The sequence below is a fragment of the Cohnella sp. GCM10027633 genome (assembly GCF_042675445.1).
Lineage (GTDB): Bacteria > Bacillota > Bacilli > Paenibacillales > Paenibacillaceae > Cohnella.
This window is the reverse complement of record NZ_JBHTGV010000019.1, coordinates 1-57367: the sequence shown is the minus strand read 5'-3', so window position 1 is coordinate 57367 and position 57367 is coordinate 1. Positions and strand designations below refer to the sequence as shown.

Sequence of the window (57367 nt, the reverse complement as noted above, 5' to 3'; positions counted from 1 at the left end):
CGCGGCCGCGTAACGGGCTTCCGTCGTCACGCCGTCTTCGAATTCTCGCCATAGGGTCATCCATTCGTCCCGCTGATCGTCCGGCAACAAGCCGAACAGCCGGTTCGCGGCCGCTTGTTCCCGCTCTTCCTTGTCTTCGTACCCTTGCGAATCGTAGGCGAACGTGTCGCCGGCGTCGATCTCGACGATGTCGTGCACGAGCAGCATTCTCACGATCCGATACAAGTCGAGGCCCGGCTCGTTCGCGTGCTCGAACAGCACCATGGCGATGACGGAAGCTTGCCAGCTATGCTCCGCGGTGTTCTCGAGCCTGCTCTTGTCCAGAATAAGCGTCTTGCGAAGGACGCCCTTCAGCTTGTCGATCTCGGCGATGAAGGCGATCTGGCCGTGCAGTCTGTCGTTGTTCCATAGATTCGTCATGCGATAGCTCCTTTACCGCGTTGCATAGATATACAAGATATACGTCATTGTAACACGCTTCGCTGCGCCGTTCATATTGCGTTCATATAGAGGCGTCATGATGAGAAGAAGCCGTCCGGTCTTGCTCGGTAGCTATCGCCTATTAACATTGTCATAATATACCTATCCGGAAAGAGAGTGAAATCGATGCAACAACCTACCGAACGTCAAGACCTTGCCGCGCAGCCCCCGGTCAAGCTTCGACAATTCCTGGGGCTGATCCGGCAGGCGAAGCCGTCGTTCCTCCTCCTGTCGATCGCCTTAAGCTTCAGCCTTCTGACGACGATCGCGGGCTTGTTCGTGCCGCTGTTCACCAAAGAGCTCGTCGACGGCTTCACGCTCGACTCGCTGACGACGCTTCAGATCGTCATGCTCGCCTGCGCGTTCATCGTCCAGACGATCACGGGCGGTCTATCCATCTACCTGCTGAACAAGTTCGGGCAGCAGATCCTTGCCGGCCTGCGCGATCTGCTGTGGCGCAAGCTCATCTTCCTGCCCGTGTCCAATTACGACCGGGAAGAGACGGGCAGCCTGATCAGCCGCGTCACGAACGACACGAACGTCGCGAAGGAGGTCATCGCCCAGCATCTGTCGGGCTTCGTCTCCGGCATCATCTCGATCGTCGGATCGGTCGTCATCTTGTTCACGCTCGATTGGCGAATGACGCTGATGCTGCTCGTCGCCGTCCCCCTCACGATGCTGATCCTGTTCCCGCTCGGCAAGCAGATGCACAACGTCTCCAAGCGCATGCAGGACGAGACGGCGAAGTTCACCGCCGTTCTGACGCAGGTGCTGTCGGAAGTCCGGCTCGTCAAGTCTTCGAACGCGGAGCCGATCGAATACGCCCGCGGACGCCGAGGCATCGGCTCGTTGCTCAAGCTGGGCATTCGCGAAGGCAAGATCCAAGCGTTCATCGGCCCGCTCATGGGCGCCGTCATCATGATCCTGATGGTCGTCATCATCGGTTACGGCGGACTTCGCGTCGAGAGCGGCGCCATCACGGCGGGCGAGCTCGTCGCGTTCATCCTGTACCTCATTCAGATCGTCATGCCTCTCGGCCAGATTACGGCGTTCGTGACGCAATTGCAGAAGGCGACCGGCGCGGCGGGCCGAATGATCGACATTCTCGGCCAAGCCGAAGAGAACCATGAAGGCGGGAAACCCGTGCCGCGCGAGGACGCCTCGATTACGCTTGACGGCGTCACGTTCGGCTACGGCCGCGACGAATCGGACGAGGCTGCCGACGCGATCTTGAAGGACGTCAGCTTCACCGTGCCGTCCGGTAAAGTGACCGCGCTCGTCGGCCCGAGCGGCAGCGGGAAGACGACGCTGTTCGCCCTTCTTGAACGGTATTACGAACCGCGATCCGGCCGGATCGCGTTCGGAGACGCCTCCATCGACGCGTTCAGCCTGCCGGACTGGCGCAAGCAGATCGGCTACGTCTCGCAGGAAAGCCCGCTCATCTCCGGCACGATCCGCGACAACATGACGTACGGCTTGCCGCGGGAAGTATCCGACGAAGAGCTGCGGACCGTCGCGAGAATGGCGTACGCCGACGACTTCATCGACGAGCTTCCTCAGCGCTACGATACCGAAGTCGGCGAACGCGGCATGAAGTTGTCCGGCGGTCAACGGCAACGCATCGCGATCGCGCGGGCACTTCTCAGGGACCCGCGCGTCCTCATGCTCGACGAAGCGACGTCCAGCTTGGACAGCAAGTCCGAGATCGTCGTGCAGGAGGCGCTGGCTAATCTGATGAAGGGCCGTACGACGATCGTCATCGCGCACCGCTTGTCCACCGTCGTCGACGCGGACCGGATTATTTTCCTGGATAAAGGCGTTATTACGGGAATCGGCACTCACGAGGAGCTGGTGCAATCCCATGCGCTATACCGCGAATTCGCTTCGCGGCAGCTCCGGTACCAGGAACAACAGCCGCTCGAATTGCGGCATTCTTGAACCTCTACCATTTAAGGAGACGATACAGATGTCAACGATACTCGTCGTGGACGACGATCCGCATATCCGGGAGCTGGTCGGCGTGTTCTTGAAGCAGGAAGGTTTCTCGGTTATCGAAGCCGCGAACGGCGTCCATGCGCTCAAGCTGCTGGAGAAGACGCCGGCCGACTTGGTCGTGCTCGATATTATGATGCCGGAGATGGACGGCTTCGAGCTGTGCCGCGAGCTGCGCGACCTGTACGACATGCCGCTGCTCATGCTGACGGCGATGGGCGATACGGCGCAGAAGGTCAAAGGCTTCGCGCTCGGCACGGACGATTACATGGTGAAGCCGTTCGAACCGGTCGAGCTCGTCGCCCGCGTGAGGGCGCTCTTGAAGCGATACAGAATCTCGACGTCGCAGCAGGTAACCGTCGGCCGGGTACAGCTCGACCGCTCGACGTTCCAAGTATCGTCCGTAGACGGCAAGCTGACGTTGCCATTGAAGGAGTTCGAGTTGCTGTTCAAGCTGGCGAGCTATCCGGGCAAGACGTTCTCGCGCGAGCAGCTGATCGAGCAAATCTGGGGGTACGACTACGAGGGAGACGAACGGACGGTAGACGTGCATATTAAGCGGCTGCGGGAACGGTTCGGCGAAGACGAGTGCGGGTTCCGGATCACGACGATCCGGGGACTCGGCTACCGGTTGGAGGGGAACTAAGTGAGGCTTCACGGAAAATTGTCGCGGTTCAAGCCGTTCCGCCGCCTTCAGGAGGCGCATATCCGCCGGCACGAGCAGATGAACGAGGAACACGACGCGTATTTCGAGGAGATGCTGCGCAAGCACGGCGGCGTCATCAATATGGACGCGAAGTTCAAGCTTCCCCCTGCGCCGAAGCGCTGGATCGCCTTCGGCCTATTCGTGTTCTACGCGATCATGCTGGCGAATTATTTGCTATCCGACATGCTGACGGCCTTCGTCTACGATGCCTGGTTCCCCACGTACGCCGACTCGGTCGGCCGGCATCTGCTGACGGTGATGCTCATGCTCGTCTTCTTCGGTTGCTTCATCATGCTGGTCCGGCTCATCTTCGATCCGGGCCGCCGACAGATCAGCATCTTCGTCGCGTGGATGGGAGCGATGCGCCGCATGGGCAAGGGCGACTTCGACGTGACGCTCGACTTCGATCCCCGGCATACCGGCCAGATGGGCATCATCGTCAAACATTTCAATCGGATGATCGTCGCGCTCCGGGAGATGGAGAAGACGCGGCAGGAGTTCATCTCCAACGTATCGCACGAATTCCAATCGCCGCTTACGTCGATCAGCGGCTTCGCCCGCGCGCTGAAAGACGAACGGCTGACGCCGGAGGCGCGCCTGCACTACTTGGACATCATCGAGCTCGAGAGCTTGCGGTTATCCCGGTTAAGCGACAATCTGCTCAAGCTGACGTCGCTCGAATCGAAGCACCATCCGTTCGAGCCGAAGCCGTACCGCCTGGACCGGCAGCTGCGACGCATCGTGCTTTCATGCGAACCGCTCTGGCAACAGAAGGGCATCGAGATCGATATCGATCTGCCCGGGCTAACGATAACGGCGGACGAAGAGCTGATCGACCAAGTGTGGATCAATCTGCTCGGCAACGCCATTAAGTTCACGCCGGAGGGCGGCACGATCTCCGTCAAGGTCGAACCCGCGGAAGGAGATTACCGGATCGCGTTCGCGGACAGCGGAGACGGCATTCAAGGCGAGCATCTCCCCCATCTGTTCGAACGGTTCTACAAAGCGGACAAGGCGCGCACGCGTTCGGGCAACGGCTCGAGCGGCTCGGGCAGCGGCCTGGGCTTATCGATCGTCCGCACGATCGTCGAGATGCACCAAGGCTCCGTAATCGCGCGCAACCGGGCGGGCGGCGGCGCCGAGTTCACCGTGCGCCTGCCGATCAGCGCGCAGGCCGCTCCTCGCGATCATTGACCGCGAACCCGGCCTGCTGATTGAGCACATAGCGCAAGAACAGCGCTTGAAGCTCGCGGGACGAGTGCGTTCTCGTCTTGCCCATCATGCAGGCCATATGGTTCTTGACCGTCTTGAGCGCGATATGGAACATCGCGCCGATCTCCTCGTTCCGCATCCCGAACAGGACGAGCGCGCGCAGCAGCTCCCGCTCGCGCGCCGTCAATCCGTAACGCTCCCCGAACTTATGCACGGCCAGCCCCGACTGCGCGTCCGCTAAACTCGCGACTTCCCAATGGATCATATTCGTCAACATGACGACGTGCCTCCTCTATTGTCGAACGCTATCGCTTCGATCGCGAATAGCGTCTGTTGTTGTCTCTTGTTAGGATAAGGATAAAGTGTTAGCATCTTTCCGTAATAGATGTGTGATAGATATGAATATTTCCGCATCGTAGACCGATGGAGGTGCTTCGCGCACATGTTCCGCTCGCTCCGCTTCAAGATCGCGTTCTTCCTTATCATCGCGAACGGCTTGTCCTTCTTCGCGATGAGCATCATCAATTATGAAATCTCGAATAAACAAATGAACCGTCAGCTCGAACAGCAGAGCCTGAACGACTTGCGCAACACGGTATCCAACTTGTCGACGCTGCTCTCCTTGCGCTTGCACGAGGCGGAGGTGTTGACCGATACCCCAGCGATCCGGGAAGGCACGATGCCGGAGAAGCTTCGCGCATTGGCCTCGAACATGAATATCTCCGAGAACACGTACGCCTATTACGGCATCGCCTCGAGGTCCGGAAACTTGACGCTGACCGACGGCAGTACGATGGCAGTCGGGACTTACCCCGCTTTTCGGCAAGCGCTTAACGGCGTGAGCGGCATGTCCGACCCCATGCTGGACGCGAGCGGCATGCCGATCGTCTGGCTGTTCATTCCGCTTGCCGACCAAGGCGACCCGGGGTGGCGCATCGACGAAGTCGCGGCGGTCGCCGTCCCTTCGTATCCGCTGTTCAACGGCTTGCTGTCGCTGAAGACGGACAAGTACAAGGACAGCGCCATTACGCTCATCGACAAGGAGACGAATCTGCTCCACTACTCCGTCGACCGCTCGTTGATTCTGAAGCGCAACTACGTCCGGGACGACCCGTCGACTTACGAATTCGCGCAGCAGATCCGCAGCACCGAACAAGGCTACGGCGACGTCGAGCTGTTCGGCCGCGTGCTCAAAATGTTCTATCTGAAGGTGCCGGGCTACGATTGGTACGCCGTGTTCTCGGTGTCGAAGACCGAGTTCGAAGCGCCGCTTCGCAGCGCGCTATGGATCAACGTGGGTCTGATCGGGCTGACGGAAGTGACGCTCGGCTTGTTCCTGTATCTCTTCACGCGCCGAGTCATCTTGAAGCGTCTTGGCGAAGTGGTGCAGGTCACCCAGCAGGTCGCTTCCGGAGATCTGTATCCCCCGCCCGTCCCGACGAAGAGCATGGACGAGCTCGGACTGCTCGCGCACTCCGTCAACGCGATGACCGACAAGCTGCGCGACCTGTTCGAGCCGTTCACCTCCGTCGTGAGCCATAACAAGTACGCGATGATCGTCATGGACGCCGAATACACGGTCACCTCCTTCAACCCGAACGCGGAGGAACTGCTCGGCTACTCGGAGCGTGAAGTGCTCGGCACCCGTTCCCTGCTGCTCTGGCACGATGACGAGCAAGTCCGCGAACGGGCCCGGCAATACGCGGATATCGTGAAGAAGCAGATCCAAGCCGATGAATCCGTCCTGTTCGCGTTATCCGCGAACGGGTTGCTTCACGATGCGGAGTGGACGTGGGTCGCGAAGAACGGCCGGCGGCTGCTCGTCTCGATCAATCCGAGCGTCATGCGCAACCCGGACGGAACGGTGAAAGGCTACGTGCTGCTCGCCAGAGACATCAGCGAGATGAAGCTGACGGTCGCGACGAATACGAGGTTGCTCGAGATCATGGAGAGCGCGCACGACATGATCAGCTCCTTCGACCTGCAGGGCCGCATGTTCTACGTGAACCAAGCGGGCATGCAATTCCTCGGCATCGAGGAATTGAACGGCGATAACGCCCAGTTGAACATGTACTTGACGATTCCGAACGTCATTCGGTTCGCCGACGGCTTGGCGATCGCGAGGGAGAACGGCTATTGGCAGAGCGAGACCGAGTTCGTGCGCGAGGACGGCGTCGTGCACGCCGCATCGATGATCGTCGTCGCCCACCATCCGAAGGACGGGGGCGAGACGTTCTATTCGACGATCGTCCGCGATATTTCCGACCGGAAGCAGATCGAGCTGCAGCTCGTTCAGGCGAAGGAAGCGGCGGACGAAGCGAACGTCGCGAAGAGCTCCTTCCTCGCGCGAATGAGCCATGAGATACGGACGCCGCTCAATGGCATCATAGGCCTTTCGCACCTGTTACAAAAGTCCGAGATGTCGACCATTCAACAAGAATATTTACGCCAAATATCCGACTCCTCTCACAATTTACTCCACATTTTGAACGATGTTCTTGATTTCTCGAAGCTGGAAGCCGATAAACTGACGTTGGAGCATGTGACTTTCCGCCTTGAAGAGTCGATCATGCGATTGAGCGGCATGTTCTCGGTGCTGCTCGGTCCTAAGCCCGTCGACTTCATCATACACGTCGATCCTCGCATCCCGGACGGACTCGTGGGAGATCCGACCCGATTGGAACAAGTGCTGCTGAACCTCAGCAGCAACGCGATCAAGTTCACGAACGTCGGATTGATCGAGCTGCAGATCGGGTTGACCGATCTTACGGACGATCGCGCCGTATTGACGTTCACGATCAGCGATACCGGTATTGGCATGACCCCCGAACAGCGAAACAAGCTCTTCTCTCCGTTCGTGCAGGCGGATGATAAGACAAGCCGCAAATACGGGGGAACGGGCCTCGGCCTCGTTATCTCGCATACGCTCGTGGACAAGATGGGCGGACGAATCGAAGTGACGAGCACACATCTTGTCGGCAGCACGTTCTCGTTCTCGCTCTCGTTCGACGTGGCGCCCGATCGGACGTCTCGTCCGTCCAGAGCTTCCTTCAACGACCGAGTCATCGTTCTCGAAGATAACCCGATGGTCGCGGGCAATTGGTGCCGCATGCTCGAAGGCATGGGCTGCGAGTGCGCCGTGGCGAACCGTTGGGAGGACGCGTCCCAACTGCTGCGTTCGGACCGTTGGGACATCATCGTGATCGATATGGAATGCGGAGATATGCACGGAGAAGAAACGTGGGAAGAATGGATGTCGACGCTGCGTCCCTTCGGCGTCAAAGCCGTGTGCTCGACGACGCTGCTCGGCCGCGACGCGCTTCAATACGTGCCGGACGAGCTGAAGCCCGCGGCCGTGCTCATTAAGCCGACGACCGCGATACAGGTCAGACAGATGCTTCATTATTTCGCCGCCGATGCCGGACGATCGAATGCATCCGGCGCCTCTGCCGCGAAACCCGATACAGAGCGGCTTCCCGAAGGCGCCGCCGAGCGCACGATTCTGGTCGTCGACGACCAGGAGATCAACCGCATCGTCGCCAAGCAATTGCTGCAGCAGCTCGGCTACCGCGTGAAGCTGGCTTCGAGCGGAACCCATGCGCTGATCAGCGTCGAGGAGGAGCAGCCGGACCTCGTGCTCATGGACCTGCATATGCCGGAGATGGACGGCCACGAGACGACGGTTCGGCTCCGGGAAAGGTACGAATCGGCGAGATTGCCGATCATCGCGTTGACCGCCGACGTGACGGAGGAACAGCATGCGAAGTGCTACGCTTCCGGCATGAACGGCATCGTCACGAAGCCGATCGATCTCGAACTGCTGTCTTCGATACTCGCTCGCGAGCTCGCTTCGGGCAAGCGCGAGCTCTCCGCGACCGAAGCGATAGACGCGACCGAAGCGACGGAATCTATGGAGCCTTCGACCGACTGGGAGGACACGCCGGAATTGCAAGCCGGCGTCGCGCTTCGCCGCTTATCCGGCAAACATAATCTGTATGCCCGGCTGCTGCGCAAGTTCCTATCTCAATACGAGAACGTCGCGGACGAGCTCGGCGAGTGCCTGTCCGAGCCGGATCTCGAACGGGCGATAAGAACCGCCCACTCCCTTAGCGGAGCGTCCGGACACTTGGGCGCGTCGGCGCTGCAGCACGCCGCGACGGCGCTCGAACAGGCGCTGAAGCTAGGTGCGGAAGGTCTAGCCGAGCTGTCCGAATTGCGACGTTCCCTGGACGCTACTTTGCCGCAAATCAAGGATTATATCCGACAAAAAAGTTATTAGACGAACAATAAACGGCACGCTATAATAGACTCATAGAAGAAATTGTTAGCAAAATATGAGCATTCCTAACACAATACTAAAGGGTGTGAATCTCTTGACGAGAGTTCTCGTAATCGAAGATGATCCAATCATCGGAGAAATGCTCACACTCTACCTCGTCGAAGAACAATTCGACGTTCTTCGGGTAGAAACCGCCCGGGACGGGATGGATGCGATTCCGGTCTACTCGCCCGATATCATCTTGCTAGACCTCATGCTACCCGATGCGTCCGGAACCGAGCTTTGCGCGCAATTCCGCAATGTCACCGCGCTGCCGATCATCGTCATCTCCATGAAGTCGGCCGTCGCCGATCGGATTCAAGCGATCAGCTCCGGCGCGGACGATTACTTATGCAAGCCGTTCAGCATGCAAGAGCTGAAAGTCCGGATGAACGCCGTGCTGCGCAGATACGCGCAGCAGCCCGTACATACGATCGCGAGCGCTCAGGCCCCCTCCTCCACGCCTGTCGCCACCGCTCTGCAACAAGGCATCTCGCTCGATCTGGAGAGGCGGACGATCATCATCGACGGCGAGCACGTGGAATCTACGTTCTCCGAGTACGAGATCATGAAGCTGTTCGTTCAGCATCCCGGCCGCGTATTCACCCGCGAAGAGCTCATCAATGCCGTACGCGGCATCGACTCCTTCATTAACGACCGGGCGATCGACGTCCACGTGACCAACCTTCGCCGCAAGCTCGAGAAGAATCCGAAGGAACCCCAATATATTAAGACCGTCTGGGGCGTCGGCTATAAGTTCATGAAGTAATGCGTACCGATCCCCTTCGCGCCTCCCCGGGAACATCCGGGGGGGCGCGAATTGCGTCGCGGCACTCGTGCGATAACCGTTGAGTTAATCGACGCGGGAAGCTTATAATAGGAACGTTGCTGTTCTCCATACCTAACAAGAAGAAAAAGGTGTCGATCGATGAGTATTCTTACGGTTACGAACTTAACGCACGGCTTCGGCGACCGCGCGATCTTCAACGACGTATCGTTCCGCCTGCTGAAAGGCGAACACGTCGGCTTGGTCGGCGCGAACGGCGAAGGCAAGTCGACGTTCATGAATATTATTACGGGCAAGCTGGAGCCGGATGCCGGCAAAGTGGAATGGGCGCGCAAAGTTCGCGTCGGCTATCTCGACCAGCATTCCGTCCTGCAGAAGGGCATGTCGATCCGCGACGTGCTGAAGGGCGCGTTCGGCTACTTGATCGAGATGGAAGAAGAAATGAACCAGATGTACGACCAGATGGGCTCGGCGTCGCCGGAGGAGCTCGAGCGGATGCTCGAAGAAGTCGGCAATATCCAGGATACGCTGACGAGCAACGACTTCTACTTGATCGATGCGAAGGTAGAGGAGATCGCGCGAGGTCTCGGGCTCGGGGACATCGGTCTCGATCGCGACGTGCACGACCTGAGCGGCGGCCAGCGCACGAAGGTGCTGCTTGCCAAGCTGCTGCTGGAGAAGCCCGACATTCTGCTCCTCGACGAACCGACGAACTACTTGGACGAGCAGCATATCGTCTGGCTGAAGCGTTACTTGCAGGAATACGAGAACGCGTTCATCCTCGTCTCTCACGACATCCCGTTCTTGAACAGCGTCATCAACCTCATCTATCATATGGGCAACCAAGAGCTGAACCGTTACGTCGGCGATTACGACAACTTCTTGTTGCTGCACGAAGCGAAGAAGGCGCAGCTCGAGTCGGCCTACAAGCGCCAGCAGCAAGAGATCGACGACCTGAAAGACTTCGTCGCCCGCAACAAAGCGCGCGTATCGACGCGCAACATGGCGATGTCCCGCCAGAAGAAGCTCGACAATATGGACATCATCGAGCTTGCGAAGGAGAAGCCGAAGCCGACGTTCAACTTCAAGGAAGCGCGCACGTCGGGACGCACGATCTTCGAGGCGAAGTCGCTCGTCATCGGTTACGACGAACCGCTATGCCGTCCGATCGACCTGCTCATGGAGCGCGGGCAGAAGATCGCCATCGTCGGTTCGAACGGCATCGGCAAGACGACGCTGCTGCGCAGCCTGCTCGGCGAGATTCCTTCCCTCTCCGGCCAAGTGACGCGCGGCGACAACCTGTTCACCGGGTACTTCGAGCAGGAGATCAAAGGCTCGGCCGACGATACGTGCATCGAAGCCGTATGGAAGAACTTCCCTTCGATGTCCCAATTCGAGGTGCGCGCGGCGCTGGCGAAGTGCGGCCTGACGACGAAGCACATCGAGAGCCGGATCTCCGTCCTCAGCGGCGGCGAGAAAGCCAAGGTTCGCCTCTGTAACCTGATTAACCGGGAGACGAACTTGCTCGTGCTCGACGAACCGACGAACCATCTCGACGTCGATGCCAAGGACGAACTGAAGCGCGCGTTGCAGGCATATAAAGGCAGCATTCTGCTCATCAGCCACGAACCTGAGTTTTACCGCGAAGTCGTGAACGAGGTGTGGAACGCGGAGGAATGGACGACGAAGTTGTTCTAGATTATTAATGGCATAAAACAAACGAAGCCCCGACCAGGATTCATTATCCGGCCGGGGCTTCTTGACGCTTAGGCGTTAGGCGTTACTTCAAGTTAATGCCGATCATGACCAAGTCCCTCTCCACGCCGTCCAATACCGCGACGCGAGGCAGCTTGCCCCACTCCTCGAAGCCGAACTTCTTGAGAAGCGCCAGGCTCGGCGCATTATGGCCGAACACCAAGCCGACGACGTTCCGGATCCCTAATCGCGGACATTCCGCGAGCGCCTTGTTCATGAGCAAACTTCCGATGCCTTGACCGCGATAGCTCTCGTCGATATAGATGCTGATCTCCGCGGTCGCGTTGTACGCGGGCCTGCTGTGAAACGACTGGAAGCTGAGCCAGGCGATGATCTTCTCCTCTTCCTTCAGTACCCACAAAGGACGGTGGTCGTTCGTATGCTCGTCGAACCATCCCAATCGGCTCTCCACCGTAATCGGCTCTAGGTCCGCGGTGACCATTCTGCCGGGAATCGTGGAATTATAAATTTCGACGATCCGGACGAGATCGGATATTTTCGCTTCGGCGAACGTCAGGTCGGTGCGCATGGTTGTCCTCCCGCAAGGTCATAATGATAGTCTGATGAATGCCGATTCGAGGTGATCGTTCTGTATAAGTATGACCACGCCCGCATGCGTCGATCGTTCGCGACTGCCGTATTGTCGGTGCTACTTGTCGTCGGAGTCGCCTTGTTGACTCGTACGGGAAACGCGAATGCCTCCGCTCCCCTTCCTCCGCCGGTCGAAATCTTCGACGTGAAGCGGGAACAAGTCGTACATACGATGCCGTTAACCGATCAGTTGAAGGATACGATATTGAAGGCCCTTAATCAATCCCCTTCGCCATACGGCGGCGTCACGATGAATCCGACGAGCGGCATTATCGTTCACGTGCGGTTCGACGAGCCGGCGAAGCTCGCAGACAAGCTATACCCGGAGCCCGTGAAGGAAGCGTATCTGTTCCTTGACCGGGGCAAGTCTCCTCTCGCCCTGCTCTTCTTCAGCAACGGTCATCGGCCGCGCGTATATACGTTACAAGCCGAGCCGGACGGCCTCATACAGGCTGTGCAGCCCGAAAGCTAATAGGATGATCGCCGAGACGTAATTGATTCGTCGCATGGCGACGTCGCTGATCATGCGCCTTGCGCTGCCGACGATGAAGCTCAGCAGCAGCCACCAAGAGGCTGATCCGGCGAATACGCCGGCGACGAGCAGCACCGAAGCGCTCGTGCCCTGCGCGATCTGCAATCCCGCGAATAGGCCGAGGAACGATACGATCGTCATCGGATTCGTTAGCGTCAGGAGCAAGGTAGAGACATAAGCGCGCCAATATCCGTTGCCGGCGCGCGCGCCGGCCTCCTGCCTCGCTACGCCCGAAGAGAACGTCCGATAGGCAATGTAGATCAGGAAGAGCGCGCCGAGGAAATGCAGCCATTGCGACTGCTTCACGAGCGTTCTCGTCGCGAACGCTAATCCGAAGGCCGCCATGGCGCCGTATACGGCGTCCGCTGTCGCGGCGCCTAATCCCGTAACGAAACCTTGCAACTTGCCGTGCGTTAACGTTCTGCGAATGCACAGCAAGCCGATCGGCCCGACCGGGGCGGCGATGGATATTCCCAGCATGCATCCTTGGATGAAGGTAGTCATTGGTGAAAGCTTCAAACCTTTCCTTGGCCGACAAAGGCCGCCCTCCTCCTGCGAGGCGGCGGCCGTATCGGTATGCGATCGTTATTCCGTCGGCGCTTGCGACGCCGCGTTCGGATCCTTATCCGGCAGTTGCGGAACGTAGCTGTCCGACAAGTGAAGCAGCTCAAGCGTGTTCTTGTATTCGTCTTCCGTCACGTCGGCCGTCGAGCCTTCGATGTTCGGAAGCGGGTAATTCTCGCCGTCTTCGTACCCGACGCCCGGGAGGAACAGCTTCCGGTCCGTGAACACGGAGCCGGTCGGCAGGAAGTGGCGCATCGGAAGCATGTTGTAGTTCTGATTAAACAGGTCCTCGCCGAAGTGGATCTGATCGTTCAGCGAAATGCCCATCAAGTTGGCGACCGTCGGCAGAATGTCGACTTGACCGCCGGTGTTGCTCCGTACTTCCGGTTGCGTGACGCCCGGTACATGCACGACGAGCGGAATGTTGAACATATCGGTGTAGCCGTATTCGTGGCCGAGAATCTCATCCATAAGCGATTTCTCGTGCTTATCCAGCGAGTAGAGCGGCAATCCTTGATGGTCGCCGTACAACATCACGACGCTGTCTTCCCACATCCCGCTGCTCTTCAGCTTGTCGATGAATTGGCCGAGAGCGTTGTCCGCGTAGTTCTGAGCTTCCAGGTAATGTCCGACGAGCGTATCGTCGTAAGCTTCGGGCAGATCGAACATGACTTTGTCCGCCGGAATCTCGTACGGATGGTGAGAGCTCATCGAGATAATCTGCGCGTAGAACGGCTTGTCGCTCGCATCCATCTCCTGCAGCTTATCGAACGTCTTGCTGTACAGCACTTCGTCGGAGGCGCCGAACGCGACATGATCCTCGTCGCCGAAGTACGATTGGTCGTAATAATGACCGAAGCCGATCGCCGAGTAAAGCTCCTTGCGGTTCCAGAAGTCGACTTGGTTCGTATGGAACGTCGCCGAATCGTACCCGATGTTGCCAAGCAACTTCGGCAAGCTCGGCAATGCCTTCTTCACGTAGTTATCGGTCGCCGGTTCGTGCTTCGGCACGTAGAGCGACGTATTCACGGTGAATTCGGCGTCCGAGGTCGTTCCTTGGCCGACCGACGTGTAGAAGTGATTGAAGTGAACGTCGTCCGCCGCGAGCTTGTTCATATTCGGCGTTAATTCCTTGCCGTTGATCTTCAGCCCGATCAGGAAGTTCTGGAACGATTCCATCTGGATAATGATCAGGTTCTTGCCCTGCGCCGCGCCTTCGTATTGACGAACGACCGGCTGCGTAATCCCCTTCAGGCGGTCGATCTCGGTCTGGGTGATGTCTTCCATCTCGACCAAGTCCTCTTCGTCGGTCGAATCCGCGAAGATGGTGTACACCTCGTAATTCAGGATGCCCATTTCTTCGGCTTTTTTGTTCTCGTTCATGCTCGCCTTGTTCGGCCAGATGTTGAAGATGCACAGCGCGACCGATACCGCGAACACCATGGAGATGACCGGCTTGCGAAGCGGTTTGACTCGGAACGGCTTGCGCACCGACTTCTTGTTCTTGTACGAAACCCAGATCAGGAACGCGGCAAGGACGAAGATGTCGAAGAATATAAGCAAATAATAAGGATCCATCAACGAATAAGTGCTGTTGCCGACCTTCGTGACTTTGTCCGCTTGCTTCAGGGCATGATACGTAGCGATGATGCCGTAATACTTATAGTACATGAGCACCGCGAAGAACAGCACGGTGAGCAGTAAGTTCACGATCATGTAGTAGAGCAGCTTGCGCCGGGTCGCGAACCATTCGATGAGACAGAACACGATCCAGAAGAACGGAATCTCCGTCACGAACGTTTCCCACGACGGACCGTCGTCGAATACGACGTACCAGGCGAGCGCGCCCTTCAGCGCCAGGATCATCGTGAACAGGAGGAATCTTACGTTCATCAGTTTGTACCATAAAGTCAATGTTATCATTCCTTTCCGTAGCAACACAAAATAGGCTGGTTCAATATCCGCAGCCCCTGCTGTGCCGTCATGATGCCAATCGCTCTGATCAACTCTTCGATTCTTCCAATCTAGCAAAGAAAAAAATCAAAGGCAAGTGCAGATGTTGGTCCACGAACTAAAGATTAGTTAAATGTGACGTTATGATGTCGGTATTGCTTGCGCGGTTGCAAACGCTTAATCAGCCTGCTCGAGCGCATCGTACAAGCAACGGAACCGTTCGACGCCTGGATACGATTCCCCGAGGCTCTCGATTCTGAATCCGATGCTGCGGTAGAAATGCACCGCATCCTCGTCCGTCTCCGCCACGATCGCCCGCGGTTCGAATTGATGCAGCAATTCCAGAATCATTCCGCGTCCGAAGCCGGCGCCTCTGGAATCGGGCAATACCGCGATATGGCGCAGCGTCATGAGACCATCTACATCGACCTCGAAGCCGACGAAGCCGACTACCTGGCCTTGGGATTCGTAGCCCATGATGCGCAGCTGATCGCTCCCCGAAGCGTATTGCTCGATTGTGCGTTCCGGCTCGCCTTCGTCCGGGAATACGGACATCCCGATCAATTCGCGGATGACGGGGTCGCCTAGTCGCGACCGAATATCGATGAACAAGCGCAATCTCTCCTCTAACTCTCTGCGAAACTCCGTCGGCTTTTATTATACGTCATCTTCCGAGAATGCTCCAACTTGACTGCGCTTACATGGAAAAAATCGTTCGAAAGATGTCCCCATTAGATCATTAATGACATTAACGAATAGCTAGTTCGCCATAGAGGCGCCCATACTACCGGTCGCCCCGCTTCAGTGGCTTCTCCAACGCGTACAGTTCGTCTTCCAGCTGGTTCATCTTCTCCTGGAACGCGTTCCTGGCGTCGGCGAGCGCCGCGTTGTACAAGTAGGGCCCGGCCTCCAAGAGCATGAAGTCGATGAGTTGCTCCGCGGCCAATTCGCCGATGGATTCTCCCCGCTCCGTCTCGAAGAAATGTTGCACGCGATGGACAAGCTGGAGCTTGTCTTCTCTTGGCAGCTTAATCGGTATCATGGCGTTATTCCAGCCTCTCTCTTCAATCGTATGATGTTCGGACTAGCTCCATCCGGCCTTAGCTCTTCCTCGGGATGACGAACGCCCGATCCGATTTCTCGAATCCGATCTTCGGATAGAAATCGACGGCGCCCGGCGCGGATAAGAGCACGAGCGACACTTCGTCGCCGAGATGTTCCCTCAGCGCGGCCACGAGCCGATCGCCGATTCGCTTCTTCTGGAATTCGGCATCGACCGCAAGGTCGGACAAGTAGCAGCAATAGGCGTAATCGGTTATGGCTCGCGCGATACCTACCAGCCGGCCTTCGCTTCGCGCGCTGACGATGACGTCGGCGTTATCGATCATTGTGCGCATGCGCGCCAGATCCTCGTGAGGACGTTTAATCCCCGATCTTCGGAATACTTCGGATAGTTCTTGGGGTTCGACCTTGTCGTCAATCTTATAAGTAATCATCATGCATATCTCCTAACTCAACGTTCTCTTTCTTCTTACCCGGTTAGCTGCCGATGAACGCTCCGATCTCGCGATATAGCCGGTCTTTGTCCGTATGGCGAATGTCATGACCCGACCGCGGGAACTCCGAGACGATCGCTTGCGGATTGATTCGATAATAGCCGCGCACGTCGTCCTCGTCCAATAAGCTGTCCTCGAGCATGCCTCTTAGGACGAGCAGCTTCTTGTTCGTGCGAAAATCGAATTCGTATCGCTCCGATTCTCGTTGAATGCCCCTGACGGCTTCAGGCCGAATGTTCTGCTGTCTGGAGAACGGGATCAAATAGTTGCGGATGTACCCGGTATCCCAGCCCTCCGGCATCTGCTTGTGCACGGCCGGGTAATCTTGAACGATGATCGACACGACGCTTGAGGGGTGCCTCTCCGCGTAGCCGAGCGCGTAGGATACGCCTCTAGAGTAACCGAACAGATGGAACCGATTCAAGCCGACGGCATCGACGACGCTCTCGATGTCCGCGATATGCTCGTCCAATCCGTAGCCGGCGTCGGGCGTACCGCTCCGTCCCCGTCCTCTGAACGATAGCGCGACGCATCTTCTCGGCGATAGATAAGCCATCAGGTCGGCATACTCCTCCGCCGTCTCCGACAATCCGGGGCAGATCAAGAGCGGCACGAGCGAACCGTCGGGATTCGAATCGAGATAGTGTATGGCCGTTCCTTTGCTGTCGGTCATCTTCGATACGAGCTTCATGCGCCGATCTCCCCTTCCTTATACGCCATGGATGCGCTCCAGCCGCAACGTGTCACCCTCGGTTACCGGTTTCAGCTGGATCCTCTTCAGCAGCACGATCACCTGGTCTTCGAAGGCGAACAGTTCGACGCCCTTCTCGTAATAGTCCAAGCGATTCAACGTAATCGGCGCTTGATCGGGCAGCGCGAACGTATACTCGGATTCGTTCTGTCGAAGATATTTCATGAACGCTCTAGCTCTAATATAGTAATCTCCGTCCAAGTTAATGAGCGGATACTGTGCTTGCTCTTCCGGGTATACGTCGAAAACGCTCGACTCCACGTAATAGCGGTTGGCGTTCTTCACGATCGTGCTGACCTGATTGTACGTATAAGGCACCTGAAGCACCTTCAAATAAATCTGCTCGACGATGGCGATCAGCTTGGACAAGCCCATTAACAGTAGTCCGCCGAAGACGCTGTTCAATACGACGTAAAAGTTATCGCTAGGAAATCCGACGAATATGCCGATGAAGAGCATGAAGAAGCCGCTAATCATTAATAATGTTTTCACGTATATCTTCCTTCCTTCCGAAGTCGATGGGCTCAGCAGATCTCGAAAGTCGATCGGTTATTCTTATTCAAGCCGTTCGGATTGATGCTTCCTGAACAATCGTTGCATCGTATCGGTGTCCCTTCCGGAGACGTTATTCGACGGGACTGTTATTGATCATGACGAGCTCGTTATCGCGATCGAAGGACACGGTATCATGAATCTCGACTTGGTCCCAATGACGCTTCGACACTTCCACATACTCATGACGATCGCCGCTAGAGATCTCAAATACGTATTGACCGCTCTTCTGTTCTTTGTTCAACACCGTGGCGGAATGGTCGACGGGAATGGGCTGATCTTCTCGATCGTTCGTGCAACCGGTCATGCAGACGATGACGAGGAAGATTATCGCGATCAGTCGTGCGAGCATCATTCGAATACTCCTTCGTCGTGGCGTGATAGGCGAATCGAAATGTTATACAGCCATACGCTTCCTGATCATTCGAATCTGACCGCGATGATTAATCTCGTCTTCGAATACATGGAACCACATGAAATAATGGTTCGCTTGCTTGTTGTACCAGAAAGGTTCTTCCTTCGCCAGCCAATCGTCGTTCACCGTCTTGAAGAGCTCGTAAGAACGATTCCTGACTTCGTCAAGCTTGTTCAGATAGAAGCTCAACTCGTGCCCCTTGATCTTCTCCCGACCTACATCGCCTAGATCGAGCGCGGGTCCCCAGACGTTCAGCTCTTCCTCGCTCAACTCGCGTTTCTCGAAAGTCTCCACTTGATACGCGTATTCTACTCCCGCGAAATGCAACAGTAACGCGCCGATGGTGTTGCTCTGTGGATCCAGAAGATAATCCAATTGATCGACAGACAGATTCTTCACTTCCGCTAGCGTCGTATGTCTCGCGTAATTCATCATCGAGAGAAGCTTGCTAATCTGAGGCGTATACCCCGGGATATCGGTAATGAGGTAGATGTTGTCCATGTTCATTCTCTTTGTTCCCCCTGATGTTAGTCGCGGCGTTGAGCCACGTAAGTAATGCAATCGCTCGTTAACAGGACCGGTCGATCGTCACGTTCGATCTCGAACGCTAACGGCTTCGCCAGCTTCATTCGAACGTCCCAGCCCGCGTAGTTGCTATCCAATAGCTCGTACATCGCTTCCGTCGATAAGTTGACCTCGAACATCGGTTCCATCGGAAGCTGCGTTCGCAAATCGATCTCGCTAATATTCGAATTGATGACGATACAGTTCGTCCCTCCCGCCGCGGTTCCGGACGCCATAAGACCTAACGTCTTCTTCAGCGCGTCCTCGGAGCTGACATGCTCCAGCGCGGAGACGGCGACGATGAGATCATACTCTTGGCTCCCGATCGCAAAGTGCTCAATGTCGGATTTGATCGTCTTGATGAGGTGCGCAACCTCGAACTGCTTGCCGTATTGCTCCACCTTCGCGATGGCTGAATCCAACAAATCGACGCATATGACGGTACACGCCTTATCTTTCATTGCGGCAGCGATCGGAATGCCGTTCCTACCCGCCCCGCAACCTAAGTCCAGCGCTTTGAACAACTTCGAACGTTCATTCCTCGTTCGCATAGTTTGTGATCTCTATCACATTCGTTCGCCATGCCTTGCATTATGATGATCTCAGAACGATTCGCAATTCGTAATGGAGGTCATGAAGATGACAATGCAATTCCTATCGAACCTGCCGCAGATCGGCGAGAGCATCGCGAAAGTCGCCTCGGAGGGCGGACAATTGATAGCGGACTTTATCAGTTTATACGGTTTTTTTGCCTTCTGCCTCGTATTCGTCGGCTTCTGCTTGGTCATCCCCGTCCGCATATACGAGAAGTATTACTCCGTCGCGGACGACGAAGCCGATCATCCGGTTGCCTTAAGCAAATAAAAACCGCCTAGAGTAGGCGGTCATTGTCTTAGGACCTTGGCATCGATTATTTATGAATATGGTATACACCGAAGCGATTGATATCTTCAATCGCTTTGCGGCCGTACGATTCGATTACGGCTGCTTCGTTCAGGAGTGTCTTCTCTTTGCTCTGGCCGTCGAACTGTACGATCTTCCCGTCTTTCACGACGTACAACGTTTCCATATGAATCGCTCCTCATCCCGTGGCTTAGAAAGATCATAAAGACGTTCCACTTATTACTATTCGTTACGTTCGTACGATTTCCTGCCGCATCGTTAAATATGCGCGGCGTCGTTCAGCTGCCCGATCGACGCCACGTACTTAAGAATAATCGGTTGATCGGGAGGCCTGAGTTCATTCGGGATATCTTGGACCCGGAAGAACCTAACTTCCATTACCTCATCCTGGTCCGTACGAAGCAGCCCGCCGTAATCTATTTGCGCTTGGGGATCGTCGTCACGATATACCGTTCGTTCATCAGAAGCTTTGCGATATACATCATCTGTCCCAGATGTTGGGAGAAATGCGTCGCGCACTGCATAACGATATCAAGATTCGTCCTGTCTTTGTTCCTTACTTGTTGTGTCTTCGCCCACGTTTCCTTGGGCATATCGCTAATGGTGCCGATCACGATCCGGTACGTCGATTCGGTTATTTCGAGTAATTGCTCCTTGGTTCTATGCATCGCTTCGAATTCGGCATCCCGATCCCTTATGAACTCGTCGTGAAGTATGCCGCTGCCTATTCGTTCGTTCACGTTTCCTTGAATATGGACGACTAAGTTAGCAATACTATTGCTCGACTCGTTCGGACGCCAATTCAGTCCATCCGTATCCATCTGATCTAACACGAGCAACGTTCGGTTCCGTATCTCTTCGAACTTCTTAACGAGCAGCTCTCGGATTTCGTCCATGACGATACCTCACTTGGTTTGATTTTGCTCATAAAAGCTTCTAACGACCGCATGGTTCCATATCTGAGCCTCAACGTACGGAATCGTTCCCTCCGGATGCTTGGCAGCAATGCTATCCATGATATCGGTCGTGATCAAATTTCGTACTTCGGACAGCGTGAACACTTGTCCGTGATAGCCAGGTTGGTAATACGCTTCAGGCTTGTCTCTGCTAATCCAGTACGAGACCATGCTGTCCGGGAACGTAAAGCTAACCTCGCTCTCCCGCAATATCGATAATGGAATTCTCAGCTTATTGACTTCGAGCCCCATCGATTGCGAGTAATTCTCGATCCAATCGGACGAGCCGAGGACGGCGTAGATCGGATAGCGATCCTTCAGCGTCCCGCCTTTATCGACGAACTTATCTCTCAGCCACGTCTCCGCCTCTACTCGACTGTCCCAATATTGTTGCGGTTCTTTGAACCGTTCGAAGAAAGGCGTATCGTCGCATAGCTCCTTCATGACTTGCAAAGCTTCGTTCCTAGACAAGGCAGACAGGCTTCTGAAGGGTTCCGCGTTATAATAGTGCGTGACGTACTCGAACATCATCGTACCTCCGAAAGGTTTACTGATTCATCTGCCTGACCGCGAAGTTCTGAACTTGTACCTCAACCACGTCGTAACGATGGATTCTTCCGGCTTGTGAGCAGAGATCTTATCCCGATATTCGAAGTCTTCCGCGCTTACCTCTAATCTCAGAACCGGCTTGGCTTCTTGCCTGCTTATCCACTCGTCGAAGTAGACTCGAGACTTATGAGTGCGTTCGAACGTATCCGAGGACAGCAAATAAATCGTTCCGCATATCCACGGGTTCTGAGCGATCGTCTTCTTCGTTAACGAAAAGAAGTAATGTCTGGTATCGTTCGCCGTTCTCAAGCACCCATTCCTGAAATTTCCGACGACTTTACTACGATCCAATATCGCGTAGAACATCGGCCATACTCCGTCTTTGGTCGCGAACACGGCATTCACGAGTTCGCCGTTGTATAATGTCTGTTCTCTCGGCTCGAACCGTTCGATATTCATCCTATTCGAACCGTGGGCGACGAAGCTCTTCTCTTGAATCAGGTAATCGATGAAGCGGGACTTAGGAAGTTCGGACGAATAGCAGACGACTCCATTATTGCGTATCGCGCTAAGATACATTTCTTCGAAGCGATCCCTCTCCTCGGTCGAGAATGCCGGAACCGTCCGTCGACAGAAGAGTAGCTTCAACATCAGTGACAGCATTGGCGTAACTCCCTCGGACTATCGATACAGATAATGGAATGGAATATTCAGGATCACTTTGCCGATCAAGGCCTTCTTCTCCACGAACGGCGTTTCCCAAGCATGCGAATCGAAGCTGTCGTTGCGATTATCGCCTAAGAAGAAATACTTGCCTTCCGGCACCGATACGGGGCCGAAATCGTAATTCATTTGTTCTTTGATGTAGCTTTCGTACACCTTCTCGTTGTTCCTGAATAAGAAGCCCTCTTTGACCTCGATGAGATCGCCGGGCAGGCCGATTAACCTCTTCACGAAACGTTCGTATCCCTCTACTTGGACGGGCGGACGAAACACGATAATATCCCCGTGATGCAAGCTGGTTAACGGCATGACTTTCTCGACGACGACGCGATCATGAATTTGAATGGTCGGCAGCATCGATCCCGACGGTACGACCATCGCCTCGACGATATAGGTTCGAACGACCATGGAGGCAACGATCGCAATGATAAACGTCGGTACCCATTGTCTAAGGAATCGTTTCATCTGTATCACCTCTCTTCTATGACTTTCTTCAAATAATAATGCGTATGACTTCCCGCGTTCTCGATCGTTCCATACACCTGAAATCCTTCCTTCAGGTAAAAATCCAACGCTTGAAAACTCAACGTGTCCAGCTTAATGAAGCCTCCGACGATTCCTCCGAATATCTCCCCATCCTCATTGACCAGTTGCAGATTGAGTTCCTGATATCGGCCTTTATATTCGTCGGGAAAGTGCATGAGGTTAAATTCGATCATCTTGTTCGTAACGTACGCTTTGCTTGCTGAACTTATGGAATGGGATATCGTTAATGACAATTCGTTCGCTCCCTTAATCTTGGCAATTCTACTTAATCGATCAATAAAAATAGCCCTTTAATGGAATTGTAATCCATTCAAGGGCCGTTATCATCTATTATTTTCATTCGTTTCGAAAGAATCATTTCGGAATCAGCAAGTACTTCCCTTCCCTAAGCGACCGATACATCTCGCGATAATTCGTTGCCTCGTTTTTGGCGGTAGCTACGTTATCGTTTAACTGGTTTATGAGATGCAGTAATCGCTGGACTTCCGCGCTTAGCCTTTGGTTCTCTCTGACTTTGGATTTGTAGGAGGTAAGCAGGTTACTATACTCAAGTTCACTTATGTAATGATACTTAGCGACTGAATTTGACATAAACTCCGCTCCTTCGGCTTCAATTATTCATATAATTCGAAAGCCGATGGGAATTTGAGGGGGTACCCTGCAATAAAATTTTCCTCAGGAATGATTTAATTGGAATAATCGAAATTGCTCCAAGCCAAATAGAAGCAGATTGCTGCGAACGCATAGAAGATGATCGCGATTTTTGGATTTCTTCGCAGCTTGAACCCGAACGCGCAGAAAAAGATCGCGGCGGCGAGTTTAGACAGACTTTCATAATTCGTATGGTGGGAAAAGTTCGAACTGCTGAATACAATCGAAATGACGAAGGTTGAAAAGATCAAAATCTTAAACCATAACGGTTCCTTCATGAAAACCCGGTACATGAATTTAATCCTCTGCATCGACGCCCACCGTTTCTTTAATTCTGAATATCAACCGAATAATATATCCATTATACTCCCAAGCTGTCCCGATTTCTTGCCATTTAACACATCGGAATTATAGATCTCTACGTAGCCGCAATGGGTACATGACACGAACAGATAATGATTGTATTGGATGTCGAACAACTTACTTAAGCCAGTCCCGGTCATGGCCAACTCTTTCGTCATGCATTCATTATGACTACACTTGGCGCATTTGTAATGTCTGCTTATCATATCGGCTGCATGAGCACCCTGACTTACATATGTATCCGTATCCAAAGTAAACGCCGGTTTATCGTCGTCGAAATCAGCTTCTGTCACATGATCTAATCTGTTCTTACACTCCGGGCATCTTCCTCTGGTGATCTCGACCTGCTTGTGGCACCATGGACATTCGATCAATATAATCACTCCGTTCTATTGATTAATCGCTCGAATCGAGATAACCTTCAAGTCGGGTCTTCACTTCTTCCCAATCGGAGTCAATGACGCTGTAGATGATATAATCGAGACCGTAATACTTCTTTCTTAGAATCCCCTCCTGGACTGCTCCCAATCGTTCTATGGCCTTCTGCGACCTTATATTCGTTGTTGAAGTTACGATCTCAACCCTGCTTATTCGCAAGCACTCAAAAGCATATTTCAGCAACATATATTTGGACTCCGTATTTACTCTTGTTCTCCATACTTTCGATGCATACCAAGTAGATCCTATATTGAGATGGTTATGCTCTTCTGAAATTCTTAGAAATCTGGTCGTTCCAACAATTTCATTGTTCACTTTATCGTACACAACGAAAGGAAACTGTTCCTTGCGAGCTCGGCCAGCTATAGCTTGTTGGACAAGGCGATCCATATCTTCTTGCGTTCTGATCGCTACGGGATAGCTTGCCCAGATCTCCGGATCTCTCGAACATTCGAATAACGGAACGCTGTGCTCAATATCTAGCGGAATAAGTTTCACTCGTATACCTTCTAACTCAGAGAAAACGAACATACGACACCCTACCTTTCCTCGGCTTGCCTCAATCAATAATCCCAAATTGATTCATAATCATATTCGCCACTTCTTCCGGTTGGATATTCGTATTATTGATTCTTATATAATTCTTCTTCGTGATTTCACCTGGAAATGAGTTCAATCGGTGTCTCTCATTCGTCGAGATTAGATCTCTTTCGGATCTTTCAACGTCTCTTTTGGTAGGTTTATGAAGCAGTCTATTATCAGTACGATTCCTTCTTAATCTCTCCCCGTATTCTGCTTCCAGTTCAACAAAATATACTTCTGCACCTCGCGACTCGAAGAGATGGGAGATCCTTTCGATGTACTCCCAATCCGAAGGGAGATCGAACCCCCAAACGAAAGTAAATACCAGACCTTCCAATTCGCTTGCAGATACTTCTTCGAATATCTCCTGGCGAATCAGGCCGACCAATCGTTTTCCGGAAGGACTTCCGTAATCGAAAAACTGAGAAACAAAGTCTATCGACATATGATTGTGAAATAGTTTGATGTTTAACTTTTCCGCTAGGCTTTGACCTACCGTCATCTTACCTACGGCTTGAGGACCGAAGATGATAATGAACTTCATTGCGTAACCCCCAATTCAGCATCCGCTTGAGACTACCTAGGTGTCAGCTATAACTATGATGATTAACTAACGTTAATAATGCCATCATCATTTCAAATATTTCTCTCATCGGTAAATTCAATGCAGAACGGCTGCAATTCTGGCCTTAAACAATACTCAATGCGCTTCCTGAAATCTTTCCACTTCACCATCTCTAATGCTTTTTCAATGGGAAAGAAGCCTGAATCCAAGCTTTCCGAAGTCTGTATCAAATGTCCGCCAATCGGGCGAGCCAAGAATAACGTATTGCAAATCGAATTTCCTATGTTCTGAAATATCCCGCAAAAACTAATGATCTCAATATCGATCCCTGATTCCTCTTTTGTCTCTCTTATGGCGGCTTGACTTAACGATTCTCCTATTTCTACCTGGCCCCCGGGCATCTCCCAACCTCTGCGTGGACCTTTAATCAGTAACAACTCGTTTTTATCGTTTATTACGATTGCGGCTGCAGATACGATATGTTTCGGTGGATTCATTTTTTTGCTCCTTTCAACGATACAAATACAACCCTTAAATGGGATTGTAATCCATCGAAGGGCAATTATCATCCTATTTTTTGCTGTCATTACTTTTTGCTTTTCTTAGAAGCCATCCAGAAGACGAGGATCACGACCGGGATGAAGATGAACCACGGGATGTTAATCGTACTTTGGGTAATAAAAGCGATCGCTAATAATCCGACAGAACCAAGAATAAGCCATAAGCATCCTCTTCCGAACGTTTCCATATACTTTGGCTCCTCTCCGTTTAAGTCCAAATACAGATTGCTTAAAGATATGAGGTTATGCGTCTAATCTTTCCGATGTTCCACCGATTTCCGGTACAGTTCCCGCTTTCTCGATATTACAGCCACTTATAACTACTTCCGATAACATTTAAGATTCCATTATATCTCTAAGATAGAATTGTCTATTCTCTAGAAATCTCCGCGTCACTTGATAATGTTCCGTTTCTTTATAATCAATCTGTTGAATGGGATCCGAATCAAAGCTAAGGATCTCGGCTAATGGATATCCGAGTAAGATCGGTGAATGCGTTGCGATTATTAATTGAGCGCTCTTCTGCAATTCATGAATGATATTCAAAAATGCGATTTGTCTTGTCGGGCTTAGTGCCGCTTCCGGTTCGTCTAATAGGTAAATTCCGCGTTTTCCAAATCGATTCTCGAATAACGAGAAGAAAGCTTCCCCGTGCGATTGGCTATGTAGGGATTTCCCGCCATAAGAATCATATACCGATGGATGTTCCTCAGCCAGTTCGTCAATATGCGAAGCAAAATCATAAAATGTCTCCGCACGGAGAAAGAAACCCTGTGTCACCTTGGGCATCCATGATAACCTAATATGGTCTCCTAATAGAGCTTCCGATGAATTCAATTCGTATTGATTATTTCTGCTCCCACCGGCAGTATGGAAGCCGCATTGATAGGCTATTGCCTCTAACAATGTTGATTTCCCTGTCCCGTTTTCACCGACTAGAAAGGTAACGTTTTGCTTCAATGCTATCCGTCTCATGCTATTAATCGTTGGAATGTTGAAGGGATACTGATCTTGATTATGCATACTATCGTTTAGCTTACTTATTTCACGTAGATACATGTAATATCCCTCCGCTTATGTCTCCTTATCGATACGCTTCAATATAGTTGTCAATTCATTAAGATCCGATATTACTGCATCCGCAGTGACATTCATCTGCGTCAGCTTGTCTTTGTCCGATCGATATGCGATGAACCTTATGCCCGCGCTGTTCGACGCCTTGCCATCTATCCAAGAATCTCCTACCGAGAGACATTCATCGGCCGAACACTTGAACTCGTCCAACACTCGCAAGTAGCCATCCGGCGAAGGCTTCAAGGCGTTCATTCGTTCCCTGCCTACAATGAGGTCAAAGCAATCCAGTATGTTGTTGTCCCTTAACGCTACCTTGGCAGCTTCCATTGAATTGTTCGTTACGATTGCGATGCGATACCTACCCTTAAGTTGAGTAAGAATCTCCCTCGTACCCGGCTCCAGGTCTGCCCCAAGCATCCCAAGGATTTCGTGCTTCGTCGGAATCTCCCACATCTCTTTAAGTACCTCTTCCGTCATTCTATTCGTGCGGACCGCTTCCTCAATCAGGGTAGAAGTCGTGTGTCGACTAAGCTCATAATTATCGTTTAGGATCTCGTTTACGACGAGGAATCGATACGTTTCCTGCTTCATGGTTGGGAAGTCGATCCTTGATCGTAAGAGCGTGTTATCCATATCGAAAATAATTCCCGTTATCTTACGCTTCATATCGCTACCTCATCACCGATTCGGTTCTGGATTATCGCTGCCCTCGAATTCCTTTATTAACTTCTTCGGCGCTACGCTTTTCCATGCTTTTAAGAGTAATAACCTTGCCTCTTCCGGATTTATTAATTCCGTATTTACATGCATATAGTTTAGGTTTGAGAATGTTTCTGGAACCCGGAAAATCCGAGGATCTAGTTGCGTATAGATTTCGCGTTCCTCCGCCGATGTTTTTAACGTTAACGTAACCCCGTCTTCTTGAAGCACGGCAAATATTTTATTCTTCATTCGGAATGAAGGTTTGCCCCAATGTTCAACTTCCATGGATTCAGGCAGATTCATCGCATATTTTCGAATCTCGGCAATGGATATCATGGGCTTCATCCTTTTCCCCAATGGAATGTTAACTGCAGGAGCTAACTTCTCCTATCCGCCCCTCCTTGTAATACATTTCCGTCTTATTTAACTCCAGGTTCTTCTCTTGATCCCAGATCGTAGACTGTTCGAACACGCCAGGGGCGAAGAACAAAGGTATTCTCCTGCGGAACCAATCCTGCATCGGGAGGTGATCCGTCTGATTCTTATTGACCCATAACAATTCGCCTTCGGGGGGATGCTCCAATAATTCTCCTTCGTACGAGGTAATCAGATAGTTAAACACCATGTAACGAAGGCCGGTATTGATTTCACAGAACTCATTCAAACCCTTATATGTAATTTCCTTCACGATGAGTCCCGTTTCTTCTCTTACTTCACGTATCGCTCCATCCACGATGCTCTCGGGGAAATCCACCTTCCCGCCGGGAGCAATGAATCCGGGAAAGCCCAGTTTTTCGGGTCGATTGATAAGTAGAATTTGATCGCCGTTCTGAATCATGCATAGGGTTAAAATCTTATAATGAACTGTTGCTGTCATCCGGGTCCCTCCACTCTTGTCGTTATCAAGCCTCATATCTAAGTAACACATTCCCGGATGTAAAGCTCTTAGATTCAATGAGTTTGAGCACTTTATTCGTCGTTATGCCTTGAAGAACGCTTCTTCCATCTCCTAGAAAAACAGGATTTACTATGATCCGGTATTCATCAATCAAATTAAGATTCACTAGACTCGTTGAGAAGATTGAACTTCCGAATATCGCTATATCCTTCCCAGGACTTTGTTTCAGTTCTACAATCGCTTCTGCTAAATTTTCCGTAATCAATCTTGCATTCTTCCAATTCACAGTATTCATGGACGTAGAGAAGACGATTTTATTAATCTCATTCATAAAGCCGGCAATAATCGGATCGGCAGCTTTACCTACTTCTGTCGCCCAAAAGCTCTCCATCATTTCGAAGGTTTTACGTCCGAACATTAAGGTGTCAATGGATTGAAGAAATTCAATCGAGTAGCGTTGAAACTCTTCATCTACAACATGCCAATCGATTTCGCCTCTCGGACCTGAATAATATCCGTCTAGGGTTACCATCATTTGGTATATGATCTTTCTCATCTTTGTCTCCTTAATGATTAGAATTGAATACACTCAAATCACTTTCACGATGTATGTAATAAAATAGGCTGCAGGAATGAATAGCAATTGAGCGATCATCGTACCCACGAATCTAGTCGTCATTAATAAAACGTAGATCTTGCCTAATTGATTCCGATGTTCTTCATTATTTAATGCCTTATCCGTGATCAACCCTAACTGCGGATCAATGAACAAGGTTAATAGGATGGTCGCGATGCCGTTAATGATTCCCGAAGCTTGCGATGCGGACATACTGAATTCGGGCAATAGATGCGCAGCATAGAGCGAGGCCAGAACACCAACGGTATAGAAGGCAGTAACTAAGATGTTTATAATGATGAACTTCTTGGAAATGCCTAAATAGCGATACTGGCTAAGCTTTAATCGAGGAAGCCGCATATAGCGCTTCGAGTTTTTCAATTGGCTGATGGAGACGCTGGAGATTAATTTCGGGATAGACCCCGCGATTTCGAAATGGGCAATCACTCTTGCAAACAATCGTACGAATGTAGGGAACAGCGCGATCGCTAACAGCGTTCCTACCGACGATGCAAGAATCACGATTCTTAGTTGATTCAATAGTTGGAACGAGTCATGATTCTTGGCATAATCGACGAACTTTGCGGTTAGCGGCGCTTGAATCAGATTAGCGGTTCTTGCGACAAGGACAATGATACCCGTGAGCGATAATGCAACGGCAATTTTATTGAGCCTTACTCCCGCTAATCTGATGGAGTAGGAAAGCGTCTCTGCGGTATGAATGATCATCGTCATGATGAATACGGTAATGAGGGTCATCGTCATTGTTCGCCAGCTCCTCCTTGCCATTTCTATTCCACATATCTCCATAACCTGTTCACTTCTTCAAGCCCATTCTCATTAAATCGTAATTCATAGATATCCGGTTTCGACGTACTCATCCAAAACTCGTATCCATAACGTTTGTCGTAATAGTTCATGATGATCGTCATGATATTGCCATGCGTCCCGAGAACAATGTTGTTCCCCTTGTTCTCGGCCAACAGCTTCTTGATGACCGGTATCGCCCTGTCTTGCGCTTCGCGGGTAGATTCCCCGCCTTGCAGCGCATATTCCAGGTCGGTAAACGACTTCTCGATCGCGACTAGCAACTCTTCCCACGGAGCACGATAATCCAAACCTTTAATCGGACGTTCTCTTAATTCATCATACTCCACTACGGGAAGCTTCCTTCGGTCCGCTACTTCTTGAACCGTTTGAATGGCTCTTGCATAGTTACTTGAACAGACGCAATGAATCTCGAACGGATCCAATACATCGGCTACTTTCATTGCAGCTTCTTTGCCTTCCTCCGAAAGCCCTCTTGCCTGTTCTTGTCCGAACACAAAAGGCGAATCCGCGTGCCTGACCATGTATAGTCGTGTTTTCATATTTCCTCCTTACCGAATGTCTATCTCGACTTTATGATCGATTAGCTTAATCGTAATGGTATATTTCGCTAGATTGTTCTCTTTACATTGATTCCACTTATCGAAGCAATAATAGAACATGTCCCCGAAGTTCATGTCCTTAGGCAATTCGTCTTCGAATTTGATTTCTTCGATTTCGGATTCCGGCAATGTACTTAACTCATCTACTTCCGCGTAGAATACCATGCCGAAGCTGCCGTTCCATTGATATATTCCAAACGGCGTTAACGCAAATCCGATCGCGCCCGTCTCTTCGAATAACTCTCGGCTTGCCGTATATACGATCTCTTCTCCTGCCTCTCTATTGCCGCCCGGAATCTCCCATCCGCCCCGCTTCTTATTATGGATAACGATGAATTTGTCTTTAAACTTGGCGATCAGAATGGCAAACTTAATACGTTCATCATCTATTTCATTCGTCTCAAACCATTGTCTCATGTTGTTTATTCCTCACTGTCTCTTATTTACCGAGCTGTTCCGCCAAACCGATCAGAAGTCCTTCGACTCCACGGATATAGCAGAGCTTATAAGTGTCCCCGTACTGCACCACTTCGCCGACGAGCTGAGCGCCTTTCTTCGTGAGTCTGGATACCAACTCATCGATGTCTTGCACGGCAAACATGACGCGCAAATACCCGAGGGAATTTACGGGAGCGGTCCGGTGATCCGCTATCACCGGCGGGTTCAGGAATCTCGAGAGTTCGAGTCTGCTGTGGCCGTCCGGAGTAACCATCATAGCAATCTCGACGCTCTGGGAACCCAGTCCGGTTACGCGACCCGCCCATTCGCCTTCGATCGTGGCTCTCCCTTCGAGCTTCAGGCCGATCTCCTCGAAAAAAGCGATGGCGTCTTCAAGGGATTCTACGACGATGCCGACATTGTCCATTCTGAGCAATTGGTTGTTTGTCATCGATTTATCTCCTCCTACGTCTCTTTATACATATAAATCAATGTGAGGCTATCGTTAACATGTATTTCTTTAAAGATACGGTAGCCTAACTTTTTATATAGTTCTATGTTTTTAATGCTTTTATGCCCCGTAAACAATTCCATTCTCTTCGCATGACGATAAGACTCTTCGATTTCCTTCATTAATTTCTTCCCGATCCTTTGGTTCTGATACTCGGGCTTTACGATTAACTTGCCGATCAGGCATATGCCATCCCGAATGGTCGCCCTAACGGATCCGATAATCTCATCATTATTAATGACCTTAATTATCGTCCCTTCGTTATACTCTTCTTCTAATTGGCTTAAGGTTTGCTCTAATGGCGGAATGCTTGATTGATAGATGTCTGCCTCGCTCTGATAGGCTTCATATTGAAGCGCGAGAATCCGAGGAAGATCGGAAATGTCCGCTTGGGAGAATATCAATAGGATCACTCCTTTGAATTTCTATTTCTGATATTGCAAATATCCCTTAATCTCTTCATCGTCATATCCATCACAGTTCGAAACCTTCCCGCTATAACCGTCTCTTGTTTCATCCATTGAAAACCACACCTGCGAACCATTAGAAATCAGATCATATATAATAGGCCCGCTATCTATCGTTGGCGAGATGAGCATGACATTGTCGCCTTTGCGTTCGTGAAATCTCTCATAGAATACGTTCATTCGTTCGTAATCAATGTCGTCAAAATTCGTTAGCACGCCTCTCTGCATGTATTGTTTATGATATTCCGAGTTCAATCTAATGAAGTAAATAAGGCAAAGGCTAAGGGCAACAATGACCGTGCAAAGGAACCAATTCGTTCTTTTCATGGGATCTCCTTGTAATTGCCATTCTATCAACTAACCTTCGCCAAACCCCGTCTAACCTCCTGCCAGAACATGGGGCGATAAAAAAAGACATCAAGCGGCTACGCTTGATGTCTCCATGAGCGCTATTCATCTAGTCCGGCGATTCTCGACTTCACGTCCGCGAGCTCCGGCAGATTGGAAACCGGGCTGTCCAGGTAGAAATACGCGCAGCTCGACCAATCGTCTTCTCGCTCGAAAACGCCGTAATCGGGGATGGTCTCCGGCGCGTCGGAGGCAAAGTCGATCACCCGATCGCCTTCGCGCGCCGACGTCGCCCGTACGCCCAACTCCTTGAACTTGTCGCGCGTCTGCGGATCCCAATAGCCGATCTGCTGCATCGTAATCTTGATATCGCGCTGGAAGTAGACCGGGTCGGGCACGTGATAGCGGTAGAAGCAGAACGACATGCTCGACTTGTCGGCAACATGGCAGCCTTGATACAGATTGCTGAATGTCCCCTGCTCCCAGCCGGTGCCGATGTAATCTTCCGTTCCGGTGCTGCATAAGCTCGGGTACTCATCGTCCCCGTCCAGGTAGATTTTGCATTCGCCTTCTCCCCACCAAGAGTGATCGTAACGGGACGTATCGGGCTTAACGCCGATGTTCGTGCCCAGGAAGCGACCGCGGCCCTGCAGCAGCGGCAGAATCTCGTAATCTCGCCGCTCCGTCGTCGGATTCTCCCGCCTGAAGTGAGCGTGGAAATACATCACGTCCTCCGCATGGCGGTCCCCCACCGTATAATCGACATCGTAGAAGAACATCCGCAGCGCCTCGGCGCCTTCGTTCGTCACCGTGATCTTCATCCCGGTACGGAACGGCATCGGTACGGCGCAGTTGAAGCTTCGGCCTTCCGGACTGCTGAACAACGCCGATTGGAACGGCGCGACGAGTCCAAGACCCGTGCCGAAAAAGTCGCCGAGAGGCGCGCTGACCGCGGCTTTGTCCGATCCGTCCCAATACATGTCGATGCGAAGCGAACGCAGCATGCGCGGGCTTCTATCGTTGATCGTGATCCAGATACGACGGACGATGCCGCCGACCCCTTGCTCCTTGGCCAGCACGATCGTCTCCCCGGCGGCGATCGGCAGGAACGGCGCGCCTTTGCGGCCGCTTGCGGCGCGGGCTGCGATTCCTTTGGCTCCCGTCCGGTTCTCCGGGCAAGCCCAGCGCGTCTCGACGCCGTCCGGCATCGCATACAACGCGTTGTCCCCTGTCGCTCCGATGGAAGATCCCGTTCTATTCTCCATCGGCCTTATGCTCCTTCGGTTCATGCCCCCACAGCCGCGAGCCGCCGCCCCGAGCCTGCCGCCATTCATGGCGCCAGAGGTGAACGTCCTTCGCCGAAATTTCCGGCATGTTCTGACGCTTCTCCTTCGCCGGGATTGCCGGGAAAGGCTTATGCGGTTCCACCTGGTACCAATAAGAGACGGTGCTCAGATCAAGCGTCAGGTTGTTGTCATGACCGTGCTCGATGCTCGCGCGCAGCGATTTGTCGAAGTAGACCGGCTCCTCCAGCAAGAACCGGTAGCAATGCGTCCGGCCCATCCATCCCAGCTTGTCCGGCACGCGGGCGTACCCGAAGTACGGATGCAAGTACACTTCGTTCGGACACCAGGAGCTGTTGAAGAAATCTTCCGTCCCCGTGCCGTGCAGCGAACCCGGCCAATCTTCTCCGTCGACGAGCCACATGTCGTCGCCTTCGCCGTACCACATCGGGCCCGGACTATCCACGTAATAGTTGACCCCTACGAAATGGCCCTTGCCTTCGATATCGGCGAACAAGTAGTTATTCGCGTCGCTCGGATTCTTACCTTCCGGCGCGAGGACGCTCCATTCGTTCTCTCCGGCTTCCGGATGCGACTCGGTCAGCTCGCGGTTCCACCAAGCGTGGAAGCGGCCCATCGAAGCCGGAACCTCGCGGTGCTCTTCATAGTCGATGTAATAATAGAACGATCGGATCGGTTCGTCGGACTCGTTGTGCAGCGTAATCCGCGCGCCGCTGCCGAACGGCATCGGGAAGTAGCAGTTCAACGCCTTGCCCTTGGCAGGCGCCGCAGCTAGCGGCAGAGAGATGAAGTTGTACTCCTCGCCCCAGCCTTGACCGAAGAAGTCGCCGAGAGGCGCCTCTACGCTCGGCTCGGTCTCTCCGTCCCAGTACATGCGCAGTACCGCATTGCGGCGGATCATCTGATCGAGCGTGTTGACCGTGAACCAAATATGCTTGATGATGCCCGCTCCGGGAATGTCCGCCAGCACGGCCGTCTCCCCGGCCTGAATCGTCACGTAATCCGCATTGCCTCCCGTGCGGTCGTAGCTCGATACCCGTCTCGTGCGAATGCCGTCCTTGATGTTGTATATATCGTTAAGCAGGCTCATCTGATATCGCTCTCCCTATGCCTTGTAGTCGTGTCTGTCCGCCAGGTGCCGGGCGTTAGCCGCGCTCGACGCCGATTCGATCCAAGAACGCCTCGCCGTAATGGGCGACAAGCCTCATGTAGCTCTCCGCAGCGGCTCCGTTCCCCCAGTCATAGATCGTGAATTCGCCCATGTAATCGTCTTCCGCGCTCGTGCGGCCTCCGTGGCCGTAATTTTCCATCATGAATCCGTAGTCCTCTTCTCCGAAGTAAGGCCATGCGTGCTCCCAACGAGCCTTCGCCGCCGGATTGTCCGGACAGTACATCAGCGCGAACGAGACGCGGAGCGCCGCGATGCCCCGCTCGACGTACTCCTCTACACCCAGCTCCAGGCCGTAGCGGATGATCGTCTCGGCGAACAGGCTCTGCCGGGCATCGTTCCACTCTCCGTCCGCATTCATGACGCCGAAGCCGCCGACCGCCGGAACGAATATATAAGGCGGTTGCCACGAAGCCTGCGTCATCAGAAGCTCGTCGAGACAGCGACGGCCAGCTCGTAAATACGCCTGATCTCCGCTCGTTCCGTAGCTGTCGAGCAGCGCCTCCGCCGTCCAGAACATCGAGAAGTTACACTGCTTATACATGTCGTTGCGCGCTACCTTGCGGCCGATTAATTCGTCGCGTCCATACGGGCAGCAGGAATAGTACGTCTCGAAATCCTCCCAGCGCCCGACGGGCACGATATGCTCCGCGACCGCATCCATTGCTCGCAGCGCTGCGGCGCGATACGCTTCCTTGCCCGTCATCCGGTACAGCTTCAACAGGAACGTAACGGACATCGACGTCTCCGGACTGTCGTCGAGCACGCCGCAAGGCTCGTGCGTCTTCTCGTCGATCCAGCCAGGGAAGAAGCCTCTCTCGTCCTGCAACCGCAGCAACGCGTCGCCGTATCGGACGGCGTAATCGAGCAGCCGCTCATCGGACTCGAGCTCGTCGTGCCAGCGAAGCATCTGCAGCGCGGTCCAACTCATATCGAGCACGTGAAGCGGCGCGTCCTTGACGACGCCGGTGAACGGATTGCGATTCGAATTGCCCCAATAGTGCGTATGCCAGCCTTGGGACCGATTGATCTTCCGGCCGTTCTCTTCCGCGACCTCCATCTCCGCGGCGAGTACCGCGGGGAAGAAGCCGCCGTTCTGCGGAGCCGCCAGCGCCAGCTCCTTCGTCTGCCGCGCGCGCTCCACGTAATCCACGTTGCCGGTGCGGCGTCCGAACCGGAACAGCCCCTGCGCAGAGCGCAGCGAGCTGAACCACGCCTGGTTCCAGACGGAGCGGAGCTCCCGCTCGTTCGGCTCCCCCGGATAGTTCGGGCTTTGCGTGACGTTAACGATGAAGACCGGCGCGCCGACCTCGCGGACGTCCAAGTCGATGCGCTGCCAGACGGCGTCTTTCCATCCGCGGAACGCCCACTCGTAAGCGTACTTGGCGTACGGCTCGAGCGAGCCTCGCAGCGGTTCGCCGGCGCGATACAGCTTGCCGCCCCAGCCTTCCCACAGGAACGCCAACGTTCGGCGCCACGGGTTCGCGAGATCGTCGGCGTCGGTCGATACATTCACATAGAAGCCGAATTCGAGCTCGCCAGCCGGGAATGTCGCGCCCGGCCGCCGAACGTACAGCACGTGCTCCCGCACGGTAGTAGCGGACAGTCCGAGCGTCAGTTCGTTGCGGGGAGCGTCCATGTCCATGTACCAGCGAGGCGACTCCGCGGCGCCGGACGCCGACGTCTCCGGCATCGCCAACATCGCGTCCGGGTCGGGGACGATCGTCAGCAGTCGTTCGTGGTCGCCCGCGATCAACGCCGGCGACCGGAACGAGTGCTGATCGACGACATGCTCGTCGGTCGGCGTCAGATGCGGCGACCAACGGAACATCGGCGAGAACGCCGGACGGATCGTCACGCGCCAGTCGTCCTGCCGGATCGCCTCGGCCAGACGGAATCGCATGCGGATCCTCGCACGCCCCGGCTCCGTATAATCGACGGTCGTCAGCGGACGTTCTCCCCCGAGCTCGCCATATTCGATCGAACGGATGAACGGAGCGTATTCCGCTGCGAGCGTCAAGCTTATTGCCGCGCGAGACGCACCATCATCCGGCGATAGATGTTGTAGGTTCGACATCAAGCTTCCCTCCACGTAAGCGGGATCGGATTAGCCCCGATCAAGCGTAACCGCGATCGTCCTCTCGCCGGCAGCGACCGGTTGCCGTTCCTCCAGCACGATGCGGTACATCCGGTCGCCCCAATTTCTTCTCAATCGGCTGTCCATGTCGTCGATCTTCTCGATTCTCGCGCGAAGATGCTCGGCGTCGTAGCTGACGACGGCCTGCTTGCCGGGCGCGTAAGTCAGCCTGATCTCGCCGTTGCCGCTGCCTTCGCCCTCGAACGCGGGCTCGCACGGCGTTATCAACGAATGGAACATATCCGCCGGAGCGCCGTCCTTCATGGCGAACGCGTCTCTGACCGTTACGGCCGCGACGCCGTCCCGCTCCAGCCGAACCGTGCGCTCCCAAGCCGCGATGCCGGCTTCCTCCGGATACGCGCCCGCGATGTCCATTCGCAGCTCGGAGCGGCCGCCTTGCAGCGAGTATTGCGCACGGCTCGCCTTATACCGCCCGCCTTCGCGCTGCAGCACCCCGCGCACGGTCGGCAGGTTATGGTACTGCGATTGCAAGTACCACAGCTCGTATCGCCGCGGACTGAACGTCTGCGCCTTGTATTCCTCGGTGCCTAGATCGACGAGCAGCGGATAGCCGTCGGCGAACACGAGGAAGCCGCCGACGTCGTTATGGTTGTGCGCCTCTCCGTTGTTGCCGCCTTTGGCCGCTACGTACAAGCCTTGCTCGGTGCCTTCCCGTTCCCTTGCGGTCATCACTTCGGTAACGTGGAACCAGGCATCGCGCATATAAGGGGCATTCGCACTCCTTGCGAGCCGCTCTTGCTCGACGAACAAATCCCGCGTATAGCCGTACAAGTTGAACCAGATGCGCGTGCTCGGATCGCCGCTTGGCGGCAAGCTGGCGCCCAGACGGACGAGCGACTCGTCCCCCGCGCTAACGCCGTAGCGATACGCGCCCCCGCCTGCCGGACTCGCCTTGGCATCGCAATCGGCGAACGAGACGTAATAATCGCCATGAATGTGAACTTTGGGCATATAGGCGCCTATATCCTTTACGATCTGCTCCCCGAATATATCGAAGCGTCCTTGCGACGCCAGCGACAGCATCTCCAAGCATTCATACATGCCGCCCGCCGACGCGATCCAATACGACGGCCCTTCGTCGCAGCAACCGTCGGCCGGATATGTCGCGATGAACGCGTCGAGGCTTCGCATCACCTTGGCGATTCCCGCTCTTCTGACGTCCGGGTCCTCCTCGATCAGCAGCAATCCCGCCAGCACCGGACCGTTGCACCATGGGTTCCAGTTGTTGACCCGCTCGCCCGGGGTGAAGCCTTGCCACCAGTAATCGTCATGCTCGAGGTAAGGCTTCAAGATCCGCGTCTTCGTCTCCAAAGCGATGCGCTCGTTAATTCGCGGACTGATCGCGTCGAATTTGCTCCCGAGCAGATAGCGGGTCCAGAGCAACAGCCGAGCCGTCTCTACGCCGGCCAGCTCGACTCCGTATTCCGAACTGCTCGGAATGCTCTCTTGCTTATCGAATTCCTTCCAGTGGCTGCGATGGCCCGGGAACACCCAGGTCGTCTCCTCGCACACGGCGAATATGCCGTTCAAGATTTGATCGAGGTACTTACCTTCGCCTTCCATGCATTCGGCGATGACGAGAATGCCGAGCACGCTTCTTCTCTCGAAGTAGGCGAGACTCAGACGCGACAAGTCGCCGCTCGTCCAATAGGCGCGATAGTCCGACACCTTAAGCGCCGGCCACCCGTAATCCGCATAACCGTCCGCGAGCCGCAGCCAACTCTCTCTACGATCGGACGAGATCGCTCCCCACGCTTCGCGGTCTTCCGCCTTCGGGAACGGCGCGTAAGGGCCTTCTCCGAAACCAAGCTCCTCCAAGCGCGCCGAGCCGTAACGTTCATATAACATCGTTCGTTCTCCTCCTTCTCTAGATGAAACCGCCCTGCTCCGAGGAGCAGGACGGCTTGTCGGTAACGCCTATTCTTTGACGCTTCCGAGCGTCATCCCGCTCATGAAGAACCGCTGCAGGAACGGATAGACGCACAGCACCGGCACCATGCCGAGGAAGATCTGGGCCGCGCGTACCGAGCGATCGTTCAACTGCGATAACAAGAGAATCATTGCGGGATCGGATAGGGAAGACATATCCAACCGGACGACAATGGTCTGTAAGTAACTGGCAAGCGGATAATGGATCGGGTCGTTCATGTAGATGAGCCCATGGAACCATTCGTTCCAGTGGGTCACGATCGCGAACAACGTTACCGTGGCGATCGAAGGCATCGAGAGCGGCACGATAATGCGCCAGAGCGTCTGCCAATGGCCGGCGCCGTCGATGAATGCCGACTCCGACAGTTCCTTCGGCAAGCCTCTGAAGAAGTTGAGCATCAGAATGACGTTGAATACCGGCAGCGCCCCGGGAAGTACGAGCGCCCATATGCTGTCTATTAAGTGCAATTCCCGTACGACCATATAGGACGGAATCAATCCGCCGTAGAACAATATCGTGAAGACGAATATCCAGGCGTATCCCGTCCGGAACTTCAAGTTCGCCGCTTCCTTGGACAGCGGGTAAGCCGTGAGGATCGTTAACAGCATGTTGATGGCGACGCCTAGCGCCACGCGCTGAACCGATATGCCCATCGATACCATGAATTCATGCTTCTTCGCGACGAACTCGTACGCCTTCGTCGTGAAGTCGACCGGCCATAACGTCACTTCGCCCGCTTCGATCGCGGCCGCCGAGCTGAAGGAGACGGACAACACGTTAACCAAAGGCAGCAGACAGATAAGAGACAAGACCGCAAGCACCGTATAGTTGAAACCTACGAACAACCTGCGACTCCACGTGTAGGGTTGAATCATGACGAACCTCCTTGCCGCTTATCAGAAAATGCGATAATTTGCGAAACGGTAAGCCGCGATATAAGACAACGAGATGAGGATGAGCGAGATCACCGACTTGAACAGTCCGACGGCGGTCGCCACTCCATATTGGGCACTGGCCAATCCGATCCGATATACGTAAGTGTCGAGAATATCGCCTGTTGAATAGACGGCCGGGCTGTACAGGTTGTAGACTTGGTCGAAGCCGGCGTTCAGAACGTTGCCGAGCGCGAGCGTAGTAAGCAAGATCGTAACCGGGAAAATCGCGGGAATCGTTACGTGAAGCGTTTGTTTCCAACGGTTAGCCCCATCCAGGACGGCGGCTTCGTACAGCGACGGATTGACCGCGGTGATGGCGGCCAAGTAGACGACCGTTCCGAATCCGAACTCCTTCAATACGTCGGTTCCCGCCAGCACGTAAGGGAACCACTTATCGTTGCCGAGGAAGAACACTTTATCGAACCCAAGCCATACGAGGAATTGATTCACGATTCCGGACGTCGGGGAGAGCACGTCCAGCAAGATGCCGGCCATAATGACCCAAGACAGGAAGTGCGGCATATAGATGATCGTTTGAACGGAGCGCTTGAAGTACTTGATCCGGATCTCGTTCAACAGAAGCGCGGTGATAAGAGGCGCGACCAGTCCGCCGACGATTTTCATGAATCCGATGAATACCGTATTTCTAAGCACGTCCCTTGTCTCGGACAAGTGGTAAATATACTTGAAATGCTCGAGCCCCACCCAATCGGAGTTCCAAATCCCTTTAGCCGGAATAAAATTCTGGAACGCGATAACGATGCCGACCATCGGGCCATAGCTGAATATCAGCACAACGAGCAGACCCGGAACCAACATCAGATGCAGCGGCCATTCCATTCTCCAATTTCTGCGGCCTAATCTCAATCGATTCCCCTCCTGCCATGATACAAAGAAGGGGTAGCGGCTAGCGGCTAGCCCCTACCCCCCTCATAAGTCTTATCGAACTTGACCGCTTGCGTTGACTTCGTCGAGAATTTCTTGACCGCCGGATTTCAGCCAGTTCGCTGCCCACTCGTCGAAGTATTCAATCGGCTTGGAGCCCATGATGATCGAAGTCATCATCTTGACTTCTTCGTCGCGAAGCGAAGGACCTTTGGCGATCATCGTCATCGTCGGATTGCCTACGTACGCCGATTGGAAAATGAGGTTATTGTCCGCGTACTGACCCTGAATGCTGAATACGCCGCCTTCCGCCCACAGCTTGTTCGCGGCCCACATCGTCTTGTCGCCGGCTTCGAACTTCGCCACTTGATCGAAATATTGCTTCTGCTCGTCGTTCAGCGCGGACGCGTCGCCGGACTTCTTCGCAGCTTGAACCGCGGCCGCCGCCTTCGGATTGTTGCCCGGAATGCCGCCGCGCACCGGCGACAGGCTGAAGACCGGATAGTCCTTGCCGTCTGCCGTAACCGTGTGATAGTTCTTGTCGAAATTCCCGACTAGCTTCTCGTTATACGTGTTCAACATCAAGATCGGAGCTTCCGGATGCTCGGACTTCTTGTTTACGACATAGAAGCGCGAAGGCAATCCGGTCGTGCTTTGCGAGCGCGCCGGCTTATCGTCGGACGAAACGAGCGGATAGATGCCCCAATCCGAGCCTGGTACGTCGTTGTACATATTGTTGATCGGCCAAGTCGGTACCCAGAACGCGCCGAACGCGAGACCGATTTTACCGGAGGTGACGAGCTCCGCGGACTTCATGCCGTCGATGACGCTGAATTCCGGATAGATCGCGCCTTCCTGGAACAGCTCGGCCAGCTTGCCGAGAGCGGTCTTCACTTCCGGCTGCGTGTCGGCCCACTGTGCTTTGCCGTCCGCGCCCTTGATGAAGTTGAGAGCCGTGGCAGAGCCCTTAGTCGGGTTGAACGGATACGCGTGGTAGCCGTTGAAGAAGCCGTCAAGACCGGACCAGCCGTTGAACAGGTTCAAGTCGAGGCTTAAACCGTACGTATCGTTCTTGCCGTTCTTGTCCGGATCGTTCTTCGTGAACGCCTTGGCGATATTGATGACGTCGTCCATCGACTTCGGCGCCTCGAGTCCTACATTGGCCAGCCAGTCTTTACGAATGAAGATGAACTGGGTATCGGCTGCTTCCCCGCCGTCTACCGGAATACCCATGAGCTTGCCGTTCATCGTTGCCGCTTGGAGACGGATGCCGTTGTTGGCGTCCATCGAGGCCTTCGTCAGATCGGAAGCGAATTTGTCGTAGGTTTCGGTCAGATCGGCGATCGTGCCCGCTTCTACGAGGATCTGGAACTGCTGCGCGTCGACTTCCATGAAGTCCGGCATATCGCCGGAAGCCATCGTTACGGCAACCTTGTTCTGATATTGCGTAGCGTTGACTTTCCAGTTGTTCTTCAGGTTGATGCCGAGTTCTTCTTGGAACGCCTTGGTCCAAGAGTTGTTGTCGAGATCTTGGCCGGGCGGCAACTCTGCGGCCGTATTGACCGAGCGCACCGTCGTTACTTCGATCGGCGGATCGAACTTGCCGGTCGGACCGTCCGGAGTCGTTCCTGCCGGGCTTGCGCTCGAGCTCGAGCTCGCGCTTGCGCTTGCGCTTGGCGAACTGCCTGCATCGGAAGCGGTATTGTCTTTGTTGTTATTGCTACATGCTGTAACTACCGTCATGACAAGCAGTAATGAAAGTACGGCCGAGCCTTTCACTTTCGCTTTCTTATTTTTCGACATCAGCTGATTTCCTCCCCTATTTCCTGCATTAATTTGTGGTACGCCTTCATTATGCAGGCCGCAAGACGTCGCGAATATAATAAAGCGATTACATCCCTTATCCTTTTATATCTATTTCAGCGAATCTCGATATTCCTGAGGGGTCAACAACGTTGCTTTTTTGAATAGACGGGTGAAATAGGAGGCCGAGTCGTATCCGATCCGCATACCGACCTCATGTATCTTAAGCGTGCTCTCGCCGAGCAATTGCTTCGCGCGATCGACTCTTGTCCTCGTGACATAATCGCTGATGTTGTGGCCCGTCTTCTGTTTATACAATCTGGAGAGGTAAAATGGCGTCAAGAAGACGCGCTCGGCCAGACGGTTCAGCGTAAGATCCCCATCGAGATTGTCGTCCACGTACCGATGAATCTGCTCGACGACTTCGCTCGTCTCTTGCTCGTTGCCGCCTTCCATGCGTTCGAACAACAATCCCGCCAATTCGCGGAAAAAGTCGGAAGCTTCCTTCCAAGAACGATGCTCGCGGATCGAGAACAGCTTGTCCGGATTGATTCCGCCGCCCTCCGCGCCGAGCGCCTCGAACCGGTTCAGATGCGGGATGAAGATCGCCGCCAGCTCGTAGAACACCTCGAGAGGCAAGCCCGCGTCCATCGCCGCGGACTCCCCTACCGCTTCCGAAATCCCGTCGAACAGCTGCTCGAACTTCTCCCGTTCCTTCTGCATCAAGTATTGGTCGAGCAGCCGAATGCGCTTGACTTTGCTTCGCGCTTGCTCGTCTCCGCTAGACTTCGACCGGTCGTCCGACAGCAGCATCTGGCTTCCGAGTCCGAGCCCGCGGCCGAACAGCTGCGACAACCGCTCGTATTTGGACGCGAGCGCGTCCCATTCGAACGGCTCGCTTGAAACGACGAACGAGCACGCGAGCTTCAAGTAATGGCTGCAGGCGGTCTGCACGGATTCGAGCATGCCGAGCATGTATGCGTGCAGGCGCGCTTCCGGATCGGGATCCTCGGCGAAGTCTGCGCGCATCGATTGATTTCCGGCGATCGCCTGGCGATATCCCGATTCCGGCTTCGGCTGCAGCAGCCAGATCAGCCGTTCGTGATCGCCTCTGAAGTGCGTCAATTCGAATTCGTTCGCGAAGAACTCTTCGAAGATGTTATTGATCGAATAGGCGAATAGCACCTTGTCGCCTCCCGCCCGATCCTCGCGCCATCGGTCGATCCGGCCGACGGCCATGACGACCGGCAATTCGGGATCGAGCGGCACTTCGAATTGCGCGAACCGATCGCTCCGCACGGCAGACGAAGAGACTTCCCCTTCCAGCAGACCGGTCAGATACTCCTTGCGCAGCGCCGGCAGCGCCAGCTTAAGCGACGATCGGGCGTTCGCGATCAGACCTTCGTAGGTCACTTCCTCGTCAATGACGCGAATCGCCTTCTCGACCGAGGAGATGATCGGATCGTCTCCTTCCGTCTTCAGCACGTAGTCGATCGCTCCCCCGCGGATCGAAGACTGGATATAGTCGAACTCGTTATAGCCGGTCAGGAAGATCGACTTGCAGCGCGGCCAAAGACGTAGCACCTCCTTCTGCAGCTCGATCCCGTTCATCTCCGGCATCTCGATATCCGTGAGCAGAATGTCGATGCGCAGCTTCCTCGCGATCTCGAACGCCTCCATTCCGTCGAACGCCTGATAGACCTCCAATGGGTAATCGGCTTGCAAGAATAGCTCGCTTAAGCCTTCTACGATGATCGGTTCATCGTCAACGATCAACAGACGGTACATACCGTCACTCTCCTCTCGCGTCATTGAGTTGTTTGGGTTCCGCGGCTTTGCCCGAAGACGGAGGCATCGGAAGCTTCAGCGTCGCTTTCATGCCGCCCATTTCTCCGCGGGCGACGGATACGCCGTATTCGGCGCCGAACCGAATGATCAACCGACGGTGAACGTTCAACATGCCTGTATATTCCATATTCGCGGCCTGATTCGCTAGATTCGCTTCGATAGCCTGCAGGTCGGCGTTCGTCAGCTTCTCTCCGTTATCCTCGACCGACATGAGCAACTTGCCGTCTTGTTCGATCATCGTCACGGCGATTTTGCCGTCCCTGCGCTTCGTCTCGAGACCGTATTGGTACGCGTTCTCGATGAAAGGCTGCAGGATGAGCCGCGGAACGCGCATGTCGCCGCAGCCTGCGGGCAATTCTCCGAATTCGACGATAATGCGGCTCTTGGCGAAGCGGATGTTCTGAATTTCCACATAAGTGCGAGAGTGCTTAATCTCCGCGTCTAGCGGCACGTCGTCGGAGCCGTTGCGAGTAATGTACTGGAAATACTCGCCAAGATGCTGGCTGAACTGGATGACGCTGTCGTTATCGTTCATTTTCGCCAGGCGGTATAGAATGAAATACGTGTTATATAAGAAGTGCGGATTGATCTGCGACTGCAATTGCTTCAGCTCCGACGTCTGGGCACGCAGCTTCTGCTCGTACACTTCATGGATCAGCACTTTCAGATTGTCCGTCATCATGTTGAACCGTTGGAACAAGTAGAGGAACTCGTCGTGCGTCTTCGGCAGCGGAATCGGCTCCATCATCCCCGCCTCCACCTTGCGGAAACCGGTCATCATCCGATGCAGCGGCTTGCGAATGAGCTGATACAGCCAGTACGAGTAGGCGACGATGAAGACGAGCGAGACGAACGACAGCAGCCATAGCAGCATCCGGTACTTGTCGATCGGACCGAGCATCTCGGCCGAAGGCACGTAAGCGATCAAGGAGTAGCCGAACAACGGCGAGCGCTTATAGGCGACGAAGTAAGAGCTGTTATCCGCCGAAATTTGCTCATAGCCTTCCTTCGCGCTGTCCTCGGGACGGTTCTTCAAGAAATCCGATAGTTCTATCGAAAGTCCTTCGTAAGCTTCATTGCCCAAGATCCAGCCTTTCTCCGGATTAACCAGCATCGCCCCCGCATGCCTGTAGTCGGAGAAGTTCTGAAGCGCCTGCCTCATCATCTCTTGGTTGATCTCGATCGAGAGCGCGAACGTCTCCTTCATATTCGGCAGATCGGAACCGGGATAGGCGATCGCCATGAACAACCGGTCATTCCAATAGTAATAACCGACGCCTCGAAGCTTGGACACGGAGGCGACGGCTTCATAATCGGGATGGATCGTGTCGCTGATCGTTTCTTCGCTCGATATCGTCCGCTTCAGCGTCAGGATGTGCGCGCTTACGCTCTTGACGTAGGGACTCGAATTTTTGATCAGCTGCAGCTTGTCCTGGATGCGCTGCACCGTATCCGTCCATACGCCGATCGTCATCGTACCGCTGATGAACGTGGCATGTTGGATGTCTTTGTCGAGCGCGTATTGCTGAAGCAGCCCGCTCATCAGCTCGTTGGCGACTTCAAGCGAGTTGAGGTAGAAGTCGACCCGCGAGTTGAGCGATTTCGACAGCTCCTCGCGGACGCTCTTCTCGCCGAGCTGGTTCATCCCGAGACCGATGCCGTAGATCGGAGCGACCACCAGCAGGAACGCGATGATCAGCTTCGGGAATATCGTCATTCTCCACTGTCGTTTTCGGAAAATATTCATGTCGGGACGCCCCTTGCGCAATGATGGTGATCGATTGTAACACACTTATTATAAAGCGCTTTCAGATAGAATACGAAACATATCGTTCCATATTTCGAATGTTCGCGGCGGCGATCCGGACCCTTGTGATTGTCTATCCATAGCTTATCTTGCATTTTCATATCCGATTGTCCGGCCTTGTTTAGCGAGCACCTCGGATGATGTATACTCTTCTAGACATCGAATTGTTTGCCTATCGTTTCGATCATTTTACTATAAGGATGTGTTGGAATGACCTCTTCCTTCATCGGCGTGGATATCGGCACGCAAGGATTGCGGGTCGTCTTGCTGGACGATGCCGGCAATCCGCTCGCCGTCGTCAAGGAAAGCTTCGGATGGTCGGATAACCGGGACGAGCAAAACCCTGACTTATGGTGGGATCTTCTCCTCGAGGCTCTTAGCCGGCTGGGGGGACTCGCCGCCAAGGAAGGATGGCCCCCGATTCGTTCCCTTGCCGTCACTTCCACGTCCGGAACCGTCATTCCGGTCGATGAACGGTATCGCCCCTTGCATGCGGCCCTGATGTACAGCGATCAACGTTCCAAAGAGGAAGCGCTGCTCTGCACGGAAGCCGCGGGCCAGGCGATCAACTCCTCCTACGGGCTGCCGAAGATGCTATGGTATAACCGGAATTATCCGGAACAAGCGCAGCGGATCCGGCTGTGGTGCCACGCCGTCGATTACATCACGGGCAAGTTAAGCGGCGTCTGGGGGGTAACCGATTATACCAGCGCGCTGAAAAGCGGTTACGACCTCGAAGCGAACGAATGGCCGGCTTACTTGTCGGCTAAGCTGAACATCCCCGAGGATCGCCTGCCGAGCGTGATCGCGCCCGGGGAAATCGTCGGCGGGTTGTCGGAAGAAGTCCGCGAACGGACCGGACTCCCCTCCTCCGTGCGAATCGTTGCCGGAATGACGGACGGGTGCGCTTCGCAGATCGCGTCCGGGTGCTCCCTCCCGGGCCACTGGAACACGACCATCGGCACGACCCTGGTCATTAAAGGGCTGTCTCGCCAGCCGGTGCGCGACCCGCTCGGGCGCATCTATAACCACAAGCATCCGCAGGGTTATTGGATGCCGGGGGGCGCTAGCAATACGGGAGCCGATTGGATTACCCTCGATTACGGGGGTTGGGACTTGACGGAATTGAATCGGGAGGCGGAGCAGTGGCTCCCGACCCCATGGCTTAGTTACCCCCTTAAGCGGCAAGGCGAAAGATTTCCGTTCCTGAGCGAGAACGCGCGCGGATTCGATGCCCCGGGATTGACCGAAGTTCAGCGTTACGCGGCCAGGTTAGAAGGCATCGCCTATATCGAACGGCTAGCGTACGATACGATAGAATCGCTGTCTGCCGAAACAATCGAAACCGTCTACACCGCGGGCGGAGGCAGCTCCAGCGATACGTGGCTGCAGATCCGCAGCGACGTGTTGCACAAACCTATCGTTAAGATGAAACACGTGGAAGGCGCCGTCGGGGCGGCGATGCTCGCCGCGTCGGCGACCGAATTCGCCTCTCTCGGCGAAGCCGTGCAGCGAATGTCGATCGTCGACAAGCGCTTCGAGCCCAGCGTCCGGCAACATCAGTATCAAGACAATTACGTCAAGTTCAAAGCGCTGTTGCAAGACAAAGGCTACTTGAACGGAACCGACCGAGGAGAGTGGGCAACGTGACTCGTTTATTCTTATTGCGGCACGGCGAGACCGTCTGGAATCTACATGGGAACCGATATTGCGGGATCACGGACATTCCGCTGAATGACACCGGGCGGCAGCAAGCCCGTATGGCAGCGATTGCGCTTATGGACAATGGGATATCCGCGATCTACTGTTCTCCGTTACAGCGTTCGCTAGAGACGGCCCGTACGATCGGAGAAGCCTTGAAGCTTGCGCCGGCCGTTGACGACCGTCTGTACGAAGTCGATTTCGGCCAGTGGGAAGGGTTAACCCGCCATGAAATCGAAACGCGGTACCCGGGCGAATGGGACGCTTGGATGAACGATCCGGGTACGGCTCCTGTCGGGCGAACCGGCAATACCGGCGCGGAAGTGACCGCTCGTTACGGATCGTTCATGAGAGAGATCGCGGCGACGCATCCCGGCGAGTCTATTGTCGTCGTCGGCCATAATACCTCGAATCGGCTGTTCATGGCCGATTCTCTCGGGCTGCCGCTGCGATCGTACCGGAAGCTCAGGCAGCATAACTGCGGGATCTCCTTGCTGGAAATGCACGACGGCGAACTGGCTTGGGAGCGAATGAACGAGACGGCGCACTTGAGGAAGAACGCTTCGCGCTAGATAGCTCTTGGAAAAAGGCACCCGCCCTGGGTGCCTTTCTCGTGGGTATACGGTTCGCGGAGTTCGTTCGGCCTATACCGGCTTGACGCAAGGCAAGCTCCAGCTAGCGGCAGCCAACCCCGGAGCAGATGCCTCGACGGCTATCGTACCCGGATCGCGTCCCGCGCGCACGACGGCGGCAACGATGCCTCGGTAGGCACGACAGCTCTCGGAACGATAGCTCTCGCTGCTCATCGGATCCGCCGAGTACACGCCGAGCAGGCTGCCGCAACCTTGTACCTTGACGGTTATCGGATGCGCGGCGTCAGGCACCCGTTGGCCATCCTCGTCGACGACGACGATACGCAGCTCCGCGAAGTCCCGTCCGTCCGCCGACATCCGATCGGTGTCGCAGACGATCGCCAGCCGCGCCGCCTCTCCGGAGGTGACCAGATTGTCCTCGCATACGCGCTGCCCATCGCTCAGGCCGACGGCAACGAGCGTTCCGGGAACGTAATCGACGTCCAGCTCCATCGCGCGGTAGCCTTCCGTATCCTTCGCCAAGACGCCGAGCGAACGTCCGTTCAAGAACAGCTCCGCCTCGTCGCAGTTCGTGAAGACGTATACCGTCTTTCGCTCCCCTTCGTTCCCGTTCCAATGAAGCTGCGAATTCATGTAGGCATACGATTCTCTGGCGGCGGGAACGGGTTGCTTGACGGCTAGCCGAACGAAAGGCTCTTCGCTCCAGATGCTCTGGCGGTAGTAATATTCGCCTCGCGGCGTACCGGCCGAATCGACGAGCCCGAACGCCCAGCCGCGGCGACCTCCCTCAAGCGCGGAGATATCGAACGTGTTGCCCAATGCGGAATCCTCTCCGAGCATGTCGGCGCCTTCTCCAAGATAATCGATGCCGACCCACAGGAACTGGCCGATGACGTAGCGATGCCGCATAATGCGCTTCCAGTGCTCCGGCTCGAATTCCGTCTCGGAACCGATCAGCGCCCGTTCCGGATGCTCAGCGTGAAGGCGTTCGTAGTACGCGTCGCCTTCCCGGCTGGCGACATAGTTATACCCCGGCACGTCCACCAGATCCATGATGCCTTCCCGCAAGCGCAGCAGGTGATTGCCTTCCGCGCATACGGTCGCGGGCCGGCTGTCGTCCTCCTCCTTGCAGATCTCGACCAACCTGCGCAAGATCGGAGTTCCCTCGTCGAAGTAGAGATCCGGAATTTCGTTGCCCACGCTCCACATGATGACGCTCGGATGGTTGCGGTCCCGCCGCAGCATCGCCCGAAGGTCGGTCTCGTACCATTGGTCGAAGTACTGATAATAGCCGTATACGTTCTTGCCGTAAGGCGAATCCGAATAGCCGCGGTCCCAGCCTAGCCGCCATTCGTCGAACGCCTCGTCCATGACCATCATGCCGAGGTAATCGCACGCATGGTAGAACTCCGTCGGGAAAGGGTGATGCGACGTGCGGACCGCGTTGCACCCGGCTTCCTTCAGCATGGACAGCCTGCTCGCCCACGTTCGCGTCTGAACCGCGCCGCCGAATATCGCCGCGTCCTGGTGCAGGCAGACGCCTTTGATTTTCGTCTCGATGCCGTTCAGTTCGAAGCCGTTCTCGGCGGTAAACGATAACGTGCGAATGCCGAGCGGGGTCAGCACGTCGTCTGCCGGTTCGTCCTCTATGAATAGCACGGAGTGGACGGTGTACAGGTTCGGTTCATCCGGACGCCACAGAGCGGGTTCCAACACTCTCAGCCACTGCTCGAACCGGTGTTTGCCGAACTGCGGCACGATCGTCTCCGCCTCGGCGACGGCCACCTCGCGGCCTTCCTGATCGAGGATCGCCGTTCTCAGCCGGCCTTTTTTGCTAATCTCGTTATTGTCCGCCATTCCCTTCCCTTGCCAGACGAAAGCGTTCCACTTCGTCTCGGGATAACGACCGACGGAGACGTTCGTTGCGACGGAGATCGAGGCGCCCTCCGAGTCGATGGACTCGGTTCTGGCGACCACGCCCCATACGTCGATGTGCAGGGCGGCGGCGACGATCAACTGAACGCGGCGAAACAGCCCGTTGCCTTGATAAGATCTGCCGAACGGCTGCAGGGAAGCGTCCACCTTGACCGCAAGGACGTTCTCCTCCCCCGCGGGGCGAAGATAAGGCGTTAGATCGTGCCAGAATGGCGTATAGGCATAGGGATGCGTCCCGAGGCAGCGACCGTTCACCCACACCTCGGCGTTCATCGCGGCTCCGTCGAACATCAGGTAACGTTTGCCGCCGGCATGTTCCTGCGGGGAAGCGAACGGCAATCGGTACCACAAGATGCCCGATTGAACGTACCCGTTCGCCGGATTGGCGGCGTCGAACCCCGATTCCGCCGAATGGTCGTGCGGTAGCCGCACGATCCGCCAATCCGAGTCGTCATAGCCGGCCTCTTGCGCGCCGGGGGCGTCTCCCGCATGGAAGCGCCAATTGTGCTCCAACGTAACGATGTTGCGATAATCCGTGCCTTCAAGAATCCGCTCCACGTACGAGATCGTAGGCTCTATTCTTCTAGTGGTCATGGTCCAAATTCTCCTTCGCGCACGATCTCTTAAGTCTATTACCGATTCGCCAGGAAGCGATCCGCGCCGTCCGCCAGCCAGACGTCCCCCGTCTGCCTGCCCGCTCCCGTATCTCGAATCCGATTATCCTGCAGTTCATTGTCGATCGAGCCGGCGTTCACATAGAAGCCGAATCCGTCGTTGTCCTCGATCACGTTGCGGAGCCACTTGTTGCGGTTCGCTCCGTTGGCCGCGTTCTCCGGGCGGAAATAGACGCCGCCGTGCCCGTTGCCGCGAATAACGTTGTCGGCGAACCGGTTGTCGCAGTCCTTATGGCCGATAGAGATGCCCGACACGGCGTTATGTTCCAGCACGTTGCGCTCGAACTCGCCAAACTGGACGCGCCAGCATACGAACAACCCCGCCGTGCCATTGTCGCTGCACGTATTGTCCTTGACACGCGAGGAATGCGAGCCGGCTCCGGGATGCAGCCCCGATCCCGCGCAGCCGCGAACGTCGCAGTGCAGCACCGAGATATTCTCGGTAATCTGCCAACTGATGCCGTCCCCATGGAAGTCGCGCACGAAGACGCGCTCGATCATGCAATCGCGCGCCTTCTTCAGATAGATTCCGCCGGCTCGGCAACCGCCGATCGGCTCGTTGGCCGCCTTGTTGCCGTCGATCGTAAGGTCGCGAACGCGGACTTGCTCGACGTCCACCGCCTCGATGATCGAGCAGGCGTTCGTGGCCATGCCGCCGTCGTCGGCGCGATAATCGCGCTCGAGGTGCCGGTCGAAGCGCAGCACGTTGCCTTCCACCGCCGTAATGATGGCCGTGCTTTCGTCCCAGCCCCATTTTTGCGACTCGTCGTAGATTTGGAGGCCCATCCCGACGCGGAAGCCGCCGGCGTCCGCCACCTCCGCGCGCAGCTCGCCGTAATCGGCATCGACGACGAACGGGCTCTTGAAGCCGTCCGTCTTGCGCAGAACCGTCTCCGGTCCGGCGCCGGCCAGCGTGACCCGATCCGTGAGCCGAATCGGCCCGTACACGTCATATATGCCATTATCCAGCCGCACGATACCGCCGCCGTGCCGGGTTGCTTCATCGACCGCAGATTGAACGGTCATCGAAGTGAAGCCCGGATAGTCGGTTCCCGGACCACCCGCGGTCACTTCGATCGTGCGATTGCGCAGCATCGGATCTCTCAGTCCCATCTCTCTCATCCTCTCGGTGTCCTCGTTGCCTACCAGAATAGCTCCTTGCGTCCCCGCAGCTTCGCGAGCGCTTCCACGTAGAAATAATCGCCATAGATCAGCGATTCATCGACATACACGCCGCGCGAATGGTACCCGGTTCCATGCAACAGAATGCCTTCGTGCTCGTCGCCCCAGTCCGCATAACGGTCGCTCAGCGACCGGACGATCCGCTCGGCCGACGACCGGCACCAAGCGGCGTCTTCGACTCCCGCTTCTCCATCGGCTGTAAACAACTCGGCAAGCTCCAGCAGACCGGACGCCGCGATCGCCGCCGCTGACGAATCTCTTGGCATCGCTTCTCGGCCGTCTTCCGGCAGGAAGTAGTCCCAGTACGGGACGGCGTCCTCCGGCAACCGCGAGACGAAGAACCGAGCGACCTTCAGCGCGGCTTCGCGATACCGCGCCTCGCCCGTGTACCGATAGCTGAGCGCGAAGCCGTACAGCGCCCAGGAAGCACCGCGCGCCCATGCGGAATCCGCCGCGTAGCCTTGACCGGCCAGCGACTCTATCCGCTCGCCGGTCTCCGGATCGTAGCTGACGATATGGCAGACCGAGCCGTCCGGGCGGAGAAAATCGCGCAGGACGGAATCGGCGTGCCGGATCGCGATATGCTTGTACCGCGGATCCTTGATCTCGCGGCCGGCCCAATAGAGCAACGGCAAATTCATCATGCAGTCGATGATCGCCCAGCCGGTATGATCCTCCTCGTCCCAATTCGGCCAGGCGCGGATGAACTCGCCCTGTGGATTGTACCGGCCGGCCAAGAGGTTGGCAGCGATTAGCGCATGCCGCTTGGCGTCCGCATCTCCACCGCGCCCCGACGCTTCGGCGAGGAGATGCTGGGCAACGCTGCTCAAGCTGAACATGAAGCCGACGTCGTGGTGCAGCAAGTCGTAGGTTTGCAGCGTCTCCGCGAGCTGACGCTCGCATGCTTCCGCGACGCGTCGGAGTTCCTCTTCGCCGTTCTCGCGGTACGCAAGCCATAGCAACCCCGGCCAGAAGCCGGCGATCCAATCGTGCACCGGCGCCCTGAAGTATCGTCCCTCTTTCGTTCCGTTCGGAAAAGCGGCTCCGATCGTCCGCGCGTTCCGGCCGATTTTGGCTTCCGCCCGGCTCCATGCCTCATCGACCCAGCCTAGCTCCCGTTCCAATCCATGGTGTAGCTTATGGTTATGCGCCATCATGCGTCTACCCCTCCCGTAGTTCCGCTGCCTTCCATCGAGAAGCGCAGCTTGAATTCTCCTTCCGCCATCGGAGACGCCAGCTTAAGTACGATCCGATGAACCTCCGGTCCCCAATTGGCCCGAAGCCGCCAGTCGGTCAGCTCTATCCGTTCGCTGCTCGCCGAGAGACGCGAGGCGTCATAGCCGATGCTCAGCCGTCTACCCGTTGCGATCTGCAGTTCGACGCGGCCGGATTCCTGGAGCAAGACCGGCGGTCGAACGGTCATCAGACTGAAGAAGAGCTCCTTCGTATCCCCGGTCAGCGCGAACTTGTCGGCGATCTCGATCTCTTCGTCGACGCCCCGTCGTAAGAGGAACCGGCGCTCCCAGTTGCGGATGCCCGCCTCGGACGGGTATGCCCCGGCGATGTTTAGGCGCAGCTCCGCCGCATCGTCGTCCGCCCGGTATTCCGCCTCGCCGGCTCGATACTCTCCGCCTTCCTTCTGCATTACCCCGTTCACGGTCGGCAGATTGTGGTAGGCGGATTGCAAATACCAGAGCTCGAACCGCTGCGGCGAGAACGTCTTCCGCGTATACGCTTCCGTGCCCAAGTCGATAATCGCCGGTAGTCCATCGGCATAGACCACATAGCTGCCGACGTCGTTATGGTTGTGCGATTCCAAGTTATGTCCGCCTTTGGCCGCAAGGTACAGCCCCTTCTCCGTACCGCCGGCCGAACGCGCCGTCATCACCTGGGCATGCGGCATCCACGAATCGCGCGCGTAAGGCGCTTGGGCGCCAACCCGCCTGCGCTCCTCCGTCTGGAACAGATCTCGCGTGAACCGATAGAGAGGGAACCAGTTGCGCAGCGACGGCCGGACGCTTGGAGCGCTCGCGCCGAGCTGCATCAACTTGTCGTCCCCGATGGCTTGCCCGTATCCGTAGACGACGTCGCTCGCCAGCTCGACGATCGCGTCCCCGTCGGCGAAGTCGACGCAATATTCGCCGTGTATGTGAACCTTATAGAGATAAGTCCCGATATCCCGAACGAGCTGCTCTCCGTATATATCGATCGCACCTTGAGACGCGAAGCCGAGCAGCTCCAAACAATCGTACAACGAACCGCCGGAGCGGCTCCAATACATCGGTCCCTCGTCGCAACAGCCGTCCGGGGGGTGCGTCGACAGGAAGACGTCCAAGCTGCGCATCGCCTTCAGCAACCCTTGCCGGCGCGCTACCACGTCTTCCTCCAGGACGAGATAAGCCATGATGACGTTACCGTTGCACCACGGATTCCAGTTGTTCACCCGCTGGCCGGGAATCATGCCGAGCCACCAATAGTCTTCATGCTTCTGATAAGGAACGAGCACCCGATTGCGAACTTCCCGCCGGATGCGTTGTCCGATTCGCGGGCTGAGTCCGTCGAGTTCCTCGCGGAGCAGGTAGTACGTCCAAGTCAGCAGCGCCGCCGTTTCCGAGCTGTTGAGGTCCACGATATGGTCGGCTTCGTCCGGCAGCAGCTCGGCCGTATTTACTTTCTGTAAGTACGTATTGGCAATCGGCTGCATCCAGCTTGTCTCTTCGCAGATTGCGAAGATCCCGTTCACGATCCGGTCGAGATATTCGCATCGGCCTTCTATGCATTCAGCGAGCACGAAGCCGCCCAGCACGCTTCGCCTCTCCCAATGCGGGTCGAGATACCCGTGAATGTCGCCGGTACGTTTCGAATCCATATAACGATCCATGCGCAGCGCGGGCCAATCGTAGTCCCGATTAACTGCGGCGAACGCAATCCATCCCTCTTTCAAATCGGGAGCGAGTTTCTCCCAAGCCGTCCGATCGGCAGCCGGCGGGAACGGCCGAATGGGCGCCGCGCCTAGCAGTGCTTGATTCGCCGCGGTTAGTTGTTCGAATTGCTTCGATAGCATGGCGTTCAAGCCTTCCTTCCCTGCCTGCTTAGATAGTCCTTATTTCTCCGGCTTTGCCGTATGTATTTATTATAAAATCACTGAACTGCCGAACTTATAGTAATATTTAATGATTCGCTGTCTTTTGATAACTTCTTGACCGGCTTTGAAACCTAAAACGGGCTTGCAAGCACGGGAGATAAACTCCCGATGATCGCAAACCCGCTTTTTTTCTAGGCATCATGTTTAGATAAACTCGATTTCATGAGGAGTCTGGTCGGTTGAGGAACTTGTTTTAATTGCTTTAGAGCTTGAAACCCGTTAACGGAATCATAATGCTTCATGACGTCATTGAAGCCTTCTCTTTCATGCAGTTGATCTATAGATGCGGGTTGAACAGTATGAATGGTTTCGTCCGTATAGGGATTATACTTATCGGTCATGTCATACCCCCGAATATCAAGATTTGTGCTACAACCTCCTTGTTGCCTCTATCCATTTTGTTATTACTACTTTAAGACTATTTCTTTTCTCTTCGTTTAAATCATCGCTTGAGGTAATTGCGATTGTAGCTCTATCATCGGCCGCCCACTCTAGCAGCCCTGAATCATCAGCAATAAGTTTCCCTTTGTTTTCTTTATTTGCCGTCTTTTTCGCCCCGCAGTGGAAGACTAATCGGAACTTGTTCCCGCCGTAAAAGTTGAAAGTAATTCTATCCTCCCCGAGAATACAGAAACTTGGAGCGTTCCATTTCATATGCTCCGTTATTTGAGAATCCGATTGTAAAATGATCTTTCGAACCTCTTCGATTTCTAGTTTCAGTGGATGTTCCAGCTTTTGCATGAACGCTACTACTTGTTCGCTTCCGGTTAACTTTTCCGTATTTTGCTTTGTATTTATCCTATCGCCCACGGAATATCCCCTCCTATCTCTTTTCCGTTATTCTATAGTATCACCGCTAATTCACTTAAGTGTTTTATCGTATGTTTGGGTCTAATACCTACTTCTTCTCTCCAAGGCTGATTGACCTCGAACCATATCGTTTCCATTCCTGCTCTTCCCGCGCCATCTATATCGTTTATTGGATGATCCCCGATATATAAACATTGTTCAGGACTCAATCCTAATCTCTCTATGGCCATCTCGAATATCTTCGCATTCGGTTTCTTGATCCCTGCTTCTTCCGAAACAATGATCAAGTCAAAATGATCCCTGATCCCTAATTGATCGATCTTTCCATACTGAATGATTGTTCTTCCATTCGTAATTAATCCAACCTTATATTTCAGACGCGCGAGTTGAAGGATTTCGACAGCGTATTCCATCAATGTTGCATTTGTAACGTAGTGAACCTTGTAGTATTCCAACAATTCAGTGATCTCGGGTTTTGTGTTCCACGGCAGCTCTGCTAATAGTTCTTCAAACCATTCATTCTTGTCCTTATAGCCATCTTGATCTAGATCTATCATTCTATCAATAATGTGCTTGGTCTCTTCCAAATGTTGAAAATAAGTATTCACGAAAGCATTAACAAAGTTATTGAATGTAGTTACTCTATCTAAGATCGTATTATCCAGATCGAATAAAACTGCTTTAATGTTATTCATGATTTCATCCCTTTGTGCTCCAAGTCGTTCTTATATAACCAATTCTCATTCTGATGTAGTCCATTGCCTCTGAACTCAGGTAATGTTGCTGCGAATGTCAGTGATGCAATGCCATTATTAATATACATCACAGCTGTAGCTGCCGGCTCGTCATTCAGATATGCAATATAGAATTTCCAACCTTGCCTGCCATAAAACACTTGATTGTTCGCTGCAACAGTCATTATTCCGTTATCAGGCAATCCGGTTCATAATGCATTGCCATAACGTTGGAGTTCAATTCCTTCTGGATTACCCTGTCTATTCTGAATCGCATTCATCCGATCGAGCATATAGTCGAGTTCGGAGAATACGATATTCCTTATCAATAGTTCTGAAGGAATTTGAGTTTCCATGATCTAGCACCTCATATGATTAATCATTCATTTCCCATTGAGGATTCCATACCACTTCCCACAAATGTCCGTCTGGATCTTGAAAGTAACCCGAGTACCCGCCCCAGAATGTACTGTGAGCTGGAACTGTAATTGTCGCGCCCGCTTTCTTCGCTTGCTCCATAACGGAATCAACTTCATCTTTGGTTCCTACATTATGACCAATAGTGAATTCCGTAGGACTGGAGTCTGTAAAATCTTTTGTGTAAACTCTCAAACCAATATGAAATAAACTAAGAGAAAGGTTGGTTTGAGAGGATGACACAAGTGGCGCGCTTTAACAAAGATCAGGTGAAAGCATTCGTCAAAGAC

58 protein-coding genes and 1 pseudogene (1 of these 59 cut by a window edge) are annotated in these 57367 nt (G+C 54.4%); 10 read left to right on the top strand and 49 right to left on the bottom strand.

Features of this window, described 5'->3' with window-relative positions; genetic code table 11:
- On the bottom strand, nt 1-420 hold the 5' portion of the coding sequence (locus ACFQZG_RS25820; RefSeq protein WP_378157629.1) for an HD domain-containing protein. The gene continues 198 nt to the left of window position 1, outside the view; 420 of the gene's 618 nt are visible here — the first part of the coding sequence; it begins with the start codon at nt 418-420; the stop codon falls past the left edge of the window.
- Between the two features lie 186 nt (nt 421-606).
- On the opposite strand from ACFQZG_RS25820, the gene ACFQZG_RS25815 reads away from it, so the two are divergent.
- The 3 genes from ACFQZG_RS25815 to ACFQZG_RS25805 are packed head-to-tail and all read left to right on the top strand — an operon-like array spanning nt 607 to nt 4372.
- Nucleotides 607-2418, top strand: coding sequence for an ABC transporter ATP-binding protein (locus ACFQZG_RS25815; protein ID WP_378157628.1), 1812 nt, complete (start codon nt 607-609; stop codon nt 2416-2418).
- Nucleotides 2419-2446: 28 nt separating this feature from the next.
- Nucleotides 2447-3118, top strand: coding sequence for a response regulator transcription factor (locus ACFQZG_RS25810; RefSeq protein ID WP_378157627.1), 672 nt, complete (start codon nt 2447-2449; stop codon nt 3116-3118).
- The gene (locus ACFQZG_RS25805) at nt 3119-4372 is read left to right on the top strand and encodes a sensor histidine kinase (RefSeq protein ID WP_378157626.1); all 1254 of its coding nucleotides are present in this window, start codon (nt 3119-3121) and stop codon (nt 4370-4372) included.
- Here the strand turns inward: ACFQZG_RS25805 and ACFQZG_RS25800 are convergent.
- A complete protein-coding gene (locus ACFQZG_RS25800; RefSeq protein ID WP_378157625.1) occupies nt 4341-4667 on the bottom strand; it encodes a response regulator transcription factor in 327 nt (108 codons plus the stop codon). The genes ACFQZG_RS25805 and ACFQZG_RS25800 overlap by 32 nt on opposite strands.
- Nucleotides 4668-4832: 165 nt before the next feature.
- On the opposite strand from ACFQZG_RS25800, the gene ACFQZG_RS25795 reads away from it, so the two are divergent.
- From ACFQZG_RS25795 to ACFQZG_RS25785, 3 genes are all read left to right on the top strand, one after another.
- Nucleotides 4833-8669 (top strand): response regulator, encoded by a 3837-nt coding sequence (locus tag ACFQZG_RS25795; RefSeq protein ID WP_378157624.1) that lies wholly within the window; start codon nt 4833-4835, stop codon nt 8667-8669.
- 139 nt (nt 8670-8808) lie between these two features.
- Entirely contained in the window at nt 8809-9477 is a 669-nt protein-coding gene (locus ACFQZG_RS25790; RefSeq protein WP_378157623.1) for a response regulator transcription factor, read from the top strand.
- Nucleotides 9478-9636: 159 nt separating this feature from the next.
- The gene (locus ACFQZG_RS25785; RefSeq protein ID WP_378157622.1) at nt 9637-11193 is read left to right on the top strand and encodes an ABC-F family ATP-binding cassette domain-containing protein; all 1557 of its coding nucleotides are present in this window, start codon (nt 9637-9639) and stop codon (nt 11191-11193) included.
- A gap of 82 nt (nt 11194-11275) precedes the next feature.
- Here the strand turns inward: ACFQZG_RS25785 and ACFQZG_RS25780 are convergent, their stop codons facing one another.
- On the bottom strand, nt 11276-11779 hold the full coding sequence (locus tag ACFQZG_RS25780) for a GNAT family N-acetyltransferase (RefSeq protein ID WP_378157621.1): 504 nt from the start codon (nt 11777-11779) through the stop codon (nt 11276-11278).
- Nucleotides 11780-11923: 144 nt separating this feature from the next.
- Here ACFQZG_RS25780 and ACFQZG_RS25775 point away from each other — a divergent pair, with 144 nt between their 5' ends.
- Complete coding sequence (locus tag ACFQZG_RS25775; protein WP_378157657.1) at nt 11924-12313, top strand: hypothetical protein; 390 nt, start codon at nt 11924-11926, stop codon at nt 12311-12313.
- On the opposite strand, the gene ACFQZG_RS25770 is transcribed toward ACFQZG_RS25775, so the two are convergent.
- The 10 genes from ACFQZG_RS25770 to ACFQZG_RS25725 form a co-directional block, all read right to left on the bottom strand.
- The gene (locus tag ACFQZG_RS25770) at nt 12263-12853 is read right to left on the bottom strand and encodes a LysE family translocator (protein WP_378157620.1); all 591 of its coding nucleotides are present in this window, start codon (nt 12851-12853) and stop codon (nt 12263-12265) included. The two genes, ACFQZG_RS25775 and ACFQZG_RS25770, sit on opposite strands and share 51 nt — an antisense overlap.
- 105 nt (nt 12854-12958) lie before the next feature.
- Nucleotides 12959-14860 (bottom strand): LTA synthase family protein, encoded by a 1902-nt coding sequence (locus tag ACFQZG_RS25765; protein WP_378157619.1) that lies wholly within the window; start codon nt 14858-14860, stop codon nt 12959-12961.
- Between the two features lie 207 nt (nt 14861-15067).
- Nucleotides 15068-15502 (bottom strand): GNAT family N-acetyltransferase, encoded by a 435-nt coding sequence (locus ACFQZG_RS25760; RefSeq protein ID WP_378157618.1) that lies wholly within the window; start codon nt 15500-15502, stop codon nt 15068-15070.
- A gap of 172 nt (nt 15503-15674) precedes the next feature.
- A complete protein-coding gene (locus ACFQZG_RS25755) occupies nt 15675-15932 on the bottom strand; it encodes a DUF2164 domain-containing protein (RefSeq protein WP_378157617.1) in 258 nt (85 codons plus the stop codon).
- Between the two features lie 58 nt (nt 15933-15990).
- On the bottom strand, nt 15991-16389 hold the full coding sequence (locus tag ACFQZG_RS25750; RefSeq protein WP_378157616.1) for a GNAT family N-acetyltransferase: 399 nt from the start codon (nt 16387-16389) through the stop codon (nt 15991-15993).
- A gap of 40 nt (nt 16390-16429) precedes the next feature.
- Complete coding sequence (locus ACFQZG_RS25745) at nt 16430-17137, bottom strand: alpha/beta fold hydrolase (RefSeq protein ID WP_378157615.1); 708 nt, start codon at nt 17135-17137, stop codon at nt 16430-16432.
- Nucleotides 17138-17155: 18 nt separating this feature from the next.
- Nucleotides 17156-17689 carry a hypothetical protein gene (locus ACFQZG_RS25740; RefSeq protein ID WP_378157614.1) on the bottom strand — a complete coding sequence of 178 codons (534 nt, stop codon included), beginning with the start codon at nt 17687-17689 and terminating at the stop codon, nt 17156-17158.
- Nucleotides 17690-17822: 133 nt separating this feature from the next.
- Complete coding sequence (locus tag ACFQZG_RS25735) at nt 17823-18104, bottom strand: hypothetical protein (protein WP_378157613.1); 282 nt, start codon at nt 18102-18104, stop codon at nt 17823-17825.
- Between the two features lie 42 nt (nt 18105-18146).
- Nucleotides 18147-18665 (bottom strand): DinB family protein, encoded by a 519-nt coding sequence (locus tag ACFQZG_RS25730; protein WP_378157654.1) that lies wholly within the window; start codon nt 18663-18665, stop codon nt 18147-18149.
- Between the two features lie 26 nt (nt 18666-18691).
- Nucleotides 18692-19279, bottom strand: coding sequence for a class I SAM-dependent methyltransferase (locus ACFQZG_RS25725; RefSeq protein WP_378157612.1), 588 nt, complete (start codon nt 19277-19279; stop codon nt 18692-18694).
- 88 nt (nt 19280-19367) lie between these two features.
- On the opposite strand from ACFQZG_RS25725, the gene ACFQZG_RS25720 reads away from it, so the two are divergent.
- Nucleotides 19368-19592, top strand: coding sequence for a hypothetical protein (locus ACFQZG_RS25720; RefSeq protein ID WP_378157611.1), 225 nt, complete (start codon nt 19368-19370; stop codon nt 19590-19592).
- 46 nt (nt 19593-19638) lie between these two features.
- On the opposite strand, the gene ACFQZG_RS25715 is transcribed toward ACFQZG_RS25720, so the two are convergent.
- From ACFQZG_RS25715 to ACFQZG_RS25575, 29 genes are all read right to left on the bottom strand, one after another.
- Nucleotides 19639-19797: a hypothetical protein gene (locus tag ACFQZG_RS25715; protein ID WP_378157610.1), complete on the bottom strand. Its 159-nt coding sequence runs from the start codon at nt 19795-19797 to the stop codon at nt 19639-19641.
- Nucleotides 19798-20047: 250 nt separating this feature from the next.
- Entirely contained in the window at nt 20048-20527 is a 480-nt protein-coding gene (locus tag ACFQZG_RS25710) for a DinB family protein (protein ID WP_378157609.1), read from the bottom strand.
- 9 nt (nt 20528-20536) lie between these two features.
- Complete coding sequence (locus ACFQZG_RS25705) at nt 20537-21115, bottom strand: hypothetical protein (RefSeq protein WP_378157608.1); 579 nt, start codon at nt 21113-21115, stop codon at nt 20537-20539.
- 27 nt (nt 21116-21142) lie between these two features.
- The gene (locus ACFQZG_RS25700; protein ID WP_378157607.1) at nt 21143-21799 is read right to left on the bottom strand and encodes a hypothetical protein; all 657 of its coding nucleotides are present in this window, start codon (nt 21797-21799) and stop codon (nt 21143-21145) included.
- Nucleotides 21800-21817: 18 nt separating this feature from the next.
- Complete coding sequence (lepB, locus tag ACFQZG_RS25695) at nt 21818-22324, bottom strand: signal peptidase I (protein ID WP_378157606.1); 507 nt, start codon at nt 22322-22324, stop codon at nt 21818-21820.
- Nucleotides 22325-22329: 5 nt separating this feature from the next.
- Nucleotides 22330-22638 carry a GNAT family N-acetyltransferase gene (locus ACFQZG_RS25690; RefSeq protein ID WP_378157605.1) on the bottom strand — a complete coding sequence of 103 codons (309 nt, stop codon included), beginning with the start codon at nt 22636-22638 and terminating at the stop codon, nt 22330-22332.
- 759 nt (nt 22639-23397) lie between these two features.
- Nucleotides 23398-23625, bottom strand: coding sequence for a zinc ribbon domain-containing protein (locus tag ACFQZG_RS25685; RefSeq protein ID WP_378157653.1), 228 nt, complete (start codon nt 23623-23625; stop codon nt 23398-23400).
- A 190-nt stretch (nt 23626-23815) separates the two neighbouring features.
- Entirely contained in the window at nt 23816-24355 is a 540-nt protein-coding gene (locus ACFQZG_RS25680; RefSeq protein WP_378157604.1) for a GNAT family N-acetyltransferase, read from the bottom strand.
- Nucleotides 24356-24416: 61 nt separating this feature from the next.
- Nucleotides 24417-24983, bottom strand: a complete 567-nt coding sequence (locus tag ACFQZG_RS25675) for an AAA family ATPase (RefSeq protein ID WP_378157603.1) — start codon at nt 24981-24983, stop codon at nt 24417-24419.
- Nucleotides 24984-25075: 92 nt separating this feature from the next.
- A complete protein-coding gene (locus ACFQZG_RS25670) occupies nt 25076-25501 on the bottom strand; it encodes an NUDIX hydrolase (RefSeq protein ID WP_378157602.1) in 426 nt (141 codons plus the stop codon).
- Between the two features lie 399 nt (nt 25502-25900).
- On the bottom strand, nt 25901-26623 hold the full coding sequence (locus ACFQZG_RS25665) for an AAA family ATPase (RefSeq protein WP_378157601.1): 723 nt from the start codon (nt 26621-26623) through the stop codon (nt 25901-25903).
- A gap of 15 nt (nt 26624-26638) precedes the next feature.
- Complete coding sequence (locus ACFQZG_RS25660) at nt 26639-27304, bottom strand: HAD family hydrolase (protein ID WP_378157600.1); 666 nt, start codon at nt 27302-27304, stop codon at nt 26639-26641.
- 12 nt (nt 27305-27316) lie between these two features.
- A complete protein-coding gene (locus ACFQZG_RS25655; RefSeq protein WP_378157599.1) occupies nt 27317-27676 on the bottom strand; it encodes an MmcQ/YjbR family DNA-binding protein in 360 nt (119 codons plus the stop codon).
- A gap of 28 nt (nt 27677-27704) precedes the next feature.
- Nucleotides 27705-28217 (bottom strand): 8-oxo-dGTP diphosphatase, encoded by a 513-nt coding sequence (locus ACFQZG_RS25650; RefSeq protein ID WP_378157598.1) that lies wholly within the window; start codon nt 28215-28217, stop codon nt 27705-27707.
- A gap of 25 nt (nt 28218-28242) precedes the next feature.
- Nucleotides 28243-28794 carry a dihydrofolate reductase family protein gene (locus ACFQZG_RS25645; RefSeq protein WP_378157597.1) on the bottom strand — a complete coding sequence of 184 codons (552 nt, stop codon included), beginning with the start codon at nt 28792-28794 and terminating at the stop codon, nt 28243-28245.
- Nucleotides 28795-28827: 33 nt separating this feature from the next.
- A complete protein-coding gene (locus tag ACFQZG_RS25640; RefSeq protein WP_378157596.1) occupies nt 28828-29619 on the bottom strand; it encodes a lipid II flippase Amj family protein in 792 nt (263 codons plus the stop codon).
- Nucleotides 29620-29645: 26 nt separating this feature from the next.
- Nucleotides 29646-30224, bottom strand: a complete 579-nt coding sequence (locus ACFQZG_RS25635; RefSeq protein WP_378157595.1) for a histidine phosphatase family protein — start codon at nt 30222-30224, stop codon at nt 29646-29648.
- A 9-nt stretch (nt 30225-30233) separates the two neighbouring features.
- On the bottom strand, nt 30234-30701 hold the full coding sequence (locus tag ACFQZG_RS25630; RefSeq protein ID WP_378157594.1) for an NUDIX domain-containing protein: 468 nt from the start codon (nt 30699-30701) through the stop codon (nt 30234-30236).
- 22 nt (nt 30702-30723) lie between these two features.
- Nucleotides 30724-31173, bottom strand: a complete 450-nt coding sequence (locus ACFQZG_RS25625; protein WP_378157593.1) for a VOC family protein — start codon at nt 31171-31173, stop codon at nt 30724-30726.
- Between the two features lie 14 nt (nt 31174-31187).
- Nucleotides 31188-31637 (bottom strand): GNAT family N-acetyltransferase, encoded by a 450-nt coding sequence (locus ACFQZG_RS25620; protein ID WP_378157592.1) that lies wholly within the window; start codon nt 31635-31637, stop codon nt 31188-31190.
- Between the two features lie 512 nt (nt 31638-32149).
- A complete protein-coding gene (locus tag ACFQZG_RS25615; RefSeq protein ID WP_378157591.1) occupies nt 32150-33313 on the bottom strand; it encodes a glycoside hydrolase family 172 protein in 1164 nt (387 codons plus the stop codon).
- Nucleotides 33303-34442, bottom strand: a complete 1140-nt coding sequence (locus ACFQZG_RS25610; protein ID WP_378157590.1) for a glycoside hydrolase family 172 protein — start codon at nt 34440-34442, stop codon at nt 33303-33305. Before ACFQZG_RS25610 ends, ACFQZG_RS25615 begins: the two co-directional genes overlap by 11 nt.
- 55 nt (nt 34443-34497) lie before the next feature.
- On the bottom strand, nt 34498-36597 hold the full coding sequence (locus tag ACFQZG_RS25605; protein ID WP_378157589.1) for a hypothetical protein: 2100 nt from the start codon (nt 36595-36597) through the stop codon (nt 34498-34500).
- Between the two features lie 30 nt (nt 36598-36627).
- Nucleotides 36628-38526 (bottom strand): heparinase II/III domain-containing protein, encoded by a 1899-nt coding sequence (locus ACFQZG_RS25600; RefSeq protein WP_378157588.1) that lies wholly within the window; start codon nt 38524-38526, stop codon nt 36628-36630.
- Nucleotides 38527-38595: 69 nt separating this feature from the next.
- The gene (locus ACFQZG_RS25595; protein ID WP_378157587.1) at nt 38596-39483 is read right to left on the bottom strand and encodes a carbohydrate ABC transporter permease; all 888 of its coding nucleotides are present in this window, start codon (nt 39481-39483) and stop codon (nt 38596-38598) included.
- Nucleotides 39484-39504: 21 nt separating this feature from the next.
- Entirely contained in the window at nt 39505-40383 is an 879-nt protein-coding gene (locus tag ACFQZG_RS25590; protein ID WP_378157652.1) for an ABC transporter permease, read from the bottom strand.
- Nucleotides 40384-40482: 99 nt separating this feature from the next.
- Nucleotides 40483-42231, bottom strand: a complete 1749-nt coding sequence (locus ACFQZG_RS25585) for a type 2 periplasmic-binding domain-containing protein (protein ID WP_378157586.1) — start codon at nt 42229-42231, stop codon at nt 40483-40485.
- Between the two features lie 111 nt (nt 42232-42342).
- Nucleotides 42343-44019, bottom strand: coding sequence for a response regulator (locus ACFQZG_RS25580; RefSeq protein ID WP_378157585.1), 1677 nt, complete (start codon nt 44017-44019; stop codon nt 42343-42345).
- Between the two features lie 4 nt (nt 44020-44023).
- Complete coding sequence (locus tag ACFQZG_RS25575; RefSeq protein WP_378157584.1) at nt 44024-45826, bottom strand: sensor histidine kinase; 1803 nt, start codon at nt 45824-45826, stop codon at nt 44024-44026.
- 270 nt (nt 45827-46096) lie between these two features.
- Here ACFQZG_RS25575 and ACFQZG_RS25570 point away from each other — a divergent pair, with 270 nt between their 5' ends.
- Entirely contained in the window at nt 46097-47536 is a 1440-nt protein-coding gene (locus ACFQZG_RS25570; protein WP_378157583.1) for an FGGY-family carbohydrate kinase, read from the top strand.
- Nucleotides 47533-48159: a histidine phosphatase family protein gene (locus ACFQZG_RS25565; RefSeq protein ID WP_378157582.1), complete on the top strand. Its 627-nt coding sequence runs from the start codon at nt 47533-47535 to the stop codon at nt 48157-48159. The genes ACFQZG_RS25570 and ACFQZG_RS25565 overlap by 4 nt, the downstream gene beginning before the upstream one ends.
- Nucleotides 48160-48231: 72 nt before the next feature.
- Here the strand turns inward: ACFQZG_RS25565 and ACFQZG_RS25560 are convergent, their stop codons facing one another.
- The 7 genes and pseudogenes from ACFQZG_RS25560 to ACFQZG_RS25530 all read right to left on the bottom strand — a co-directional run.
- A complete protein-coding gene (locus ACFQZG_RS25560) occupies nt 48232-50709 on the bottom strand; it encodes a glycoside hydrolase family 2 TIM barrel-domain containing protein (protein ID WP_378157581.1) in 2478 nt (825 codons plus the stop codon).
- 38 nt (nt 50710-50747) lie between these two features.
- Nucleotides 50748-51911 carry a right-handed parallel beta-helix repeat-containing protein gene (locus tag ACFQZG_RS25555; RefSeq protein ID WP_378157580.1) on the bottom strand — a complete coding sequence of 388 codons (1164 nt, stop codon included), beginning with the start codon at nt 51909-51911 and terminating at the stop codon, nt 50748-50750.
- A 20-nt stretch (nt 51912-51931) separates the two neighbouring features.
- On the bottom strand, nt 51932-53128 hold the full coding sequence (locus tag ACFQZG_RS25550; RefSeq protein WP_378157579.1) for a glycoside hydrolase family 88 protein: 1197 nt from the start codon (nt 53126-53128) through the stop codon (nt 51932-51934).
- Entirely contained in the window at nt 53125-55035 is a 1911-nt protein-coding gene (locus ACFQZG_RS25545) for a heparinase II/III domain-containing protein (protein WP_378157578.1), read from the bottom strand. The genes ACFQZG_RS25550 and ACFQZG_RS25545 overlap by 4 nt, the downstream gene beginning before the upstream one ends.
- Nucleotides 55036-55485: 450 nt before the next feature.
- On the bottom strand, nt 55486-55926 hold the full coding sequence (locus ACFQZG_RS25540) for a DUF1801 domain-containing protein (RefSeq protein WP_378157577.1): 441 nt from the start codon (nt 55924-55926) through the stop codon (nt 55486-55488).
- A 32-nt stretch (nt 55927-55958) separates the two neighbouring features.
- The gene (locus ACFQZG_RS25535) at nt 55959-56621 is read right to left on the bottom strand and encodes an HAD family hydrolase (RefSeq protein WP_378157576.1); all 663 of its coding nucleotides are present in this window, start codon (nt 56619-56621) and stop codon (nt 55959-55961) included.
- Between the two features lie 414 nt (nt 56622-57035).
- Nucleotides 57036-57248 (bottom strand): annotated as a pseudogene (locus ACFQZG_RS25530) (VOC family protein); the annotation flags it as partial.
- Between the last annotated feature and the right edge of the window lie 119 nt (nt 57249-57367).

Excerpts from the sequence above, each read along its gene's own strand:
- ACFQZG_RS25660 (WP_378157600.1), bottom strand. The coding sequence starts at position 27,304 with ATGAAGCGTAAGATAACGGGAATTATTTTCGATATGGATAACACGCTC.
- ACFQZG_RS25585 (WP_378157586.1), bottom strand. The coding sequence starts at position 42,231 with ATGTCGAAAAATAAGAAAGCGAAAGTGAAAGGCTCGGCCGTACTTTCA.
- ACFQZG_RS25700 (WP_378157607.1), bottom strand. The coding sequence starts at position 21,799 with ATGCTGTCACTGATGTTGAAGCTACTCTTCTGTCGACGGACGGTTCCG.
- ACFQZG_RS25675 (WP_378157603.1), bottom strand. The coding sequence starts at position 24,983 with ATGAAGTTCATTATCATCTTCGGTCCTCAAGCCGTAGGTAAGATGACG.
- ACFQZG_RS25570 (WP_378157583.1), top strand. The coding sequence starts at position 46,097 with ATGACCTCTTCCTTCATCGGCGTGGATATCGGCACGCAAGGATTGCGG.
- ACFQZG_RS25715 (WP_378157610.1), bottom strand. The coding sequence starts at position 19,797 with ATGGAAACGTTGTACGTCGTGAAAGACGGGAAGATCGTACAGTTCGAC.
- ACFQZG_RS25720 (WP_378157611.1), top strand. The coding sequence starts at position 19,368 with ATGACAATGCAATTCCTATCGAACCTGCCGCAGATCGGCGAGAGCATC.
- ACFQZG_RS25595 (WP_378157587.1), bottom strand. The coding sequence starts at position 39,483 with ATGATTCAACCCTACACGTGGAGTCGCAGGTTGTTCGTAGGTTTCAAC.
- ACFQZG_RS25580 (WP_378157585.1), bottom strand. The coding sequence starts at position 44,019 with ATGTACCGTCTGTTGATCGTTGACGATGAACCGATCATCGTAGAAGGC.
- ACFQZG_RS25600 (WP_378157588.1), bottom strand. The coding sequence starts at position 38,526 with ATGTTATATGAACGTTACGGCTCGGCGCGCTTGGAGGAGCTTGGTTTC.
- ACFQZG_RS25745 (WP_378157615.1), bottom strand. The coding sequence starts at position 17,137 with ATGAAGCTCGTATCGAAGATGACCGACAGCAAAGGAACGGCCATACAC.
- ACFQZG_RS25765 (WP_378157619.1), bottom strand. The coding sequence starts at position 14,860 with ATGATAACATTGACTTTATGGTACAAACTGATGAACGTAAGATTCCTC.
- ACFQZG_RS25650 (WP_378157598.1), bottom strand. The coding sequence starts at position 28,217 with ATGACAGCAACAGTTCATTATAAGATTTTAACCCTATGCATGATTCAG.
- ACFQZG_RS25735 (WP_378157613.1), bottom strand. The coding sequence starts at position 18,104 with ATGATGCTCGCACGACTGATCGCGATAATCTTCCTCGTCATCGTCTGC.
- ACFQZG_RS25770 (WP_378157620.1), bottom strand. The coding sequence starts at position 12,853 with ATGCTGGGAATATCCATCGCCGCCCCGGTCGGGCCGATCGGCTTGCTG.
- ACFQZG_RS25550 (WP_378157579.1), bottom strand. The coding sequence starts at position 53,128 with ATGATGGCGCATAACCATAAGCTACACCATGGATTGGAACGGGAGCTA.
- ACFQZG_RS25755 (WP_378157617.1), bottom strand. The coding sequence starts at position 15,932 with ATGATACCGATTAAGCTGCCAAGAGAAGACAAGCTCCAGCTTGTCCAT.
- ACFQZG_RS25640 (WP_378157596.1), bottom strand. The coding sequence starts at position 29,619 with ATGACGATGACCCTCATTACCGTATTCATCATGACGATGATCATTCAT.
- ACFQZG_RS25555 (WP_378157580.1), bottom strand. The coding sequence starts at position 51,911 with ATGAGAGAGATGGGACTGAGAGATCCGATGCTGCGCAATCGCACGATC.
- ACFQZG_RS25795 (WP_378157624.1), top strand. The coding sequence starts at position 4,833 with ATGTTCCGCTCGCTCCGCTTCAAGATCGCGTTCTTCCTTATCATCGCG.
- ACFQZG_RS25670 (WP_378157602.1), bottom strand. The coding sequence starts at position 25,501 with ATGAATCCACCGAAACATATCGTATCTGCAGCCGCAATCGTAATAAAC.
- ACFQZG_RS25705 (WP_378157608.1), bottom strand. The coding sequence starts at position 21,115 with ATGTTCGAGTACGTCACGCACTATTATAACGCGGAACCCTTCAGAAGC.
- ACFQZG_RS25815 (WP_378157628.1), top strand. The coding sequence starts at position 607 with ATGCAACAACCTACCGAACGTCAAGACCTTGCCGCGCAGCCCCCGGTC.
- ACFQZG_RS25605 (WP_378157589.1), bottom strand. The coding sequence starts at position 36,597 with ATGTCGAACCTACAACATCTATCGCCGGATGATGGTGCGTCTCGCGCG.
- ACFQZG_RS25685 (WP_378157653.1), bottom strand. The coding sequence starts at position 23,625 with ATGATAAGCAGACATTACAAATGCGCCAAGTGTAGTCATAATGAATGC.
- ACFQZG_RS25780 (WP_378157621.1), bottom strand. The coding sequence starts at position 11,779 with ATGCGCACCGACCTGACGTTCGCCGAAGCGAAAATATCCGATCTCGTC.
- ACFQZG_RS25535 (WP_378157576.1), bottom strand. The coding sequence starts at position 56,621 with ATGAATAACATTAAAGCAGTTTTATTCGATCTGGATAATACGATCTTA.
- ACFQZG_RS25800 (WP_378157625.1), bottom strand. The coding sequence starts at position 4,667 with ATGTTGACGAATATGATCCATTGGGAAGTCGCGAGTTTAGCGGACGCG.
- lepB (WP_378157606.1), bottom strand. The coding sequence starts at position 22,324 with ATGAAACGATTCCTTAGACAATGGGTACCGACGTTTATCATTGCGATC.
- ACFQZG_RS25625 (WP_378157593.1), bottom strand. The coding sequence starts at position 31,173 with ATGACAAACAACCAATTGCTCAGAATGGACAATGTCGGCATCGTCGTA.
- ACFQZG_RS25545 (WP_378157578.1), bottom strand. The coding sequence starts at position 55,035 with ATGCTATCGAAGCAATTCGAACAACTAACCGCGGCGAATCAAGCACTG.
- ACFQZG_RS25810 (WP_378157627.1), top strand. The coding sequence starts at position 2,447 with ATGTCAACGATACTCGTCGTGGACGACGATCCGCATATCCGGGAGCTG.
- ACFQZG_RS25790 (WP_378157623.1), top strand. The coding sequence starts at position 8,809 with ATGCTCACACTCTACCTCGTCGAAGAACAATTCGACGTTCTTCGGGTA.
- ACFQZG_RS25635 (WP_378157595.1), bottom strand. The coding sequence starts at position 30,224 with ATGAAAACACGACTATACATGGTCAGGCACGCGGATTCGCCTTTTGTG.
- ACFQZG_RS25590 (WP_378157652.1), bottom strand. The coding sequence starts at position 40,383 with ATGGAATGGCCGCTGCATCTGATGTTGGTTCCGGGTCTGCTCGTTGTG.
- ACFQZG_RS25710 (WP_378157609.1), bottom strand. The coding sequence starts at position 20,527 with ATGGACGAAATCCGAGAGCTGCTCGTTAAGAAGTTCGAAGAGATACGG.
- ACFQZG_RS25665 (WP_378157601.1), bottom strand. The coding sequence starts at position 26,623 with ATGTATCTACGTGAAATAAGTAAGCTAAACGATAGTATGCATAATCAA.
- ACFQZG_RS25560 (WP_378157581.1), bottom strand. The coding sequence starts at position 50,709 with ATGACCACTAGAAGAATAGAGCCTACGATCTCGTACGTGGAGCGGATT.
- ACFQZG_RS25610 (WP_378157590.1), bottom strand. The coding sequence starts at position 34,442 with ATGAGCCTGCTTAACGATATATACAACATCAAGGACGGCATTCGCACG.
- ACFQZG_RS25630 (WP_378157594.1), bottom strand. The coding sequence starts at position 30,701 with ATGAGACAATGGTTTGAGACGAATGAAATAGATGATGAACGTATTAAG.
- ACFQZG_RS25750 (WP_378157616.1), bottom strand. The coding sequence starts at position 16,389 with ATGATGATTACTTATAAGATTGACGACAAGGTCGAACCCCAAGAACTA.
- ACFQZG_RS25655 (WP_378157599.1), bottom strand. The coding sequence starts at position 27,676 with ATGATATCCATTGCCGAGATTCGAAAATATGCGATGAATCTGCCTGAA.
- ACFQZG_RS25645 (WP_378157597.1), bottom strand. The coding sequence starts at position 28,794 with ATGAGAAAGATCATATACCAAATGATGGTAACCCTAGACGGATATTAT.
- ACFQZG_RS25575 (WP_378157584.1), bottom strand. The coding sequence starts at position 45,826 with ATGAATATTTTCCGAAAACGACAGTGGAGAATGACGATATTCCCGAAG.
- ACFQZG_RS25730 (WP_378157654.1), bottom strand. The coding sequence starts at position 18,665 with ATGGACAACATCTACCTCATTACCGATATCCCGGGGTATACGCCTCAG.
- ACFQZG_RS25725 (WP_378157612.1), bottom strand. The coding sequence starts at position 19,279 with ATGCGAACGAGGAATGAACGTTCGAAGTTGTTCAAAGCGCTGGACTTA.
- ACFQZG_RS25785 (WP_378157622.1), top strand. The coding sequence starts at position 9,637 with ATGAGTATTCTTACGGTTACGAACTTAACGCACGGCTTCGGCGACCGC.
- ACFQZG_RS25615 (WP_378157591.1), bottom strand. The coding sequence starts at position 33,313 with ATGGAGAATAGAACGGGATCTTCCATCGGAGCGACAGGGGACAACGCG.